The 57297-nt window shown below is 74.1% G+C and carries 47 protein-coding genes (2 of these 47 only partly in view); 29 read left to right on the forward strand and 18 right to left on the reverse strand.

The window, feature by feature from the left end; translation table 11 throughout:
- Window positions 1-625, forward strand: partial view of a PH domain-containing protein gene (locus H7827_RS25225; protein WP_432747447.1) — the end only. 866 nt of this gene lie to the left of the window's left edge; the window shows 625 of its 1491 coding nt (coding positions 867-1491); the start codon falls outside the window, past its left edge; its stop codon occupies window positions 623-625.
- 93 nt (window positions 626-718) lie between these two features.
- On the opposite strand, the gene H7827_RS25230 is transcribed toward H7827_RS25225, so the two are convergent.
- From H7827_RS25230 to dhaK, 3 genes are read right to left on the reverse strand one after another with little or no spacing between them, the layout of a single operon-like run.
- Window positions 719-1132: a PTS-dependent dihydroxyacetone kinase phosphotransferase subunit DhaM gene (locus H7827_RS25230; RefSeq protein ID WP_386539769.1), complete on the reverse strand. Its 414-nt coding sequence runs from the start codon at window positions 1130-1132 to the stop codon at window positions 719-721.
- On the reverse strand, window positions 1125-1733 hold the full coding sequence (dhaL, locus tag H7827_RS25235; protein ID WP_386539770.1) for a dihydroxyacetone kinase subunit DhaL: 609 nt from the start codon (window positions 1731-1733) through the stop codon (window positions 1125-1127). The genes H7827_RS25230 and dhaL overlap by 8 nt, the downstream gene beginning before the upstream one ends.
- Before the next feature lie 23 nt (window positions 1734-1756).
- Entirely contained in the window at window positions 1757-2749 is a 993-nt protein-coding gene (gene dhaK / locus H7827_RS25240) for a dihydroxyacetone kinase subunit DhaK (protein WP_432747448.1), read from the reverse strand.
- 157 nt (window positions 2750-2906) lie between these two features.
- On the opposite strand from dhaK, the gene H7827_RS25245 reads away from it, so the two are divergent.
- Entirely contained in the window at window positions 2907-3581 is a 675-nt protein-coding gene (locus H7827_RS25245; RefSeq protein WP_432747449.1) for a YoaK family protein, read from the forward strand.
- Window positions 3569-3958 (forward strand): VOC family protein, encoded by a 390-nt coding sequence (locus H7827_RS25250; RefSeq protein ID WP_386539773.1) that lies wholly within the window; start codon window positions 3569-3571, stop codon window positions 3956-3958. Before H7827_RS25245 ends, H7827_RS25250 begins: the two co-directional genes overlap by 13 nt.
- A gap of 25 nt (window positions 3959-3983) precedes the next feature.
- Here the strand turns inward: H7827_RS25250 and H7827_RS25255 are convergent, their stop codons facing one another.
- Window positions 3984-4604 (reverse strand): bifunctional 4-hydroxy-2-oxoglutarate aldolase/2-dehydro-3-deoxy-phosphogluconate aldolase, encoded by a 621-nt coding sequence (locus H7827_RS25255; protein WP_030728008.1) that lies wholly within the window; start codon window positions 4602-4604, stop codon window positions 3984-3986.
- Window positions 4605-4947: 343 nt separating this feature from the next.
- Here H7827_RS25255 and H7827_RS25260 point away from each other — a divergent pair, with 343 nt between their 5' ends.
- Window positions 4948-6765 carry a protein kinase domain-containing protein gene (locus H7827_RS25260; protein WP_432747450.1) on the forward strand — a complete coding sequence of 606 codons (1818 nt, stop codon included), beginning with the start codon at window positions 4948-4950 and terminating at the stop codon, window positions 6763-6765.
- A 28-nt stretch (window positions 6766-6793) separates the two neighbouring features.
- Entirely contained in the window at window positions 6794-7291 is a 498-nt protein-coding gene (locus H7827_RS25265) for a hypothetical protein (protein WP_030728004.1), read from the forward strand.
- 27 nt (window positions 7292-7318) lie between these two features.
- Here the strand turns inward: H7827_RS25265 and H7827_RS25270 are convergent, their stop codons facing one another.
- Together H7827_RS25270 and H7827_RS25275 are read right to left on the reverse strand one after the other, a co-directional pair.
- On the reverse strand, window positions 7319-9127 hold the full coding sequence (locus tag H7827_RS25270; RefSeq protein WP_432747451.1) for an N-acetylmuramoyl-L-alanine amidase: 1809 nt from the start codon (window positions 9125-9127) through the stop codon (window positions 7319-7321).
- Between the two features lie 71 nt (window positions 9128-9198).
- Entirely contained in the window at window positions 9199-10320 is a 1122-nt protein-coding gene (locus H7827_RS25275; RefSeq protein ID WP_386539776.1) for a phosphotransferase, read from the reverse strand.
- A 233-nt stretch (window positions 10321-10553) separates the two neighbouring features.
- On the opposite strand from H7827_RS25275, the gene H7827_RS25280 reads away from it, so the two are divergent.
- Window positions 10554-12023 (forward strand): DNA-binding protein NsdB, encoded by a 1470-nt coding sequence (locus H7827_RS25280; protein WP_364245577.1) that lies wholly within the window; start codon window positions 10554-10556, stop codon window positions 12021-12023.
- Window positions 12024-12403: 380 nt separating this feature from the next.
- Here the strand turns inward: H7827_RS25280 and H7827_RS25285 are convergent, their stop codons facing one another.
- Window positions 12404-13897 (reverse strand): PP2C family protein-serine/threonine phosphatase, encoded by a 1494-nt coding sequence (locus tag H7827_RS25285; RefSeq protein WP_432747452.1) that lies wholly within the window; start codon window positions 13895-13897, stop codon window positions 12404-12406.
- A 270-nt stretch (window positions 13898-14167) separates the two neighbouring features.
- Between H7827_RS25285 and H7827_RS25290 the strand changes: the two genes are divergently transcribed.
- The 3 genes from H7827_RS25290 (at window position 14168) to H7827_RS25300 (ending at window position 20316) form a co-directional block, all read left to right on the forward strand.
- Entirely contained in the window at window positions 14168-15598 is a 1431-nt protein-coding gene (locus tag H7827_RS25290; RefSeq protein ID WP_432747453.1) for a HEAT repeat domain-containing protein, read from the forward strand.
- A gap of 96 nt (window positions 15599-15694) precedes the next feature.
- Entirely contained in the window at window positions 15695-16528 is an 834-nt protein-coding gene (locus H7827_RS25295) for a S1 family peptidase (RefSeq protein WP_432747454.1), read from the forward strand.
- 95 nt (window positions 16529-16623) lie between these two features.
- A complete protein-coding gene (locus H7827_RS25300; RefSeq protein ID WP_432747455.1) occupies window positions 16624-20316 on the forward strand; it encodes a hydantoinase B/oxoprolinase family protein in 3693 nt (1230 codons plus the stop codon).
- On the opposite strand, the gene H7827_RS25305 is transcribed toward H7827_RS25300, so the two are convergent.
- Window positions 20313-20780, reverse strand: a complete 468-nt coding sequence (locus H7827_RS25305; protein WP_200368150.1) for a Crp/Fnr family transcriptional regulator — start codon at window positions 20778-20780, stop codon at window positions 20313-20315. The genes H7827_RS25300 and H7827_RS25305 overlap by 4 nt on opposite strands.
- 185 nt (window positions 20781-20965) lie before the next feature.
- On the opposite strand from H7827_RS25305, the gene H7827_RS25310 reads away from it, so the two are divergent.
- From H7827_RS25310 to H7827_RS25330, 5 genes are all read left to right on the forward strand, one after another.
- Complete coding sequence (locus tag H7827_RS25310; RefSeq protein ID WP_432747456.1) at window positions 20966-23383, forward strand: SpoIIE family protein phosphatase; 2418 nt, start codon at window positions 20966-20968, stop codon at window positions 23381-23383.
- 3 nt (window positions 23384-23386) lie between these two features.
- Window positions 23387-25492, forward strand: a complete 2106-nt coding sequence (locus H7827_RS25315) for a SpoIIE family protein phosphatase (protein WP_432747457.1) — start codon at window positions 23387-23389, stop codon at window positions 25490-25492.
- Between the two features lie 167 nt (window positions 25493-25659).
- Window positions 25660-27204: a hypothetical protein gene (locus H7827_RS25320; RefSeq protein WP_432747458.1), complete on the forward strand. Its 1545-nt coding sequence runs from the start codon at window positions 25660-25662 to the stop codon at window positions 27202-27204.
- Window positions 27201-28097 carry a hypothetical protein gene (locus H7827_RS25325; RefSeq protein ID WP_030727966.1) on the forward strand — a complete coding sequence of 299 codons (897 nt, stop codon included), beginning with the start codon at window positions 27201-27203 and terminating at the stop codon, window positions 28095-28097. Before H7827_RS25320 ends, H7827_RS25325 begins: the two co-directional genes overlap by 4 nt.
- An 84-nt stretch (window positions 28098-28181) precedes the next feature.
- Window positions 28182-32861: a hypothetical protein gene (locus H7827_RS25330; RefSeq protein WP_432747459.1), complete on the forward strand. Its 4680-nt coding sequence runs from the start codon at window positions 28182-28184 to the stop codon at window positions 32859-32861.
- Here H7827_RS25330 and H7827_RS25335 read toward each other — a convergent pair.
- On the reverse strand, window positions 32855-33196 hold the full coding sequence (locus H7827_RS25335; RefSeq protein ID WP_234390036.1) for a hypothetical protein: 342 nt from the start codon (window positions 33194-33196) through the stop codon (window positions 32855-32857). The two genes, H7827_RS25330 and H7827_RS25335, sit on opposite strands and share 7 nt — an antisense overlap.
- Window positions 33197-33316: 120 nt before the next feature.
- On the opposite strand from H7827_RS25335, the gene H7827_RS25340 reads away from it, so the two are divergent.
- Genes H7827_RS25340 through H7827_RS25355 form a run of 4 tightly spaced genes read left to right on the forward strand, consistent with a single transcriptional unit; the run spans window position 33317 to window position 37341 of the window.
- Entirely contained in the window at window positions 33317-35896 is a 2580-nt protein-coding gene (locus H7827_RS25340; RefSeq protein WP_432747461.1) for a nitrate- and nitrite sensing domain-containing protein, read from the forward strand.
- A gap of 11 nt (window positions 35897-35907) precedes the next feature.
- Complete coding sequence (locus tag H7827_RS25345; protein ID WP_030727951.1) at window positions 35908-36345, forward strand: roadblock/LC7 domain-containing protein; 438 nt, start codon at window positions 35908-35910, stop codon at window positions 36343-36345.
- An 11-nt stretch (window positions 36346-36356) separates the two neighbouring features.
- Complete coding sequence (locus tag H7827_RS25350; protein WP_030727948.1) at window positions 36357-36755, forward strand: DUF742 domain-containing protein; 399 nt, start codon at window positions 36357-36359, stop codon at window positions 36753-36755.
- The gene (locus tag H7827_RS25355) at window positions 36736-37341 is read left to right on the forward strand and encodes a GTP-binding protein (RefSeq protein ID WP_386532402.1); all 606 of its coding nucleotides are present in this window, start codon (window positions 36736-36738) and stop codon (window positions 37339-37341) included. The genes H7827_RS25350 and H7827_RS25355 overlap by 20 nt, the downstream gene beginning before the upstream one ends.
- 170 nt (window positions 37342-37511) lie before the next feature.
- Here H7827_RS25355 and H7827_RS25360 read toward each other — a convergent pair whose 3' ends face one another.
- The gene (locus H7827_RS25360; RefSeq protein ID WP_432747462.1) at window positions 37512-38240 is read right to left on the reverse strand and encodes a M15 family metallopeptidase; all 729 of its coding nucleotides are present in this window, start codon (window positions 38238-38240) and stop codon (window positions 37512-37514) included.
- 204 nt (window positions 38241-38444) lie between these two features.
- Here H7827_RS25360 and H7827_RS25365 point away from each other — a divergent pair, with 204 nt between their 5' ends.
- Entirely contained in the window at window positions 38445-39368 is a 924-nt protein-coding gene (locus H7827_RS25365) for an esterase/lipase family protein (protein ID WP_432747463.1), read from the forward strand.
- A gap of 102 nt (window positions 39369-39470) precedes the next feature.
- Here H7827_RS25365 and H7827_RS25370 read toward each other — a convergent pair whose 3' ends face one another.
- Together H7827_RS25370 and H7827_RS25375 are read right to left on the reverse strand one after the other, a co-directional pair.
- A complete protein-coding gene (locus tag H7827_RS25370; protein ID WP_432747465.1) occupies window positions 39471-40112 on the reverse strand; it encodes a pyridoxamine 5'-phosphate oxidase family protein in 642 nt (213 codons plus the stop codon).
- 121 nt (window positions 40113-40233) lie between these two features.
- Window positions 40234-41286: a lytic polysaccharide monooxygenase auxiliary activity family 9 protein gene (locus H7827_RS25375; protein WP_432747466.1), complete on the reverse strand. Its 1053-nt coding sequence runs from the start codon at window positions 41284-41286 to the stop codon at window positions 40234-40236.
- A 378-nt stretch (window positions 41287-41664) separates the two neighbouring features.
- Between H7827_RS25375 and H7827_RS25380 the strand changes: the two genes are divergently transcribed.
- The 4 genes from H7827_RS25380 (at window position 41665) to H7827_RS25395 (ending at window position 46290) form a co-directional block, all read left to right on the forward strand.
- Entirely contained in the window at window positions 41665-43167 is a 1503-nt protein-coding gene (locus H7827_RS25380; protein ID WP_432747467.1) for a pyridoxal phosphate-dependent decarboxylase family protein, read from the forward strand.
- The gene (locus tag H7827_RS25385; protein ID WP_432747468.1) at window positions 43160-44503 is read left to right on the forward strand and encodes a lysine N(6)-hydroxylase/L-ornithine N(5)-oxygenase family protein; all 1344 of its coding nucleotides are present in this window, start codon (window positions 43160-43162) and stop codon (window positions 44501-44503) included. Before H7827_RS25380 ends, H7827_RS25385 begins: the two co-directional genes overlap by 8 nt.
- Before the next feature lie 157 nt (window positions 44504-44660).
- A complete protein-coding gene (locus tag H7827_RS25390) occupies window positions 44661-45266 on the forward strand; it encodes a class I SAM-dependent methyltransferase (protein WP_432747469.1) in 606 nt (201 codons plus the stop codon).
- Between the two features lie 325 nt (window positions 45267-45591).
- A complete protein-coding gene (locus H7827_RS25395) occupies window positions 45592-46290 on the forward strand; it encodes a hypothetical protein (protein WP_432747470.1) in 699 nt (232 codons plus the stop codon).
- Between the two features lie 78 nt (window positions 46291-46368).
- Here the strand turns inward: H7827_RS25395 and H7827_RS25400 are convergent, their stop codons facing one another.
- Window positions 46369-47352, reverse strand: coding sequence for a DsbA family protein (locus tag H7827_RS25400; protein WP_432747471.1), 984 nt, complete (start codon window positions 47350-47352; stop codon window positions 46369-46371).
- A 56-nt stretch (window positions 47353-47408) separates the two neighbouring features.
- On the opposite strand from H7827_RS25400, the gene H7827_RS25405 reads away from it, so the two are divergent.
- The gene (locus H7827_RS25405; protein ID WP_432747472.1) at window positions 47409-47966 is read left to right on the forward strand and encodes a TetR/AcrR family transcriptional regulator; all 558 of its coding nucleotides are present in this window, start codon (window positions 47409-47411) and stop codon (window positions 47964-47966) included.
- A gap of 65 nt (window positions 47967-48031) precedes the next feature.
- On the opposite strand, the gene H7827_RS25410 is transcribed toward H7827_RS25405, so the two are convergent.
- Together H7827_RS25410 and H7827_RS25415 are read right to left on the reverse strand one after the other, a co-directional pair.
- Window positions 48032-48820, reverse strand: a complete 789-nt coding sequence (locus H7827_RS25410) for a dioxygenase family protein (protein WP_432747473.1) — start codon at window positions 48818-48820, stop codon at window positions 48032-48034.
- A 75-nt stretch (window positions 48821-48895) separates the two neighbouring features.
- A complete protein-coding gene (locus H7827_RS25415; protein WP_432747474.1) occupies window positions 48896-49447 on the reverse strand; it encodes a DoxX family protein in 552 nt (183 codons plus the stop codon).
- Between the two features lie 100 nt (window positions 49448-49547).
- On the opposite strand from H7827_RS25415, the gene H7827_RS25420 reads away from it, so the two are divergent.
- From H7827_RS25420 to H7827_RS25435, 4 genes are all read left to right on the forward strand, one after another.
- Complete coding sequence (locus tag H7827_RS25420; RefSeq protein WP_200368166.1) at window positions 49548-50030, forward strand: MarR family winged helix-turn-helix transcriptional regulator; 483 nt, start codon at window positions 49548-49550, stop codon at window positions 50028-50030.
- A gap of 61 nt (window positions 50031-50091) precedes the next feature.
- Window positions 50092-50469 (forward strand): GntR family transcriptional regulator, encoded by a 378-nt coding sequence (locus H7827_RS25425; RefSeq protein ID WP_432747475.1) that lies wholly within the window; start codon window positions 50092-50094, stop codon window positions 50467-50469.
- 126 nt (window positions 50470-50595) lie between these two features.
- A complete protein-coding gene (locus H7827_RS25430; protein ID WP_432747476.1) occupies window positions 50596-51228 on the forward strand; it encodes an ABC transporter ATP-binding protein in 633 nt (210 codons plus the stop codon).
- Complete coding sequence (locus tag H7827_RS25435) at window positions 51225-52802, forward strand: hypothetical protein (RefSeq protein WP_432747477.1); 1578 nt, start codon at window positions 51225-51227, stop codon at window positions 52800-52802. Before H7827_RS25430 ends, H7827_RS25435 begins: the two co-directional genes overlap by 4 nt.
- Window positions 52803-52930: 128 nt before the next feature.
- On the opposite strand, the gene H7827_RS25440 is transcribed toward H7827_RS25435, so the two are convergent.
- From H7827_RS25440 to H7827_RS25450, 3 genes are all read right to left on the reverse strand, one after another.
- Window positions 52931-54616, reverse strand: a complete 1686-nt coding sequence (locus H7827_RS25440) for a glycoside hydrolase family 13 protein (protein ID WP_432747478.1) — start codon at window positions 54614-54616, stop codon at window positions 52931-52933.
- A gap of 54 nt (window positions 54617-54670) precedes the next feature.
- Window positions 54671-55792 carry a LacI family DNA-binding transcriptional regulator gene (locus tag H7827_RS25445; protein WP_030727901.1) on the reverse strand — a complete coding sequence of 374 codons (1122 nt, stop codon included), beginning with the start codon at window positions 55790-55792 and terminating at the stop codon, window positions 54671-54673.
- 287 nt (window positions 55793-56079) lie between these two features.
- On the reverse strand, window positions 56080-56727 hold the full coding sequence (locus H7827_RS25450) for a hypothetical protein (protein WP_432747479.1): 648 nt from the start codon (window positions 56725-56727) through the stop codon (window positions 56080-56082).
- Between the two features lie 179 nt (window positions 56728-56906).
- Between H7827_RS25450 and H7827_RS25455 the strand changes: the two genes are divergently transcribed.
- On the forward strand, window positions 56907-57297 hold the start of the coding sequence (locus H7827_RS25455) for a helix-turn-helix domain-containing protein (RefSeq protein WP_432747480.1). It continues 731 nt past the right edge of the window; only the first 391 of its 1122 coding nucleotides appear in the window; it begins with the start codon at window positions 56907-56909; the stop codon falls past the right edge of the window.

Genomic DNA, 57297 nt, shown 5'->3' on the forward strand with positions numbered 1-57297 from the left:
GACCCTCTCCGAGCCGCTGCTGTGGCGCTGGCTGGGGACCACGGACACCAGCCTCATCACCACGGGCGCCTTCTGGTGGAGCGAGAGCACGACGCTGCTGCCGCGCGGGCCGCGCCGGATCGCCCGCCGGGTGGCGGCGGAGGTCCTCGGCGACGACGGCCCGCTGACCGCGCCGACGGTGCGGCACCCGGCCGCGGCCCTGCGCCGGCGGCTGATGTGGGCGCTGTGCGCGGTGGCCGCCATCACCCTGGCCACGGCGCCGTTGGGGCGGCCGGTATGGGGGGCGACACTCGCGGTGGTCACGCCGCCCGCGCTGGGCCTGGCCTTCGCCGGGTACCGCTCCCTCGGCCACGCGGTGACGGACGGATACCTGGTGCTGCGCGCCGGGGCGATGACCCGGAACACCTCGGTGCTGCGCCGCTCCGCCGTCAGTGGCGTCTGCGTCCGGCAGTCCCCGCTGCAACGACGGTTGGGCCTGGCCACCGTCCGGGTCAGCACGGCGGCGGGGGAGGGCTCGTACGCCGCCCGGGACCTGGCGATCGCGGACGCGGTGCCGCTGGCGGTGTCGGCGCTGCCCGTGGTGGCTGCCTTCCGGACGGATGACGGCGGACCGCGCACCGCGTAGCGGCGGCCGTCCCGCCCGCCCGGGCCGGCCCGGGCGGGCTCTGGGGCGATCCCCCCGGCCGGTGCCCGCCCGGAACACGGCCGGGGGCCGCCCTCAGATCTTGCGGAAGGTGTAGGCGTCCCCGGCGGCGTCCGCCACCGCCTGGAGATCCGCCCCCGCCGAGGCCGTGACCACCGCCGCCACCGCGCCCTCCACGAACGGGGCGTCCACCAGCCGGGTACGCGGCGGCAGCTCGTCGCCCTCGGCCAGCAGCGCCTGCACGGTGAGCACCGCGCTGCCCAGGTCCGCCAGCACCGCCACCCCCGCGCCCCGGTCCACCCGGCGCACCGCCTCGGTGATCAGCTCCGCGTTGGTGCCCAGACCGCCGTCCGCGTCACCGCCGGCCGCCGCCAGCAGCGTCAGCCGCCCGCCACCGGCCAGCCCGGCCGCCAGCCGTACCACCGACTCCGCCACCTCCTTGCTGTGCGAGACCAGCACGATCCCGACCAGTGCCTCCTCCTCAGACATCGCCGGCCACCTCCGCCAGGGTCGCGAACAGCAGCGCCGAGGACGTCGCCCCCGGATCCTGGTGCCCGACGCTGCGTTCCCCGAGATAGCTGGCCCGGCCGCGCCGCGCCCGCATCGGGATGGTGGCCTCCGCCCCGCGCGCGGCCGCGTCCCGCGCCGCCGGATAGGACTCGGCCAGCGCCCGGACCCCCGGGATCAGCGCGTCCAGCATCGTCTTGTCACCCGCCTCGGACTTGCCCAGCGTCCCGACCGCCCGCACGCCCTCGTCGAGCGCGTCCCGCAGCTCGGCGTCCGACACCTCGGGTGCGTCGCCCAGCGCCTTGCCGGTACGCCGCAGCAGCGTCCCGTACAGCGGCCCCGACGCCCCGCCGACCTTGGAGATCAGCGTCCGCCCGGCCAGCATCAGCACCGCGCCGGGTGTGAGCACCACATCGGGCTCCTGCGCCGCCAGCGCCTCGGACACCGCCCGGAAGCCGCGCCGCAGATTGGCGCCGTGATCGGCGTCGCCGATGGCCGCGTCCAGCTCCGTGAGCCGGTCGGCCTCCTCGTCCACGGCCCGTGTCGTCGCGGTGAGCCAGCGACGGAAGAATTCCGCGTCCATCCTCGTCCTCACACTCCCCTGGCTCAACGGCCCCAGCGCAGCCCCGGCGTGCTCACCGGCGCGTCCCACAGCCGCAGCAGCTCCTCGTCCACCTGGCACAGCGTCACCGAAGCGCCCGCCATGTCGAGCGAGGTGACGTAATTGCCGACGAGGGTACGCGCCACCGAGACCCCGCGGGCCGTCAGAACCCGCTGCACCTCGGCGTTGAAGCCGTACAGCTCCAGCAGCGGCGTCCCGCCCATGCCGTTGACCAGCGCCAGCACCGGACCGTCCGGGCGCAGATCCTCCAGCAGCGCGTCCACCGCGACATCCGCGATCTCACCCGAGGTCATCATGGCGCGCCGCTCGCGGCCCGGCTCGCCGTGGATGCCGATGCCCAGTTCCAGTTCGCCCGCCGGCAGATCGAAGGTGGCGCCGCCCTTGGCGGGGGTGGAGCAGGCGCTGAGCGCGACCCCGAAGCTGCGGGAGGAGTCGGAGACCTGGCGGGCGATCGCCGCCACCCGGTCCAGGCTCGCGCCCTCCTCGGCGGCGGCGCCGGCCAGCTTCTCCACGAACAGGGTGCCGCCGGTGCCGCGCCGGCCGGCCGTGTACGTGCTGTCGGTGACGGCCACATCGTCCTGGACGAGGACCTTGGCGATCCGTACGCCCTCGTCCTCGGCCAGTTCGGCCGCCATGTCGAAGTTGAGGACGTCGCCCGTGTAGTTCTTGACGATCAGCAGCACACCGGACCCGCTGTCGACGGCGGCGGCCGCTCGTACCATCTGATCGGGAACGGGAGAGGTGAAGACCTCCCCGGCACAGGCGGCGTCCAGCATGCCGGGGCCGACGAAGCCGCCGTGCAGCGGCTCGTGACCCGATCCGCCGCCGGAGACCAGCCCCACCTTGCCGGCCACCGGGGCGTCCCGCCGCACGATCACCCGGTTGTCGACGTCGACGACCAACTCCGGGTGGGCCAGGGCCATTCCGTGCAGTGCGTCGGAGACCACCCGTTCCGGGACGTTCATCAGCATCTTCATTCGGCCAGCCTACGGACGAGGGACCCGTACGGCACCCGGGCGCGCGGCGTCCGGGGGAGCGGGAACCCGGGGGCAGGGGCGGGCCGGATGCGCAGCGGCGCCGCGCCGCACAGGGTGAGGGAGAAGGGCGACGCGGCGGCGGGCGGAGGAGGCCGAGGTGACGCACAGCAGACTGCGGGTGGTGCTGCTCATCGCGCTGACCTTCGCCACCGGCTCGGTGGACGCCGTCAGCTATCTGACCCTGGACCGGGTCTTCACCGCCAACATGACCGGCAACGTGGCGCTGCTCGGCTTCGCCGCCGCCGGGCACGGCGAGGTCCCGCTGCTGCGCACGGGCATCGCGCTGGCCGCGTTCGTGGTCGGCGCGGTGACGGCCGGACGGGTCGTACGGGAGACGGTGCCGCCCGGCGCCTGGCCGGCCCGGGTCGTCGCGGTACTGACCGCGAGCACCCTGACCCTGGTCCTGGTGACGGCCCTGTGGGCGGTCGCCACCCGTGACGTGCTGGCCGGGCTGCTCGGCTTCGCCATGGGGCTGCAGGGCGGCGCGGTCCGGCGGCTGGGCGTCGCCGACCTGCCCACCACCGTCATCACCAGCACGCTCACCGCGCTGGCGATCGCCGAGTCCCCGCGGCGGCGGCGCAGGACGGCGGCCCCGGTGGCGCTGCTGCTGGGCGCCTTCGGCGGGGCCCTGCTGATCCACTGGCATCCGCTCCTGGGCCTGCTGCCGGCGCTGCTCACCCAGGTGGCGGTACTGGTGGTGGCCGCAGCCTGGGGTAAAACGGTGGCGGCGCGGCCGGGTGGTGGGGGAGGGTCGGCGTCATGGTGTCGATAGTGGAGAACGTGGCGATCGACTGCGCGAACGCCTACGAGCTGGCCGAGTTCTGGAGCAAGGTGACCGGGTACCCGCAGCACGCGGAGGACGGTCCCGGCGCCGAGGAGACCCAGGTGCTGCTGCCCTCCGGGCCGCTGCTGCACTTCAACCAGGTACCGGAGCCCAAGACCGTCAAGAACCGCATCCATCTGTGTCTGCGCCCGGACACCAGCCGCGAGGAGGAGACCGCACGGCTGCTGGACCTCGGCGCCACCCTGGTCGCGGACCACCGGCGGCCCGACGGAACGGGGTGGGTCATCCTCGCGGATCCCGAGGGCAACGAGTTCTGTGTGCTGCGCAGCGCGTCCCAGCGCGCCGCGCACGCCGCCGACGGCTGAGCGAGCGGCCCGGGCCCGCCCGGCGTCAGGCCCGCATCAGATCCGCCAGCTGCTCCAGCTGCGCCCCGTCCTCCAGGGCCGAACCCACTCCCACCGCCCGGCAGCCGGCGGCCAGGAAGTCCTGGGCGTTGTAGGCGTCGACGCCGCCCGTCGCCACCAGCGACACGTCGGGGAACGGGGCGAGCTGGGCACGGACCCAGCCCGGGGTCAGCTGGGCGGCCGGGAACACCTTCAGCCAGCCGAGGCCGAGTGCCAGCGCCTGCGCGATCTCCGTGGCGCTCGCGACCCCCGGCAGATACGGCAGTCCGTGCTCACCGCAGGCCCCGGCCACCTCCGGCAGCATCCCCGGTGAGACGGCGAACGCGGCGCCCGCCACCGCCACCTCCCGCACCTGCGCCGCCGAGAGCACGGACCCGGCCCCGACCGGCAGCCCACGCTCGGCCCCGGCGGCGACGGCGGCCCGCAGGGAGGAGAACGCGGACGGGTCCTGGACCGGCACCTCGACCATCCGGATGCCCAGGTCCCAGGCCCGCTCGCACAGTTCCACGGTGGCTTCCGGGTCGTACCCCCGGAAGATCCCCATCACCGGGACACCGGCGAACGCCTCGTCGAAGAACGTGGAGCGGGGGAGGGGAAGATCCGTCATCGGGGCGACTCCTGTACGGCGCGGGGCGGTCCGTCCTTGTTCCCGCATCATCGGGCACGGTGCGTCCCGCGGCGCGCGCCGCGCGGGGCCTGCGCCCACGCGTGCCGTCGATCAGCCCACGGGCCCGTTCCGGGCCCCGCACTGCCGCGCGCCGCCCGGCGAAGGCGGTCACCTCCTTGAGTGACGCACTGCCGGACCCGAGGGCCGCCGTGGCCGCCGCCCGGGCCGCCTCCAGCGCCTCCCCGGCCCGGCCGCTCACCGTTACGGGGCCGGCCGGGGCCGTCATACTGGCCCCCTGCGGAGACGTCTCCGCCCGGGTCGGGAATGGCGGAAGAAGGGGGACATGACGGAGCGTCCGGTGATTCACGGCCGGTATCAGCTGCTGGAGCTGATCGGCCGGGGCGGCATGGGGGAGGTCTGGAGCGCCCGGGACGAGGCACTGGACCGGCGGGTGGCCGTCAAATGCCTCAAGCCGCTGGGGTCGGGGCGCGAGGAGTCCTTCCTGCGGGTGCTGCGGCAGCGCTTCCGGCGCGAGGCGCGGGTGGCGGCCGGACTCCAGCACCGGGGGATCACCGTCGTCCACGATTTCGGCGAGGACGACGGACTGCTGTACCTCGTCATGGAACTGCTCGTCGGCCGCAACCTCAGCCAGGTGCTGAACGAGGGCGGCGGCGCCCCGCTGCCCGTCGAGGACGTCACCGACATCGCGGCCCAGACCGCCGCCGCCCTCGCCTACACCCACGAACAGGGTGTGGTGCACCGCGACCTCAAGCCCGCCAACGTGATGCGGCTGACCGACGGCACCGTCAAGATCTGCGACTTCGGCATCGCCAGGCTCGCCCACGACATCGGGTTCTCCACCAAACTGACCGGCTTCGGCATGGCCATGGGCACCCCGCACTACATGTCGCCCGAGCAGATCGCCGGACAGCCCGTGGACCACCGCGGCGATCTGTACTCGCTGGGCTGTGTGCTGTACGAGCTGGCCACCGGCGCACCGCCCTTCGACCTCGGCGACCCCTGGGCCATCCTGATCGGCCACCGCGACCATCTCCCGGTGCCGCCCAGCAGCCACCGCCCGGAGATCCCCGAACCGCTGGACCGGCTGATCCTCGCGCTGCTCGCCAAACGTCCCGAGGACCGCCCGGCGGACGCCGCCGTGCTGGTACGGGAGCTGGACGCCGGCCCGGTGACCCCGGCCGGCGGCAGCGGCGGAGGCAGCGGCGTCGACGGTGAGGGACCGCTGCCGGAGTGGACCCGCGGGATGCGCGCCGGATCCCGGGCCAGCGGCTCGTGGTCGCTGCGCCTGCCGCCCCCCGACCGCACGTCCGGCCTCACCGGACCGTGGACCGGCCCGGTCACCAGCACGCTGCCCGGGCCGCGCCCCGCCCCCGAGTACCTGGCCGTGCTCGCCGGACGGCACCGCGCCGCCCTCGCGCTGGGCCGCCTCGACCGCTGGCCCGAGGCGTACGAGGCACACCGCGCGCTGGCTGCCGAACGCGAACGCGCCCTGGGCGCCGCTCATCCGGACACTCTGGCCAGCCAGTACCAGCTCGCCCACGCGCTGCGCCGCCTGGGCCGCTGGGCCGAGGCGCTCGCCGCCCACCGGCCGGTCGCCGTCACCGGGGCGCCCGAGGCGCTGGACGCCCGGTTCGAGATGGGGATCTGCCTGGGCAGGCTCGGCCACCCCGACCAGGCGCTCGCCCTGTACCAGGAGCTGATCGCGGTGTGCGCCGCCCGGTTCGGGGACCGCCATCCGCGGACGCTGCGCGCCCGGCACGGCCGGGGCATCTCGCTGGGGCGGCTGGGCCGCTGGCCGGAGGCACTGGCGGAGGCCCGGCAGGTGTGGTCGCTGCGCGCCAGGGTGCTGGGCCCCGACGACCGGGACACCCTCGTCAGCCGCCGCGAGATCGCCATCGCGCTGGGCTGGCTGGGCCGCTGGGCGGAGGCGCTGACCGAGTACCGGCAGGTGCGCCGGGCCCGGGAGAAGGTGCTCGGCGCCGCCCATCCGGACACCGCCACCAGCCGCAACGACGAGGCGTACTGCCTGGAACGCCTGGGCCGCCCGCAGGAGGCGGCACTGCTGTACCGGCGGGCGGCCGACGGCTGGGACAACGGCTGGGAGAGCGGCTGGGACAGCGGTGCCGGTCCCGGCGGATGACCGGCGCGGGCCACGTACCATTGCGGGTATGTCCTTTCTCCGCCGCCGCAGCGCCGCGTCCCCCGCGGGCCCGGACTTCGACGTACTGGCCATGGATCCCGGTGACTGGCCGGGAGTTCTGGGCGCCGGCCTGCTGCCCGCGCCCGACGGCAGCTGCCAGGGTGTGGTGCTGCGCTACGACCTGTTCGGCGGGCGCGGCCCCGCGATGGTCATCGGCAACCTCCCGCAGGGGTCGCCGGCCCGCGACATCGAAGAGGACGATGTGCCCTTCGAGGTGCATCAGCTGCTCGCGGCCCTGGAGATCGACGAGGACGTGCGGGTCATCGGGTCCGAGGACATCCCCGTGATGCACGACGACAACCTGCTGATCGTGCACCGGATCACCTGCTCGGAGAGCCGGGTGTCCTGCGTGCAGTTCGACCGCAGCGACGGGGTGCTGGTCACCATCGCCAGCTGGGAGCGGCCGATCACCGACGAGCTGTACCAGCTGCTGAAGCCGCTGCCCGCGGAGATGTTCCAGCAGTAGCGCGCGGCGCGGCCGGCCCGGGCCGCCTCAGGAGGCCGGCAGCAGGCGCACGTCGGCCGCCCGGACGTACCCGATCCGGTGGCCGATCTGGATCTGGTGGTACTCCTCGCCCCTGATCACCCGGTGCCGCGCCGGGTCGAAGGAGCGTGCCGCGAGGAACTCGGCGGCCGTGCTCAGCCCGAGCGCGTACTCCTGGTCCGCCGGGAACTCCGCGATCGGCGTCACCTTCTCCGGCGGCAGGTCCTGCGGATAGGCGGCCGCCTCGGGGTAGGCGCGGCCGTACACCGGTACGGTGTCCCCCTTGCCGGTGCCGCTCGCCCCGGTGACGCGCGCGCCGTCGGCGCGGTACGCGGTCCGGGCGTCCGGGGGGTTGTGGAACCAGCCCTTGCGGCCGTCGTACCAGATCGCCGTCCACTCGCCGCGCTGCTCGGCGAGCACGAAGGCCTGTCCGGCACCGGCGCGGGCGCCGGTGTCCCCGATGTCCAGCGAGGAGTTGCCCAGCAGTGGCGCCTTCGGGTCGGGGGAGGAGCGCAGCGCCACCCCGGAGAAGCCCTCGCCCGTGCCGCCCGCGTACGGTGGGTCGATGACCACCAGCGGGCCGTCGGCCACTTCCTCGGCCCCCGCTCCGAAGGGCGCCCCGAGCAGGTCGAAGTAGTGCGCCCAGTCCCAGTACGGGCCCGGGTCGTTGTGCATGGCGGAGGCGTTCTCGGGCAGCGTGGGCGGCACATTGTGGTGGCCGATGATGTGGTGCCGGTCCAGCGGGATGTCGTACGCGGCGGCCAGGTGGCGCACCAGGCGGGCCGAGGAGCGGTACATCGCCTCCGTGTACCAGGCGGTGGGCTCGGCCAGGAAGCCCTCGTGCTCGATGCCGATGGACTTGCTGTTGACGTACCAGTTCCCGGCGTGCCAGGCGACGTCCGAGGTGGGCACGTGCTGGGCGATCAGGCCGTCCGAGGAGCGCAGGGTGTAGTGCCAGGAGACGTAGCGCGGGTCCTCGATCAGCTCGGTCATGCTGTCGAAGTAGCCCTCGACGTCGTGGATGACGATGTACTCCACGCGCTGTGAGGCGGGCCGGTCGGCCTTGTCGTGGTTGCCGTAGTCGGGTTCGCCGTCGGCGCCGGGGTACTCCTCGTACGCGGCGGGCTGCCATACGCAGGTCACGTCGGCGGGGCATTCGGTGGCGTCCGCCGTGGCGTTCGCGGCGCCGGGCAGGCCGAGCAGCGCCAGTTGGGCGGTGGCGGGGGACAGGCGCGGGTGGGCGGGCAGGTGCAGGTACTGGCCCTCCGGGGTGTGGCGGGCCTGGCCCTCGGTGAGGACGGTGTACAGCTCGTCGGCGAAGGCCGCGGCGCCCTGCGCGGTGTCGGCGCCGGAGTAACGGGCCACCGCGCCGTACCAGTTCGCCGGGTCACCGCTCGCGGGCAGGCCGAGGTCGCGCTGGGCGCGGGCGAGGAGCGCGGCCCCGCCGGCGGCGTTGGCGGCCGGGTCGGTGCGCAGCCGTTCGGCGGGCAGGCCGGTCAGTTCGGCGGCGCGCTCCGCGGTGGCCCAGCCGGGGCCGTCCTCCCGCAGCTGCATCGGGCCGTGGCCGCCGGTGACCGAGGGGGCGCCGTCGTGGTGCTCCCAGCGGGAGTGGAGGTAGCCGAGGCCGAGCAGGAGCGCCTCGGGCACCTCGTAGCGCTCGGCGGCGGCGCCGAACTCCTGCCGCAGGGACGTTTCGTGTGCCGGTGCCGGTGCCGGTGGCGCGGCGAGTGCGCCGCCGGGGAGCAGCAGTGCCGTCGCGACGGCGAGGCCCAGGGCGGCACGGGACGCGCGGCGGCCGGTGCGGTGTACGGACTCCACGCTCGTATGACTATATGTCTGCTATGCGTGAGTCAACGACCTCACCCGCGCGCCGCCCGGCCCGCACCGCCTCAGCGCGTCCCCACCGCCGCCCGTACCGCCCGCCGCGCCAGCGCCCAGTCGTCGTGCAGCCGGCGCAGCAACAGCCGCTGCTCCTCGCCGTACGCCATCCCGCCCGCCGTCGCCGGACCCGGCGCCGCCCGCATCGCCCGCTGCACCGCCTCCTCACAGATCCGGATCTCCCGGGTGAGGATCAGCATCAGATTCACCAGAAAGGCGTCCCGGCCGGCCGGGCCCGACGTCTGCGCCGTCTGGCTGATCCGGCGGCGCGCCAGCGGCGCGTCCCCCAGACACGCCCACAGCGTCGCCAGGTCGTACCCCGGCAGATACCAGCCCGCCGCGTCCCAGCCCACCAGCACAGGACCGGTCGGCGACAGCACCACGCTGCTCACCAGCGCCTCGCCGTGGCAGAACTGCCGCGGCAGCTCCTGCCCCGGGTCCCGCAGCCCGCGCAGCCCGTGCAGCAGCGCCTGCAGATCGCCGATGTCGCGATCGGTGAGCAGCCCGAGCGCGTGGTAGCGGGCCAGCTGCGCCGGATAGTTGACGGCGTCGTCGAAGGCACCGGGCGGCGGCTGCCACTGGCCGAGCCGCACCAGCGAGCCCAGCAGCGCCCGCTCGTCCGCCACGCTCGGCGGCGACAGCGGATGCCGCACGCCGGCGGCCGGCCGCCCCGGGATGAACTCCGTCACCAGTGTGCAGCTGTGCGGATCGGCGGCCACCAGCTTCGGCACCCGGACCGGCGGCCGGTGCCGTACGAAGCTGCGGTACGCCGCTATCTCCTGCCGGGCCCGCTCGGCCCGCGCCGGTTGGGCGGGGGCGTCCAGCAGGCACTTGGCGACGGCCGCCCGCCGCCCCGTCATCCCGGCGATCACCAGGGAGGGGCCGCGCTCCCGCAGTACCTGGACCGCGCTGAACTCCGGACAGATCTCCTGCACCGCGGCCAGCGCCGCACGCAGCCGGGCCCCACGCGCACCCGAGAGGTCCAGCCGGGCGCCGCCCGGCGGCGGGGCGGCACGGCCGACGGCCCGGCCGGGCCGCTCAGCGGTGAGTGCGGCGGACGGGGCTCCTGCGCCGGTACGGTCGGCCAGGCGCGGCCGGGGCCGGTTGAACACGGGTGAGGGTGCTGAGTACATGGGCGGGCAGGGTCCCTTCGTACGCCGGTACGTTCGAGGGCGCTCCCGGCCCGGGCCCGCACGGGCATCCTGGGGAATGCCCGCCGGAGACCGGACCGGGGTGGCGCGGTTCTACACCACCGCCCCGGGCGGGTGGCGCACCACCAGGCGGACCCTGGCGAACCCTGGCGAATGGGCATCGCGACCCTCCTTGGCGGTTACTGTCAACTCAGCCGAGATCCTGGGGGCTTGACGTGAGCAGACGACCCAACACCCGCCTGGCCGACCTGTTCAGGCTGGCGGGGTGGTCCAAGGGCGAACTCGCCCGCCTGGTCAACCGCCAGGCGGCCGCCCAGGGCCATCCCCAGCTGTCCACGGACACCTCACGGGTACGGCGCTGGATCGAGGTGGGGGAAACCCCCCGCGATCCGGTGCCCGGGGTGCTGGCAGCGCTGTTCACCGAGCGACTCGGCCGTGTCGTGACCATCGAGGATCTCGGGTTGCGCCGGCCAGGGGATGCGGGGACACGCCAGTCCATCGACGGGCTGCCGTGGGCTCCCCGGCGGACAGCCGAGGTTCTCACCGAATTCACGGGAATGGACCTCATGCTCAACCGACGCGGCATGGTGGGCGCGGGCGCCGCGCTCGCCGCAGGCTCCGCACTCAGCGACGCCATGCACGACTGGCTTCTGACCCGTCCTGGCTCAGGTGCCTCCTCCCCCTCCGAACTCACTCCCGGCAGTATCGATTCAGCGGGCCTCGACCGGTACGAGGCGGCCCCCGTCGGCTCCGAGGAGATCGACGCCCTGGAAAGCTCCGTCGACATCTTCCGCGCCTGGGACGCCAAGAAGGGCGGCGGACTGCAGCGCAAGGCGGTGGTCGGCCAGCTCAACGAGGTGGGCGGCATACTCGCCTACCGCCACCCACCGCATCTGCAGCGGCGGTTGTGGGGGGTGGCGGCCAACCTGGCCGTCCTGGCGGGCTGGATGTCCCACGACGTGGGCCTGGAACCCACCGCACAGAAGTACTTCGTGATAGCCGCCCACGCGGCCAAGGAGAGTGGTGACCGGCCCCGGACCGGCGAGGCGCTCTCCCGGGCGGCACGCCAGATGGTGCACCTGGGCCGGCCCGACGAGGCGCTGGACCTGATGCAGCTCGCCAAGCGCGGCGCCGGGGACGAGGCGCTGCCGCGCACCCGCGCCATGCTGTTCACCATCGAGGCGTGGGCACAGGCGTCCCTGGGGCGCGGGCAGGCGATGCGCCGCACCCTGGGCGAGGCCGAGGACCTGTTCGTCTCCGATCGCACCGACGTGCCGCCGCCGAGCTGGATGCAGATGTTCGACGAGGCGGATCTGCACGGGATGCAGGCCCTGGCGTACCGCACCCTGGCCGAACACGACCCGGCGGCGGCCCGGATCGCCGAGCGGCACGCCAACGAGGCGCTGGCGCTGCGTATCAAGGACCGGCAGCGGGCCATGCTGTTCGACCAGATCTCGCTGGCCTCCGCGCACTTCATCGCGGACGAACCCGATCAGGCCACGAACACGGCGCGGCTGGCCCTGCACAGCATCCGCGAGAACTCGTCCCTGCGGACCTGGGACCGGCTGCGCCAGATGTACCGGCTCAGCGCCTACTACCGGGGCTACGCCACGGTGGACGAACTGCGGGAGGAGCTGGAGGCGGCCATGCCCAGGGCACTGCCCGCGGGCAGCGCCAGAGTCTGAGGGCTGTCCGGCGCATCCCGCCCACCCGGGGGCAGCTCCCGGCCGCCGAGTGGGGAGCGTCGCGGGCCGGGCGGGAGGTGACAGCCCTCCGGCCCCGCCCCCGGGCGCCCTCCGCGCACCGGGCCACCGGGCGCTCCGGCCGCCCCGGGAGCAGCCCACCTGACGGAGGGGAGATCCGATGGGCGCGGTGGACACGGCCGTCGCGGCCGGGACCCGTGCCCGTGTCCTGCGCCCGATCACGGACCCCGACCGCGCGTGGAGTCACCGTGCGCACCGACGGCGCGCGAGCCGGGAGCGGGCACGGAGCGGGCACCGAACGGACCGGGGACGCGGCGGAACAGTCGTCCGGGGCAATCACGGACACCGGCGGACGCCGTCCGTCACGGCCGGATCCGCACCACCAGCACACACGCGTCGTCCTCGCGCGGCGCCCCGGCCTCCTGCGACGCGGACACCAGGATCCGCAGACACTCCCCGGCGCTGCCCGCTGCCGCCAGCCCGCCGGCCAGCGCCAGCAGCCGCTCGTTCCCGTCGTGATCCTCCGGCGGCGCCCCGGCGGCCCGGCTGTCCGAAAATAGCCCGTCGGTGTGCAGCACCAGCACGTCCCCGGGCTCCAGCCGTTCCACCCGCTCCTCGTACCCCGCCCCCGACAGCGTGCCCAGCAGCGGGCCCACCGGCCGCGCCAGCGCCCGCCCCGCGCCCGCCCGGCACAGCAGCGGCGCCGGATGGCCCGCCTGCGCCCAGGTCAGCAGCCGCTCGCCCGGCTGGTAGCGGCAGCACAGCGCGCTGGCCAGCAGCGGATGACTGCCCAGATCGAGCAGTTCGTTGAGATGCCCCAGCACCGTCCCGGGGCCCGCCCCCGTCAGCGCGATCCCGCGGATCGCCCCCAGCGCCGTCGCCGTACCCGCCGTGGCCACCGCCCCCCGGCCCGGCAGATCGCCCAGGCTCAGCACGGTGCCGCCGTCCGCGAGCTCCAGCGAGTCGTACCACTTCCCGCCCGGCGCCCCGCCGTCCAGCGCGGGCAGATAACGGGCGGCCAGCTCCAGCGAACCGGACGGTCCGCGCTGCGCCGGCACGGTCCGTGACGCCGGTCTCGCCAGCCACGGCGCGGGACCGCTCTCCGCCGGTTCCTGGAGTTCCACCGTGAGCCGGTGCCCGGCCAGCGCCAGCCGTCGCAGCTGCCGCGCCTCTTCCCCCGACCGCCCCTCCTCGTCCTCCTGCTCCCCGTCCTCCTCGTCGAGCCCGGTGATGTCACGGAGCACCGCCCACATCGCGACGGTGCCACCCGCCTCGTCCAGCACCGGTTCGCCCGCCATCCGCACCGTGCGCCGCGAACCGTCGGGACGGTTGACGCGGAACTCGCAGTCCATCGCCCGCCCGTCCACCAGACAGCCGGTCATCGCGGCCGACAGCACCGGCTGATCCGCGGCCACCAGGCAGGACGGCAGCTGGTCCAGGGTGAGCGGGCCTTCCCGCTCCGAGCGCCCGAAGATCGCGAACAGTTCCTGCGACCACACCACCCCATCCGTCAGCAGGCTCCACTCCGCACTGCCGATCCGCGCCCCCAGCCGCACCGTCCCGGCCTCCTGCGCCACCGGCGCCGGATGCGCCGCGGCTCCGGGCAGCTGCGGCCCGGCGGCCGGTACCGGCCGCAGCTCCGCCACCTGCCGGCCGAACTCGTCCAGCCGCTCGGTCGCCGCGTCCCAGGCCGCCCGGCGCAGCGGCGAGCGTTCCGCGTGCCGCAGCGTCCGCGCGTCCTCCCGCAGCCGGCGGGCCCTGGCCATCAGGGTGTCGAACTGATCGAGGGTGTCGAAGGTGTCGCTCCCTGCTGGCAGATCGTTCGCGGAGGATTCCGAATGGGGGGAGGAGAGCATGTCTGATCCCTGATACCTGGTACGGCGCGCGGTTCGTGCCGGACACCGACGCCGGTCGGAACCAGGCGCGGTTGACTACCGACTGTGCCATGCCGCGCGCCGCTCCGTAAGAGATTCGGCCGCTTGCCGCCGGGGCATGGCCGAGGACACTTCGACAGCGGGCCGACCGCAGGTGTAGACAGGCTCCCAACGGCAAGGATGACCGGCGTCCCACTGCTCGATCCGGAAATCCCGTTGCCACCGGACTTCCCCAACCGGATGCTGACTCATATGTTCGCCAGTCCCATCGAAACAGACATAGCGCCCAGCGGAACCCTTCTCGGGCTCCTCCAGCGAGGGCGCGGCGACGGATGGCTGCACGCCCTCGCGGCGCCACGGCCGGACGCCGTCGCCGCGCTGAACCACTGCGTGCTCCGCGACCCACGCCCGGACTGGCAACTCGAACACCGGTCGCTCTACTACGCGCGCCTCTACCGCGAGCTGGACGCCCCGCTCGACGCCATCGGCGAGCACCTCTTCGACCCCGTCGACGCCCTGGAGGAGTGCGAGCAGCGCACCGGGCTCGCCCTGTCCGTCCTGGGCCACCTGGTGACCGCGGGGCGGCAGGACGCGCTGGCGCTGCTGCGCCGGTACGCGGTGACCGGCGCCAACTGGCGCTGGGCCCTGGACGAGCTGGCGGTGCGCGAGGACGACGCAGGGCTGCGCGAACTGGGCCCCGCGATCCTGGCCCGCTTCCCCGGCACCGAGGCCGGCGAGCGCGCCCTCATCGAAGCCGTCCGTGACTCCTTCGAACCCCGCCCCTGGCACCTGTGGGCCGAGGACCCCGCCCGCTCCGGCCAGCGCGAGCGGTTGGCCAGAGCCCTGGAGACCGGCGATTTCGACCGCTGGCAGCGCCAGCTGCGCCCGCCGACCCCGCAGCCGGGCTGGAGCGTGCGCGCCGTCCTGGACTGGGCCAGGGAAGGGTACGAACAGACCCCGCGCCAGTGGCGGGAGGCCGCCGCGGCCCGCTGTCTCGGCGCGGTGGCGGGCCCCGGCGACCGCGAGGTGCTGCTCCGGGCGGCCGTGGAAGGCTCCAGCCCGGTGGTGCGGGCCGCCGCCCTGCGCCACCTCGCCGAACGCGGCGACCCGGCCGTCTTCGAGCTGATCCAGCGGGCGGCGGAGGAGCCGGACGAGGAGCTGGCCCAGGCGGCGGTCACCGCGTACGCCCGGATGAACGACGACGGCGCGCTGCGCCAGGCGCGCGGCTGGCTGGAGCGGACGGATGAACTGGGCCGCACCGCCGCCGTGATACTCGCCCGCCGCGGCTCCGCGCCGGACGCGCCGGGCGTGCTGGCCGCGCTGCGCCGGGTGGTGCGCACCAGGGGTACCGACGCCAAGGAACTGCGGGCCCTGGTGGAGGGCTCGGCCCGGCTGGCCATAGGACCGGCGGTGCCGGTGCTGCGGCACATCTACCGGCAGACCATCTCCTCCCAGCTGCGCGGCCACACCGCCCGCGCGCTGGCCGTCACCGACCCGACGTTCGCCTCGGGGTTCGCGGTGGAGTGCCTGTGGGACTGCGAGGAGGAGACCAGGGAGGTCGCCGCCCACCATGCCGCCACGGCGGACGCCCGCGTCCTGGACCGGCTGCGTTCCCTGGCGGCGGACCCGGCCGAGCAGGAGGGCGTGCAGACGGCGGTCAGGGGCCGGCTGACACCGTCCTGAGCGGGCGGGTGCCGCAAGGGGCGGACACGCCGGCTGCCCCGCGCGCCCGCGGCCGGCCTTACGGCGCTGCAATCGGCCCCGTGCTGAGCTGAGTTCATGAACAGCACAGCGAACGACGGACGGGTGGGGCGGGCGCCCCGGAAGCTGCGGGTGTGGTGCGCGGCCGGCGCGGTGGCGGCCGGGGCAGTGGTGGGCGCCCCGCCGGCACAGGCCATCACCGGCGGCGAACAGGCCACCGCCACCTACTCCTTCGTGGCCTCCCTCCAGGACACAGGCGGCGACCACTTCTGCGGCGGCACGCTCATCGCGGCGCGGTGGATCCTCACCGCCGAGCACTGCGTGCTGGCCGACCCGGGCGACGCCGGGAGCGCCCTGCGGGATCCGGCCACGATCCAGGTCCGGGTGGGCAGCAACGACCGCACCCGGGGCGGCGAGGTGCGTCGCGGCGAGCGGATCGTCACCGCCCCGGCGGACCGGGACACCGGCCAGGACATGGCACTGCTCGCACTGGACGCCCCGGTCGCGGCCACGCCCGCCGCCCTGCCCCGCCGGGCCCCGGGCACCGGGGACACCGTGCGCACCCTCGGCTGGGGCGACCACCGGCTGCCGGAGAACCCGGGCGACCCGTGGGGGCCGCGTCCGGTGAAGCTGCGGCAGCTGGATTCGCGCCTCATCGCCCCCGAACGCTGCACCGGCATCAGCGGCGAACCCATCCTTCCCGGGGAACTGTGCGTGCGGGCCCTGCCCGGTGAGGGCAGCAAGTGGCCGCAGACCGCGCGGGCGGGCGACTCCGGCGGCCCCCTGCTGACGCGGACCCACGGCACCTGGACCGTCGTCGGGGTGGTCTCCCGGGGCAGCCTCGACCAGCACGGCGTCTACGGTTCCAGCCACGCCGAGCGGGAGTGGATCCGGGACACCGTCACCGGGTGACACCGCGTCCGCTCACCCGCCCGCCGCCCCTCACGCGTGGCTACTTTACGTATGCTCAACATCACGCAAGGTCTCCGGACGGCCGAGGAGCGCGGGTGAGCGGACGCTGGGAGTTCTGGGTCGACCGGGGCGGCACCTTCACCGATGTCGTGGGGCGGCGGCCCGACGGTTCGCTGGCGACGGCCAAGCTGCTGTCGCACGATCCCGCGCGGTACCGCGACGCCGCCGTCGCCGGGATCCGGCGGATGCTGGGCCTCGCGCCCGGCGAGCAGGTGCCCGCCGAGCGGATCTCGGTCGTGAAGATGGGCACCACCGTGGCCACCAACGCGCTGCTGGAGCGGCGCGGTGAGCCCACCGTGCTGCTGATCAGCGCCGGCTTCCGGGACGCGCTGCGCATCGCCTACCAGAACCGGCCCCGGCTTTTCGACCGGCGGATCGTGCTGCCGCGGGCGCTGTACGAGCGGGTCATCGAGGTGCCGGAGCGGGTCGGCGCCCACGGGGAGACCGTCGCCGCCCTCGACGAGCCCGCCCTCCGCACCCGGCTGCGCCGGGCCCACGCCGCCGGATACCGCAGCGCCGCCGTCGTCCTCCTGCACGGCTACCGCTACCCGGAGCACGAGCGGGCCGTCGTCCGGCTCGCCCGGGAAGCGGGGTTCACCCAGGTGTCCGCCTCCCACGAGGTCAGTCCGCTGATCCGGCTCGTCACGCGTGGGGACACCACGGTCGTCGACGCGTATCTCTCCCCCGTGCTGCGCCGGTACGTGGCCCGGGTGGCGGGCGAACTACCCGGTGTACGGCTGATGTTCATGCAGTCCAGCGGTGGTCTGCGGGAGGCAGGCCACTTCCGGGGGAAGGACGCCGTCCTGTCCGGCCCTGCCGGTGGGGTGGTCGGGATGGCGCGCAGGTGTGCCGAGGTCGGCCACGACCGGGTCATCGGCTTCGACATGGGCGGCACCTCCACCGATGTCTCGCACTACGCGGGGGAGTTCGAGCGGGTCTTCGGCACCGCCGTCGCCGGGGTCCGGATGGGCGCGCCGATGATGGACATCCACACCGTGGCGGCCGGTGGCGGCTCGCTCCTGTGGTTCGACGGGACGCGCTACCGCGTCGGCCCCGAGTCGGCCGGCGCGGTGCCGGGCCCGGCCTGCTACCGGCGCGGCGGGCCGCCGACGGTCACCGACGCCAATGTGATGCTGGGACGCATCCAGCCAGGACAGTTCCCCGCCGTGTTCGGTCCGGGCGGGGATCAGCCGCTGGACGCCGCCGTGGTGCGGGAGGAGTTCGCGAGGCTCGCACGGGAGATCTCCGGCGCGACCGGGGACACCCGCAGCCCGGAGCGGGTCGCGGCCGGTTTCCTGGAGATCGCGGTGCTCGGCATGGCCAACGCGGTGAAGAAGATCTCGGTGCAGCGCGGTCACGACGTCACCCGGTACGCCCTGGCGAGTTTCGGCGGCGCCGGCGGGCAGCACGCGTGTGCGGTCGCCGACGCGCTGGGCATCGGGACCGTCATCGCCCCGCCGCTGGCCGGGGTGCTCTCCGCGTACGGGATCGGGGTGGCGGACGCGACCGCCCTGCGGGAGCACTCCATCGAGACGGAGCTCATCCCCGAAGCCCTTGGCGGCGTACGGGAGATGTGCCGGGAGCTGGCGGAGCGGGCCCGCGCCGAACTGCTCTCCGACGGCATCCCGGCCGAGTCCGTCCGCACCGTCTCCCGGCTCCATCTGCGCTACGCGGGCACGGACGCCGACCTGCCCGTCGAGTTCGGCGAAATCGACGCCATGACCGAGGAATTCACTGCCGCCCACCGGGCCCGCTACGGGTTCGCCATGGACAAGCCACTGGTCGTCGCGCTGGCGGTCGCCGAAGCCGTGGGGGCCGCGGGGCCGGCCGCACCGGGGAGGCCGACCCCGGCGCGCGGCGCGGACGAGCCGCCACCGGAACCCGTCGACCGGGTACGGATGTACGCGGCGGGACGCTGGTACCCGCGGGCCGCGCTCCACCGGCGGGCCGATCTGCGGGCCGGGGACGCCGTGGAGGGGCCGGCGATCATCGCCGAGCCGGACGCCACGACCGTCGTCGACCCGGGGTGGCGGGCCGAGGCCGGGCCGCGGGGACATCTGATCCTGCGGCGGGTGCGGGACCGGCCGCGCACCGCCGCTGTGGGCACCGCGGTGGACCCGGTGCGGCTGGAGGTCTTCAACAACCTCTTCATGGCGATCGCCGAACAGATGGGCGTGCGGCTGGAGAACACCGCGCACTCCGTCAACATCAAGGAACGGCTGGACTTTTCCTGTGCCCTGTTCGACGCCTCGGGGAACCTCATCGCCAACGCGCCGCACATCCCGGTGCATCTGGGCTCGATGGGGGAGTCCATCAAGGAAGTGCTGCGGCGCAACGCCGGCACGATGCGCCCCGGCGACGTGTACGCGATCAACGATCCGTATCACGGCGGGACCCATCTGCCCGATGTCACGGTCATCACCCCGGTGTTCGGCGAGCGCGGCGAGCGCGGGAAGGGCGGCGGAGCCGGGACGGACGGGCGGCAACTGCTCTTCCTCGTCGCCTCACGCGGGCACCACGCCGAGATCGGCGGCATCACGCCCGGCTCCATGCCCGCCTTCAGCCGCACCATCGACGAGGAGGGCGTGCTCTTCGACAACTGGCTGCTGGTGCGCGACGGCGTCCTGCGCGAGGCCGAGACCCGGGCGCTGCTCACCGGGGCCCGCCACCCCTCCCGCAACCCGGACGCCAATCTCGCCGACCTGCGCGCCCAGATCGCCGCGAACGAGAAGGGCATCGCCGATTTGCGCGCCCTGATCGACCAGTTCGGCCTGGACGTGGTGCACGCCTACATGGGGCACGTCCAGGACAACGCCGAGGAATCGGTGCGCCGCGTCATCGGGGCGCTGCACGACGGTTCGTACCGCTACGAGACCGACGCCGGGGCCGTCATCCGGATCGCGGTCACCGTGGACCGTACGAACCGGTCCGCCGTGCTCGACTTCACGGGCACCTCCGCGCAGCGGCCCGACAACACCAACGCGCCCTCCTCGGTGGTGATGGCGGCGGTGCTGTACGTCTTCCGTACTCTTATCGCGGACGAGATCCCGCTCAACAGCGGGTGCCTCAAGCCGCTGGAGGTACGGATTCCGCCCGGCTCGATGCTGGCGCCCGCCCATCCGGCCGCCACCGTGGCCGGCAACGTCGAGACCTCCCAGGCGGTCACCGGCGCCCTGTACGCCGCGCTCGGGGTCCAGGCCGAGGGGTCGGGCACCATGAACAACCTCACCTTCGGCAACGACCACGTCCAGTACTACGAGACGATCGCCAGCGGGTCCGGCGCCGGGGACGGGTTCCGCGGCGCCGACGCCGTGCAGACCCACATGACCAACTCCCGGATCACCGACCCCGAGGTCCTGGAGTGGCGCTACCCGGTCCGGGTGGAGGAGTTCCGCATCCGCGAGGGCAGCGGCGGGCCCGGCCGCCGGCGCGGCGGGGACGGGGTGCGGCGGCGGATCCGGTTCCTGGAGCCGATGACGGTCACCGTGCTGTCCGGCCACCGGCGGGTACCCCCGTACGGCATGGCGGGCGGCGGGCCCGGGGCGCTCGGCCGCAACGCGGTGCGCCGTGCCGACGGCCGTACGGAGCCGCTCGCCGGTGCCGACACCGCGCGGGTCGCGGCCGGGGACGAGGTGATCATCGACACGCCGGGCGGCGGGGGGTACGGGCCACCCGCGCCCAGCCCCCACCCGCACCCGGCGCGGTCCGGCGAAGAGGACACCCCCTAGGGAACGCCCGGCCCGTACCGGCCGGCGTGCGGCGCGAACAGGTCCAGCAGCCGGGTGCGGGCCGCCCGCACCCGGAAGGCCAGGATCTCGGCGATCACCCGCAGCAGCGCGTACCCGAAGTCCGGATCGTCGTCGCACACGGCCTGCACCTGCGCCCCGTCGAACTCGTACGCCCGCACCGGACTGAGCGCCTCCGCGCCGAAATCCCACTCGTACGGCGGAAACAGCCACGACCAGCCCAGCAGATCGCCGGTCTCCAGCGAGGTCACCGGGGTCGGGCGCGGGCCCGACAGCCGCATGTCCAGGGTGACGGTGCCCGAGCGCAGCACCCAGAACCGGTCCGCGCGCCCCTTCTCCTCGAAGATCCGTTCGCCCTGATCGAAGGACACCTCCTGCGCCAGTGCCATCAGCCGCTCCCGGTGCGTGGGCGGCAGCACCCGCAGCAAGCGCGTGGAAGCCGTCATCGCCGCGCCTCCTCCCGTGCCTTCCCGTTCCCTCCATGGCACCCCATTCGGGCGCATCCCGCATCCCCGGCCGCCGTGCCGCGCCGCCCCGGCCTCCACCGCCGCCGCTCCCGCCGCGCGCCCGCCCGGCCCCCGGCGTTCAATGGGGGCAGGGAAAGGGCCCGCCCCCGCGGCCGAGGAGGAATGTGACCGCCAGCCCCGATCCACTGCCCCTGGACGCCGCCGTGGTACTGGTGCTCGGCGCCCGCGACGAGGTACTGACCTGTACCCCGGACGCCGTGGAACTGCTGGGGCGGCCCGCCGAGCACATCACCGGGCAGCGCCTCGACCAGCTGCTGGACCGCGTCGACCACGGCTGCGCCACCCTCGCCCGCCCCGGACACCCGGATTCCCTGCGCCTGCGGCTGACCACCGTCGATCTTCCCGGCGGTGGCACCGCGCGCCGCCTGGTCACCCTCACCCCCGAGGACGCGGCGCACCGCCACGAGGAGGACCAGGCGCTGGTCCGCGCGCTGTTCTCGCAGCGCCGCGTCGGCATCGCCATCCACCGCACCGACCTGCGGATCACCCGCATCAACCTCACCCCGCAGGTGCTGCTGAGCGCCACGAAGACCGAGGAAGGGCAGGCGCGGCCGTCGCCGCTGCCCGCCCCGATCAGCGCCATGCTGGTTCCCGAGGACGCCGACGCTCTCACCGGCCGGCTGCGCCAGGTCGTGGACAGCGGCGAGCCCGTCATCGACTGGGAGCACACGGCCCGGCTGCGGGACGCGCCGGACGACGAACGGGTGCTCAGCATCCAGATGTTCCAGCTGCGCGACCGCGCCGAACGGGTCCAGGGCGCCGTCAGCATCTTCACCGACATCACCGAGCAGTACATCTCGCGCCGCCGGATGGCCCTGCTGCACGCGGTCGCCGAACGCATCGGCGCCACCCTCGACATCGCCGCCAACGCCCAGGAACTGGCCAAGGTGCTGGTGCCCGACTTCGCCGACCTCGCCGGCGTCGACATCTCCGGACTGATACTCGGCGGCGACGAACCCGAGTGGACCGTGCCCGGCGCACAACTGCGCCGGCTCGGCGGCGAGATCGCCCACGGCGAGTGGCCCGCAGAGGTCTACCCGCCCGGAGCGCTCTTCCGCGTCGAGGAGTTCGCCGACCCCCGGCTGACCGGCGAACGCGCACTGCGCGACCCCCTGCCCGAGGCGGTGCGGACCACGCCGCTGACCCCGCCGGGCGCCGAGCCTGGCCCGGCCGCGTACCAGCTGCCGCAGGGGCCGGGGTCACGGATGATCGTGCCGCTCACCGCCCGTGGCCAGGTCCTGGGCGCCCTGCACCTGTGGCGCGCGCCGCGGCGGCTCACCTTCACCCTCCAGGACGCCTGGCTCGGCGAGGAGATCTGCTCCCGGGCCGCCCTCAGCCTCGACAACGCGCGGCGTTACACCCGCGAGCACCGCACCGTCGAATCGCTCCAGCGCAGCCTGCTGCCGCAGCCCGTCGTCGAGCTGAGCGCCGCCCGCACCGCCGGCAGCTACGTCGCGGCCCGCACCGCCGCCGGTACGGGCGGCACCTGGTACGACGTGATCCCGCTCTCCTCCGCGCGGGTCGCGTTCGTCATCGGTGACATCGCCGGGCACGGCCTGAACGCCACCGCCACCATGGGCCGGCTGCGTACCGCCGTACAGACCCTCGCCGACCTCGACCTCGCCCCCGAGGAGCTGCTCACCCGCCTCGATGACCTGGCCATCCGGCTGGCCGACGCCGAGCAGGAACCGCGCGACGGCACCGGGGCGGTCGGCGCGACCTGCCTGTACTGCGTGTACGACCCGGTCAGCGGCGAGTGCACCATGGCGGGCGCCGGACGGGTGCCCCCGGTCCTGGCCCTGCCGGGACGGCCGCCGGAGGTCGTGCCGCTGAAGGCGGGGCCGCCGCTGGGGGTCGGCGGCACCCCCTTCGAATCCGTCCGGGTGCGGCTCGAACCGGACAGCTGGCTCCTGCTGTTCAGCGACGAACTGGTCGCCGCCAGGGCCGGCGACGGCGACATCCTCGAACCGGCGGAGAACACCCCGGAGGAGCGGATGGAACTGCTGCGCGCCGAACTCTCGGCGGCCGGCGACCGCACCCCCGCCGAACTGGGCCGCGCCGTCCTGGACGCGCTGCTGCCGCGCCGCACACCCGACAGCGAGGTGGCGCTGCTGGTCGCCCGGGTCCGTACCCTGCCCGAGGACGCCACGGCGCACTGGAGCTTCGCCGCCGACCCCGCCGTGGTGGGCGAGGCCCGCAACGCCGTCCTCGACCGGCTGACGCAGTGGGGGCTGGACGCCAACGTCTTCGCCACCGAACTGATCGTCAGCGAACTGGTCACCAACGCCATCCGGTACGCGGGCGGCCCCGTCGAACTGCGGCTCATCCGGGACGAGACGCTCATCTGCGAGGTCTCGGACCCCAGCGAGACCCAGCCGCACCTGCGCCGCGCCCGGCCCACCGACGAGGGCGGCCGGGGACTGTTCCTGGTCGCGCAGCTCGCCCACCGCTGGGGCAGCCGCTACACCTCCCGGGGCAAGACCATCTGGACGGAACAGCTCCTGGACACGGAACCGGGGTAGGCGATGGGGAACGGCGGACCGGAGCGCAGGGCCGGGGCCATGGCCGGCGGCGCCATGCCGGACCGGTCAAGCGGCGCCCTGACCGACCTGATGCGGCAGGCCGTCTTCGTGCAGGACGAGAGCGGCGCCATCATCCTGTGGGGCCCGGAAGCCCAACTGCTGTTCGGCTACCCGCCCGAGCGGGCGCTGGGGCAGCAGGCCGCCGACCTGCTGCTCCCCGACGGCCCCACCGGGACGGCGCGGGAATGGCAGCGCACGGCGCGCACCGGGCGCGAGTGGGCGGGCATGCTGCCGGCCCGGCACGCCGACGGGCACACCCGGCTGGTCGAGGTCCGCAGCCGCCCCGCCCCGGCACCCGGCGGCGCCGTCCGCATCCTCAGCCAGGCCGCCGACGCCGGCACTCTGCGCGAACTCGCCTCCGACCTCGCCCTGTCCACCGGGCTCATCAACCAGTCCCCGGTCGCCCTGGGCCTGTTCGACACCGATCTGAACTGGCGGCGGGTCAACCCCGCGCTCGCCCGGCTGCACGGGGTCCCGGCATCAGAGCTGATCGGCCGCTCGTTCGGCGCGACACTGACCGAGACGGACGTCAGCGGTGTCGGCGAGGTACTGCGCCGGGTCCTGGAGACCGGCCGCCCCGTCATCGACCACCGCACCACCGGACGTACCCCCGCCGACCCCGACCGCGACCACGTGTGGTCCGCCTCCTTCTACCGTCTCGACGAGCCGGACGGGCGCCCGCTGGGCGTGGCGATGTCCGCCATCGACGTCAGCGAACGGGTGCGCGCCAACAACGAGGTGGCCAGGGCCCGGGTACGGCTCGCGCTGATCGCGGAGGCGGGCACCAAGGTCGGCACCACCCTCGATCTGCGGCAGACCGCGCACGAACTGGTGCGGGCCGCCGTACCGCGCTACGCCGACCTGGCGGGCGTCGACATCCTCGACGCGGTGCTCGGCGGCGGCGCGGCCCCGCCCGTCCAGCGCGACGGCTCGGCGGTCTTCCGGCTGCTGGCGTTCGCCGGCGGCGAGGGTACGGCGCTGGAGCCGGCGGCCCGGGACATCGGCGGCCCGGTGACCTTCGGCCCGGCCAGGATCAGCACCCAGGCGGTGCGGCACTCCCGCGCGATCCTGCTGGCGAAGGCCACCGCGCAGGGGCTGCGGCGGCTGACCCGCGACGAACGGGAGGCACGGCTGCTGGAGTCCGCCGGGGTGCACTCCGTCCTGGTCACCCCGCTCATCGCGCGCGGCGAGGTGCTGGGCACCCTCACCCTCATGCGGACCACCGGCAGCAGGGCGTTCGACGAGGAGGACCGCGAGCTGGCCGGGGAGCTGGCGGCGCGCGCCGCGATCAGTGTCGACAACGCCCGGCTGTACACCAGGGAACGGAACACCGCGCTCACCCTTCAGCGCAGCCTGCTGCCGCAACTGCCCCAGGAACGCTCGGACATCGACATCGCCTACCGCTACCGGCCCGCCGTCTCCGAGGTCGGCGGGGACTGGATCGATGTGCTGCGGCTGCCCGGCGGGCGGTTCGGCCTGGTGGTGGGCGATGTGATGGGCAAGGGGGTACGGGCCGCGGCCATCATGGGGCAACTGCGCTCCACCATCCGGGCGCTGGCCCGCATGGGAGTGCCCCCGGCCGAACTGCTGGGGCATCTGGACGGCATCGCGGAGTTCCTGGGCGACTCGATCGCCACCTGTCTGTACGCGGAGTGCGACCCCCGCCCGGGATGGTGCGAGCTGGCGAGCGCCGGGCACCTGCCCCCGGTGCTGGTGCAGCCGGACGGGCGGGGCGAGTTGCTGCGACTGCCCCGGGCGGTGCCGCTGGGGGTGGGCGGTGTGCCGTTCCTGAGCGTCCGGTTGCGGCTTGCCCCGGGGGCGACACTCGCGCTGTTCACGGACGGTCTGGTGGAGGAACGCGGACACTCGATCGACGAGGGGCTGCGGGCGGTGCTGCGGCTGCTGGAGCGGCCGGCCGGTTCACTGGAGGAAACCTGCGACACTGTGCTGGGCATCCGCGGGCGCGACACCGCTCCGCAGGACGATGTCGCGCTGCTGTTGGCGCGGGTGCACCGGGGTGGGGCCGCCGGCGAGGAGCCGTCCGCGTGACCGGCCGCCGTTCCGCCGTGCCCGCGACCGCGGCCGACGACGCGGCGGAGGCGAAGGCGAAAGGCGAAGGCGACGCCTGAGCCGCCCCGTCCGTATCCGTACCAAACGAACCATCCACACCATCCGAACGATCTGGGTCATCCGAACCATCCGTGCCGAATCGATCAATGTCCGTGCCACCGCTTAGTGTGGGATCCGTGACCGCAGCAGCAGGAACGACCCACGCGACCCCGGCCCCGGGTCCCGCCGCCGACGAAGGGCTCGCCCGGCGGCTGCGCGCGCTGGCCTGCACCGCGCCCCTGCACGACCTGGACGCCCGCAAGGCCAACCTCGCCGGCGAGTACGGCACCTACGCCATGGCCGAGGTGGCGCTCGCCGCCATCGATCTGATCACCCTCAGCATGGACTTCGACACCGGGGCCGACCACGAGCAGGTCGTTGTGCGGCTGCTGCCGCGCGTCGCGGCCCAGGCGCCGCGGCGGGCCGCCGCCGAACACGAGCGGGTGGCCCGCTGGGTGCTCGACAACCTCATCAACGTCGGCAGCGTGGACCGCGGTTTCCGCGCCGTCTACGGCACCTTCGGGCCCGACGGCGCCTATGTGCGCCGCGACTACGACTTCAAGCTGATCGAGGAAGTGCCGGGGCCCGGCGGCGGGGTGTACCTGCGCACCACCGACGAGGCCGTCAACGTCCTGGTCGGCGCGCTGGACACCGACGTCACCAGCGCCCAGATCGCCGCCGAGGTCAAGCTGGAGGTGCTGATCAGCCGCGGCCGGCTCGCCGACGCCCAACTCGCCGCCGAGGCCGCCCGCTACCGCACCGTCCAGTACGCCGAGACGCTGCGCCGCGCCCTGGAGGCCACCCGGCGCAACGTCCGCGCCGTCGACTGGCTGCGCACCGTGCCCGACCTCATCGGCGAGGCACTGGAGCACATCGCCGACCGCTACCGGCACGAGAACGCCATCCTCACCAACATCCGGCGCGCCAGGGACGAGGCCATAGAGCCCGAGAACAAGCTGCGCGCCGCCGAACTGGTCGACATCGTCAAGGACTGCATCCGCCGCCACACCCAGCTCCAGTCCCGGCTGCTGGAGGCCGGGCCGCTGTTCCGCGCCGAGCAGGACCGGCAGGCGTTCGCCCCGCGGGCCGCCCGGGCCGGCGTCGACCTCTACGGCCAGCTGCTGGCCCCGCTGCTGCCCGAGCCGCTGGAGCGGGCCGCCCGGGTCACCGACGCCTACTTCGCCAAGGGCACAGGACCGCGCACCCCCGGCGCGGTACGCCTGGCCGACCTGACCGAACTGCTGCTGACCCCGCCCGCGCCCCGCGAACACCTCGGCGCGGAACTGCCGGAGCCCGACCTCGTCGCCACCCCCGACGACTCCCGCTTCAGCGAGGAACAGCTGGCCGCCGCCCTGGAGATACTGGACCTGCCGCCCGACGCCCCGCGCCGGCTGTCCGGACTGCTGGAGCAGGCCCGCCGCAAGGCCCCCGCGGACCCGGAACTGCCCTATCTGCTGACCCTGCTGGCCGTGCATGCCGCCAGCCCCCCGGTGGGCACCGCCTACCGGCAGGGCGAACGCCGGCTGCTGTTCGCCGTCGACGACGGCACGGTGCTGCGGGACCCGGAGTTCGGCGGCGCCGACCTGATCGTCGGCACCGCACTGCTGGACGCGGCCTCGATGGCCGCCGATCGCTCGGAGAGCACGTCATGACCACCGCAGCCGACGTCCTGGGAACGGAAGGCGACGACGAGGGCGCCGCGCCCCCGCCGTCGGCAGCCGCCCCCGTCACCCCGGCGGACGCCGCCGACGCCGCACGGCTGGTCTCCTTCGGGCTCCAGCCCAAGCTGCTGCCCGCCCGCGACGCCGAGTACGCGGGGCTGCTGCGCCGCTACCAGGAGGAACCGACGTTCGCCCGGCTCGCCGACGCCGTCGCCACGGGGCTCGGGCTGGTCGTCCTGGAGGTGTCCACCCGCGCCGGGATGGCCATGACCGCCGCCGAGGACTCGGTGTTCGCGGTCCGCATGAGCGAGTACGCCCGCCGCACCACCGCCGACTCCACCGACCGCTTTCTGCACGGCCTGGCCCATCTCGCCGTCGCCGCCCTGGCCTTCCCGCGCCCCCAGGACCTCGCCGACGACGGCTACATCGGACGCATCACCATCAACGGGGTGGACTCCTTCGTACGGCAGGCCTGCCGGCGCCTGGAGCAGCGCGCCGCCGAGGAGGGGGAGAACACCGACCCGGCCTCCGGCGCGCCCGGCCTGGAAGCCGCCTGGCGGGTGTACGCGCGGCGCAGCGCCACCGGGGCGACCAAGGACGCGCGGCGGCTGGCCGGTTCCACCACCGGCATCGTCGGCAAGGCGGTGGCGTTCCTCACCGACTCCGGCTTCCTGCAACGCACCGGGGACGACGCGGGCGGCGCGTACCGCACCACCGCCCGCTACCAGCTCCAGGTCCGCGACATGGCGGCCGGGGCGGCGCTGAGCGAACTGCTGGAGCTGGGCATCGTGCCGGTGAGCGACGGCAGCGCCTCGCTGCTGCCGCCCGACACCACCGACGACCTCGACCTGGTGGACGGCGCGGGACTGCCGTTCCACAGCTGACCGTTCCACTTCCGGCCCCGCCCCCGGCCGTTCCCCGCCGGCCGGCCACCCCGACACCACCACGACCTACGAGAGCCCAGCCACATGTACGAGTTGTCCCGGGTCCGCCTCTACTCGATCGGACCGGCCGGCGCGCGCTACGCCGACACCGTCCTCGATCTGCGCGGAGTCGGCGATGTGGTGCCCACCCCCGCCCCCGCCCAGGCGGACTTCTTCGAGGAGGAGCCCACCGGGCCGCCGCGCCGCCCCGCGCCCGCCGGGGTGCTCTTCCTGGAGAACGGCGGCGGCAAGTCCGTCCTGCTGAAGCTGATCTTCTCGGTGATGCTGCCCGGCCACCGCAACACGCTGGGCGGGGCCAGCTCCGGTGTGCTGCGCAAGTTCCTGCTCGCGGACGACTGCGGGCACGTGGCCCTGGAGTGGCAGCACACGCTCACCGGCGAGAGCGTGGTGGTCGGCAAGGTCAGCGAGTGGCGCGGGCGCCAGGTGTCCGGCGACCCGCGGAAGTTCGCCGAGGCCTGGTACTCCTTCCGGCCCGGCCCCGGGATGAACCTGGACTCGCTGCCGGTGGCCGAGTCCACCGCGCTGCGGCCCCGCGAGGACCGGGGCGAGGGCGCCTCCGGCGCGCGCGGACGGCGCCGCACCATGAAGGGGTTCCGGGACGTCCTCACCGAGACCGGCAAGGCCTACCCGAACCTGGACGTGGTGTGGGAGGAGATCCACGAACGGTGGATCGAGCAGTTGCAGCGGCTCGGCCTGGACCCGGAACTCTTCCGCTACCAGCGGGAGATGAACGCCGACGAGGGTGAGGCGGCCGGGCTCTTCGCGGTCAAGAACGACTCCGACTTCACCGATCTGCTGCTGCGCGCGGTCACCGACACCCGGGACACGGACGGACTCGCCGACCTGGTGCACGGCTTCGCCCACAAACTGGGCCGCCGCGCCGAACTGACCGCCGAACGCGACTTCACCGCAGGCTCCCTTGACCTGCTGGGCCGCATCTCCGAGTCCGCCGCCGAGCGCGAGCAGGCCCGTACGGTGCACGGCGCCGCCGAGCGGCGGGTACGCGCCCTGGCCGCCCGGCTGGCCTCCCGGGGCAGGACGGAGCGCGACCGGGCGGCGGAGCTGGCCGCCGGGGTCGAGTCGGCACAGGCGGCGGTCGCCGCCGCCGAGCACGAGCGTGCCGACGCCTCCCTGATCGCGGCCGAACTGGCCTACCGCCACGCCTCGCTGGCGCTGGCGGCGGCCGAGCGGACGGCGGCGGCGCAGCGCCGGGAGCTGACCGACGCCAGGACGCTGCAGGCCGCGTGGCAGGCGGCCGAGACCGTACTGGCCCACCGGGCCGCCGCGGACCGCTCGGCCCGCGTGGCGGCGGCCATCCAGGAGGCGGAACGGGACGCGGCCCCCGCTCTGGCGGCCCGCGGCAAGGCGGCGGGCGAGCTGGTACGGGCGCTGCACGCGGCCGCCGAGGACAGCGAACGGGCGGCCGGCGAACAGGAGGAGCGCTCCGCCGGGCTGCAGCGGGAGTCCGAGTCGGCGCACCGTGACGCCACGGCGGCGGCCACCGCCGCCCAGCGGGCGCGCAGCGAGTCCGAGCATCTGCGCCAGCGGCTGGCCGAGGTAGAGGCGGAGACGACGGAAGCGGTCCGCAACGGCTGGCTGGAGGGCGCGGACCCGGCCCGTGCCGCCCTGTCCGCCTCCGACGCGGAGAAGTCGGCCACGGCCGCCTGGGAATCGGCCCGCGAGGCGGCGATCCGCGCCACGGAACAGCTGCGCGACGCCACCACGGCCCACGCGGGCGCCGATCTGCTCGCCGCCCGCTCGATGGACGCGGCGCAGGCGGCACAGGCCGCCTGGGAATCCGAGCACGCCACCGCCGGCGCGCTGGCCCGCGAACCACGGCTGGCCGAACTGCTCAGCCTGGCCCCCAGCCGCCCGGCCGGGGACAGCGGCGACAGCTCGCGGGACGCCACCACGCCCGAGTCCGCCACCGGCCGCCACGAGGAGGCGGCGCGTGATGAGGAGGACGGGCCGCTCACCGCCGAGGAACTGGACCGCAACGCCGAGGCGCTGACCGCTCTGCTGGAGGAGCGGGTCGGCGGGGCCGAGCGGCTGCTGTTCGAGCTGCGCACCGCCGCCGCCGACGACGCCCGGATCCTCGGCGCGCTCGGGGACGGCGGGCTGCTGCCGCCGGGCCCCGACGTGCTGGCCACCGTCGAGTTCCTCGGCGAGCACGGCATCCCCGCGCTGCCCGGCTGGCGCTATCTCGCCCAGGCCGTGGACCCCGCCGACCACGCCGCCGTGCTCGCCGCCCGGCCCGAGCTGGTCGACGGCGTGATCATCACCGACCCCGGCAGCCACGCCCGCGCCCGCGAGGCCCTGGCGGGCGCGGCCCTGCTGCCCCGCTCCACCGTCGCGGTCGGCACCGCCGCCGCCCTGCTCGCGCCCACCCCGCCGGCCGGCGGTCCGGACAGCGGCGTCTTCCTCGTCCCGCCCAACCCGGCCATGCACGACGAACGCGCCGCCGACGACGAGCGGCAGGCACTGCGCCGGCGCGCCACCGAGCGCGACACGGAGATCCGTGCGCTGGCCGCCCGGCTCGCCGGGGACCGTACGCTCGCCGCCCGGCTCGCCTCCTGGCGGGCCGGCTGCCCCGCCGGCCGGCTGGCCGAACTGGCCGCCGCCGCACGGGAGGCGAAGGAGAACGCCGCCACCGCCTCGCAGCGGCTGGCCCGCGCGGCCACCGCCCGTGCCGAGGCCGAGGAGATCGCCGGCGAGGCCACCCGCGTCCGCGACGAGGCCCAGGAACGCGTGCAGCGCGCCCGCCGCTCCGCCGACGCCCTCGCCGGGCTGGCGTTCCGGCTGCGCGAACGCGCCAACTGGCAGGTCAGGGTCCGTGAACTCGCCGTTGAGGCGGCCGAGTCGGAGGCCACCGCCACCGAGTGCCTGGAGCGGGCCAGGGCCGCCGACGAGGACCGCCGCGCCGCCCAGCGCACCGCCGACGACACCCGCCGCACCGCCCGCGCGCTGCGCGCCGAACGGGCCCAGGTCACCGGCGCCCCCGACGAACTGCCCGCGGAGGTACCGGCCACCGCGCTGCCCGATCTGCGCGAGGCGTACCGCACCGCCTCCCAGCTGTACGAGAAGGTCGGCGTCGGCGCCGACCTGCGGGCCGAACAGGCCCGCGCCGAGGGCGACGAGAGCGCCGCCAGCGCCGCCCTGGAGCGGCTGACCAACAAGGTCCGTACCCGGGCCGCCAAGCTCCTGGCCGAACTCGACGGCGCCGATGGCCCCTCCCGGCAGGCGGCCGCCGCCCGCGCCGAGTCACACGTCCAACTGCTGGAGTCCCGCTCCTCCACCGCCAGCGAGCAGCTCGGCCGGCTGCGCGGCGAGGCCGAACGGCTCGCCCCCGAGCAGGGCGACGCCCACACCGCCCTCCCGGAGGACCGGGTCCCGGCCGACGCCGAGCACGCCCGCGACCTGCTGCGCACCGCCACCGCCGAACTCGCCGCCCGCGAGGACACGTTGCACGCCGCCCGGGCCGCCCACGAGGAACTGCTGCGCGAGCACCACACCGCCCGCGACGGCGCCGGCGGCTTCGAGGAGACCGCCGCCCTGCTCCGCGATCTGCTGCGCGACCCGCAGCCCGAACAGCCGGCCGCCGAGGGCACCGAGCCCGACGACACGCCCTACCCCGGCACGCTCGCCGAGGCCCGGCAGTCCGCCACCGACGCCCGCCGCGCCCTGCGCACGTGCGCCACCGCGCTCTCCGCGGCCGACAGCGCCGTCCGCGAGGCGGGCGACCTCCTCGTACGGCACGCCAACGCCGCCCGCTACGAACAGGTGCGCACCCCCGCCCGGCAGCAGATCCGCGAGCTGCCCGCCGCCGCGCTGCCCGAACACGCCACCGCCTGGGCCGAGGCGTTCGCCCCCCGGCTGCGCGTCCTCACCGACGAACTCGCCCAGCTCGAACGCAACCGCGACTCCATCGTGGACCGGCTGCGCGGCCTGGTGGAGTCCTCCCTGGCCACCCTGCGCTCCGCCCAGCGGCTGTCCCGGCTGCCCGAAGGGCTCGGGGAGTGGTCGGGGCAGGAGTTCCTGCGCATCCGGTTCGAGGACCCGGACCAGGCCACCCTGAGCGAACGGCTCGGCGAGGTCATCGACGAGACCACCCGCGCCGCCGTCAAGAAGAACTCCGACCTGCGCCGGGACGGCATGTCCCTGCTGCTGCGCGGCACCCACGCCGCGCTGCGCCCCGGCGGTGTGTCCGTGGAGATCCTCAAGCCGGACGCCGTGCTGCGCGCCGAGCGGGTGCCGGTCGGCCAGATGGGCGACGTGTTCTCCGGCGGCCAGCTGCTGACCGCGGCCATCGCCCTGTACTGCACCATGGCCGCGCTGCGCAGCAACGACCGGGGCCGGGACAAGCACCGGCACGCCGGCACCCTGTTCCTCGACAACCCCATCGGCCGCGCCAACGCCACCTATCTGCTGGAGCTCCAGCGGGCGGTCGCCGACGCGCTGGGCGTCCAGCTCCTCTACACCACAGGGCTGTTCGACACGACCGCGCTCGCCGAGTTCCCGCTGGTCATCCGGCTGCGCAACGACGCGGACCTGCGGGCCGGGCTCAAGTACATCAGCGTCGAGGAGCATCTGCGGCCCGGGCTGCCGCAGCAGCGCGGCGCTGAATCAGAGGCCATCCACGGGGAGATCACCGCCACCCGGGTCTACCGCAAGCCCGCCGACAGCCCGGAGGCCCCGGCTCACTGATCGTAGTGCCACAGGGAGGTGCGCCGGCGGGCCACGCTGCTCGGTACGGACATCACGCCGTTGCGCTGCCGCCACGCCTGCCGGGTGATCCAGATGTCCAGCACCGCCCAGGTCGCCACGACCGTGGAGGCCACCGACGAGATCGTCATCGGCAGCGCCAGCCAGGATCCGGCCAGCGTGCACAGCAGGACCACGACGACCTGACCGAGCGTCAGTGCGATGATGATGACGGCCCGCACCGCCGCGTTGCGCACCGGATCGGGCATCCGGGGTCTCGCATACACTCCGCCGTCCTCCGGTACGGTGAGATGTGCTGGTATGTCCTGCCGCTCCATGGTACGGCCCCGCCCCGCTCACGCCCTCACCAAGTCCTCACGCCCAGCCGCTATCAGCGGTAGTAGGCTCGCGCTGTCGCAGCACGCAACAGCACGGACACACCCTGGGAGGGCCCGCACGTGCGAGGGAAGTCGATCCGACGGAAGATAGGGGCCCTGCTGCTGGTACCCCTGCTGTCGCTCGTGTCGATCTGGGCGTTCGCCACGGCCATCACCGTCGCCGAGGCCAGATCCCTGCTCGCCGTCGCCTCCGTATCCGACAGACTCGGCACCCCCGCCGAGAGCGTCATCCACGCGATCCAGCAAGAGCGGCGCCAGACCCTGGTGTTCCTCGCCGACCCGCGCCGCTCGGACGCCCTCGCCCAACTGCGCACCACCCAGGAGTCCACCGACAGCACCGTTGCCGAGGTACGCGAAGAAGCCGCAGGCGGCGCTCGCGACGACCTCAACGGCGGTGCCAAGGAACGGCTGGACGCCTTCCTGGCCGGTCTGGACGGCCTTGCCGCGCTGCGCGATCAGGTCCACAGCAACACCATCTCCCGTACCGCCGCACTCGATGCCTACACGGTCGTCATCGACCCGGGATTCCGGTTCCTGGCCGCCCTGCACCTCGTGGAGAACGTGGACCTCGACCGGCACGGCCGCGCCGTCGTCGGCATCGCCCAGGCCCGCGAATACCTCTCGCGCGAGGACGCGCTGGTGGCCGGCGCGCTGGCGGCGGGCCGCATCACCGACACCGAACTGCGCCAGGTCGGCGACCGCATCACCGAACGCGACCTCGCCTACACCACCTACCTCCCCGACCTCCCGCTGCGCGACCAGCAGGCCCACGACACCTTCTGGGACACCGGCCCCGGCCACGTCCTCACCATCGTCGAGGGCCGCCTGCTGGACGGCGGCACCCGCTCCGCCCGCGCCGACCAGTGGGTGGACACCGGCGGCAACGCCCTGGAACAGCTGCGCTCCCTCGGCGAGACCGCCCAGGAGCGCTACCAGGACGCCGTCGACCCCGAGGCCACGGCCGTGCTGGTACGGGCCGGCGCGGCCGGCGTGCTCGGCGCCGCCGCCGTGATCCTCTCGCTGGTCGTCTCGCTGCGCATCGGCAGTGCGCTGATCCGCGACCTGATGACGCTCTCCAAGGAGGCCAAGGACGCCGCCGAGGTACGGCTGCCCGGCGTGCTGCGCCGCCTGGCAGCCGGCGAGCGGGTGGACGTGGAGACCGAGGCCCCGCACCTGGAGTACGGCCGCGACGAGGTCGGCCAGGTCGGCCAGTCCCTCAACACCCTGCAGCGCGCCGCCGTCGCCGCCGCCGTCGAACAGGCCACCGTGCGGCGCGGCATCTCCGACGTCCTGGTCAATCTGGCCCGCCGCAACCAGGTGCTGCTCCACCGTCAGCTGGGCCTGCTGGACGCGATGGAGCGGCGCACCGACGACGCCGACGAACTCGCCGATCTCTTCCGCCTCGACCACCTCACCACCCGGATGCGCCGGCACGCCGAGGGCCTGGTCATCCTCTCCGGCGCGGCCCCGGCCCGGCAGTGGCGCAAGCCCGTCCAGCTCATGGACGTGGTGCGGGCGTCGGTGGCCGAGGTCGAGGACTACGAGCGCGTGGAGCTGCACCGGATGCCCCAACTGGCGGTGGCCGGCGGCGCGGTGGCCGACCTGACGCATCTGATCGCCGAACTCCTGGAGAACGCCACGGTCTTCTCCCCGCCGCACACCGCGGTTCAGGTGTCCGGGGAACGGGTCCCGCACGGCTACACCCTGGAGATCCACGACCGGGGCCTGGGCATGACCGCCGAGGCGCTCCACGAGGCCAACGAACGGCTCGCGCACACCCCCGAGTTCGACCTCTCCGACACCGACAGGCTCGGCCTGTTCGTGGTCTCCCGGCTGGCGGAGCGGCACGGGGTACGCGTCTCCCTGAAGGAGTCCCCGTACGGCGGCACCACCGCGGTCGTGCTGCTGCCCGGCGAACTGCTCACCGAGACCGGCGACAGCCCAGGCGAACGCAATCCGCTGCCCGAACGCCCCGCGCCGCCCGAGCTGTTGAACGGCCCGGTGGACGGGCCCGTCGAGCTGGAGGCGCCGGTCGGCTTCCGGAGCCTGGAGCACGCCGGGGAGGGCGCACGCGGCTTCGGTCCCTACCCCTTCCCCGACGACGGCGAGGGCGAGGGCCGGCGTGGCGAACGGCCCCGGCACGCCCGCCCCGACGAGTACCCCGCACACCACGAACCCTCCGCGTACCCCGCGCCACCGCGCCCCGCGGACCCCGTGGATCGGGCCGAGCACACCACCGCGGCCGATCCCGCACCGCCGATCCCGCTGCCGCAGCGGCGCCGCACCCCGGTGCTGGTCGCCGACCACGGGCGGCAGGTCGGCGAACCACCGGGCGAGGAGAATCCCGCGCCCGGTCACCAGGAGGAGGACGGCGGTGGCACCACCGTCGCCGGGCTGCCGCGCCGGCAGCGCCGCACGCCGCCCGCCTCCGCCCCGGCCGCGGTCCCCGACACCTGGGACGACGAGGAGCCGGGTACCCACGCCACCGTCACCGACCTGACGGAGCAGGACGCCGACGAGGTGCGGGCCAGGATGGCCGCACTGCAACTCGGCTGGCGGCGCGGCCGGCAGCACAACGACCACCGCGACAACCGCAACGACACCAGGCGGGACGATGACCCGCAGGCACCGACACCGTAAGGGGCAGACCCATGACTGCACCGGGGGCCGACGCCCAGGACGGCACACCTCAGGATGGTGAGCGGCTCGACTGGCTGCTCGACGAACTCGTCGGACGAGTGGCGGGAATCCGCCACGCGCTGATACTCTCCGCCGACGGTCTGGCGCGCGGCGCCTCCCAGGCGCTGAGCCGGGAGGACAGCGAGCAACTGGCGGCCGTGGCCTCCGGGTTCCACTCGCTGGCCAGGGGGGTAGGACGCCACTTCGCGACCGGCGGGGTCCGCCAGACCCTGGTGGAGCTGGATGACGCGTTTCTCTTCGTGGCCGCCGCGGGCCAGGGCAGCGCGCTCGCCGTCTTCGCCGAGATCGAGGCGGACATAGGACAGATCGGCTACGAGATGACGCTGCTGATCAAGCGGGTCGGCGCGCACCTGGGCACCGCGCCGCGCGGTGGCCCGGGCGAGAGCTGACCGGCCGGCCGATGAGCCACGGCTGGTTCGACGAGGAGGCGGGACCCATTGTGCGGCCCTACGCGATGACGCGCGGCCGTACCCGCGGGACCGTCGATCACCCCCTCGACCTGATCGCCCTGGTGACGGCCAAGACCGGTGACCAGGAGGGCGCGGCCGGAACCGGCAGCGATCTCACCGACCGCGAACTGGCCCCCGAGCACGCCGAGATCATGCGCCGCTGCCGCCGCACCACCGAGTCGGTGGCGGAACTCGCCACCGGCCTCGACCTGCCGGTCGGGGTGGTACGGGTGCTCATCAGTGATCTGCTCGACGCCGGTCTGGTACGGGTCAGCCGTCCGGTCCCCGCCTCCCAGTTGCAGGACGACAGCACACTCCGTGAGGTGATCGATGGTCTCCGGGCCCTTTGAACGCGGCCGCGGCAGGTCTGCGGACCCCACGGCACTGAAGATCCTCGTCGCGGGGGCCTTCGGTGTCGGGAAGACGACGCTGGTCGGCGCCGTCAGCGACATCAAGACCCTCCAGACGGAGGAGTCGCTGACGGAGGCCGGGCGGCCGGTGGACGACATCCGGGGGGTGGCGGGGAAACGATCCACCACCGTGGCCATGGACTTCGGCCGGATCACCATCAGCGACTCGGTGATCGTGTACCTCTTCGGCACACCGGGGCAGGAGCGGTTCCGCTTCCTGTGGGACGAGTTGGCGCGCGGGGCGCTGGGCGCGCTGATCCTCGTGGACACGCGGCGACTCGCGGACAGCTTCTCGGTGGTCGACTTCTTCGAGACCCGTGGGCTGCCGTTCGCGGTGGCGGTCAACTGCTTCGACGGGGCGGTGCGTTACCCGCCGGAGCAGGTGCGGCGCGCGCTGGATCTGGACGAGGACGTCCCGGTTCTGCTGTGCGACGCGCGCGAGCGTTCCTCGGCAAGGGACGCGCTGGTCGCGGTGGTGGAGCACGCCCTGCACCGGTCGGCACGGCAGCGTTCAGCCGTGTCCTGATCGGGAGTTGCGGCTGTGACGTCCTGAGGTTGTCCCGCCCGTGTCGCGAAAAGGTGACAACGCCCGGACGGGCGAAACCGTTCGGCGCGCCCGGCGCGTCGGTGATCAGCGACGGTGGCGGTTATCGGGACCCACGGGGGTGGCTCCGGTGGCCGCCGCCGTTGCCCGTGTCAACGACCGAGTGAGTCCAGGGACACGGGAAAGTCGAAGAAGGTCTCCGGGTACGGCTCGGCCCGGTGGCCGAAGTGCCACCACTCGGTCTCCACCGGTGCGAACCCCTCCGCCCCCAGGGCGGAGGCCAGCACCCGGCGCGCGGCCCGTGCCTCCCCGGGGACGTCGGGGGAGTCGCCGTGCGAGCGCGGATCGAAGAAGTCGAAGCCGGTGCCCATGTCCACCGGATCGCCGCCGTCCGCCCCGGTCAGCGTCAGATCGACCGTACTGCCTCTGCTGTGACCCGACTTCTCGGCCAGGTAGCCGTCTTCGACCAGCCGCTCCTTGGGCACCCGGGGATAGAACTCCGTCCGGGTGCGGCCGTCCTCGGGCTGTTCCATCCAGCGCAGGAAGTGGTCCACGGCACGCTGCGGCCGATAGCAGTCGTACACCAGCAGCCCGTAGCCCTGGCCCTCCAGGGTGCGGGCGGCGCGTTCCAGGGCGTGCGCCGCGTCCGAGGTGAGCAGGCACTCGGCCTGTTCGTACCCGTCCACCCGCTCGCCGGTGAAGTTGTGCGGACCCGCGTACCGCATCTCCTGCCGGATGGCCGGGGCGACCTCGCGCAGCGCCACGAAGTCGGCCGGGGCGGTGTCCGTGACCGCCGGCGGCCCCTGCGAGCCGGACAGCGGCAGGACGAGAGCGGTACCGGCGACCGCGGCGACGGCCAGCAGGGCGGGGGAGCGGCGCATAACCGGTTCCTATCAGGGGCGGTCCCGTGCCGCGACAGGTGTGCGGCCAAGGTGGTGACGGTGTGCCGAATTCTTCACGTACCGGGTGCTGGGCGACGGGGTTACCCGCTCGTAACGTGAGGGGTACTCAGCAGTAACTGTGGTCCGGACCCCAGCATCTGCCGCGCTGTCACCCCCCATGTGAGTCCAGCGAGGAGCCGCCCCGTGAAGCTGCCCCGGAACGCCACCCGTATCCGCACGAGACGACTGACCACCGGCCTGCTGCTGGCCGCCCTGCTCGCCGTGCTGCCCGCCCCGGCCACGGCCGCAGCCTCCGCCTCCAGCGGTGCTCCGGCCGCTGCCGCCGCCACCGGCGGCTGGAACAAGGAGAACTGCGTCCCCGCCGCCGGTCACCCCCGCCCCGTGGTCCTGGTGCACGGCACCTTCGCCGACGGCACCAACAACTGGCTGGGCCTGGCGCCCTATCTCGTCCAGCGCGGCTACTGCGTCCACTCCTTCGACTACGGCCGGCTGCCGGGCGTGCCGCTCATCGGCGGCCTGACCCCGATGGAGGAATCGGCCGGTGAACTCGCCGCCCACATCGACCGGGTCCTGGCCCGCACCGGGGCGAGCGAGGTCGACCTGGTCGGCCACTCGCAGGGCGGCCTGATGCCCCGCTACTACCTCAAGCACCACCCAGGAGCGGCGGACAAGGTCAACGCGTTCGTGGCGATCGCCCCCAGCACCAACGGCACCACCCTGCTGGGACTCACCAAGCTGCTCGACCTCTTCCCCGGCCTGGACCGGGCCATCGCCGAGGCCGCCCCCGCCCTGTCCCAACAGGTCGCCGGTTCCGACTTCCTGCGGGAACTGAACGCCGACGGCTACACCGTGCCCGGCGTCACGTACACGGTGATCGCCACCCGGTACGACGAGGTGGTCACCCCGTACCGCTCGCAGTTCATCGAGGAGCCCGGGGTGCGCAATGTGCTGCTCCAGGATCTGTGCCCGCTGAACATCTCCGAGCACGCGACGATCGGGCTGCTCGACCGGACGGCCTTCCACGAGACGGCCAACGCCCTCGACCCGGCGAACGCGCGGCCGACGAACTGCTGGTCGTTCCTGTCCCAGGGCCTGTCGTCAAAGTAGCGCCGTCCGCCCGAAGGGCGGGCCCCGCCGACCACCGTTGCGCCGACGGCACGGTGCTCGTCGTGGACGAGACCGGTTGTGTGAAGCGGCGCTACCGGAGTGCTAGTTCGCCTCGTACAGCCCCTCGGCGTAGCGGGGACCGTAGTGCTCCTCCAACTGCGACAGGGAGTCGGCGGGACGCTCCAGCGCCTGGGCGATCCGGGCCCGGCTGGGCAGGGCCTCGGGCTGCCAGCTGTCCGGGTCCCAGGTGTGGGAGCGCAGGAACGCCTTGGAGCAGTGGTGGAAGATCTCCTCGATCTCCACCACCAGGGCGAGCTTGGGACGGTTGCGCCGCACGATCATCTCGTCGAGGAACGGGGCCTCGCGCACGATCCGGGCGCGGCCGTTGATCCGCAGGGTGTCGCCGCGTCCGGGCAGCAGGTAGATGAGCCCCACCCGCGGGTTGGCGAGGATGTTGCGGAACCCGTCCAGGCGCTTGTTGCCGGGGCGCTCGGGGATGGCGAGGGTGCGGTCGTCCAGGACGAGCGTGAAGCCGGGCGGATCACCCTTGGGGGAGACGTCGCAACTGCCGTCGGCGGCGCTGGTGGCGATCAGGCACAGCGGTGAGCGGGCCAGCCATGCGCGGTCCAGGGCGTGCAGCGCGGTGCGCGCCTTGTCCCGGGTGTACGGGGCGGGTTCGCCGACCAGCTCGCGCAGTTCACTCTCGGAGGTGACTTCCACGAAGGTGTCGGGTGCCGACGTCATCGCGCTCCCCTTTCCGGGTCTGCCCCCCAGGTGCTGACAGCACGAAGCGTACGGCGGTGCCGCCGTCTCCCCTGAAGGTGGGGGCCGGGAGACGGCGGCACCGGTTCACGGGCCGCGCCGGTCAGGCGCGGCGGGCGGCGGCCGCCCGGCGGCGGGCGGCCAGCAGGAGCGTGGCGGTGCCGACGCCCAGTGCCGCGGCGCCGCCCAGGGCGAGCGCGGTGGTGGCGGAGTCGCCACCGGTGGCGGCCAGTTCGCGGTCATCGGCCGGCTCGGCGTCCGGCTCGGCGTCCGGCTTGGTGTCCGGGTCGGTGACGGCGTCGTCCGTGCCGCCGGCCGGGGCGGGGCGGTTGGCCTCGGGCGCCGCGTCCTCCTCCCGCTGATCGCCGGCGGCGGGCTGCTCGTGCCCGTCGTGCGGGTCCTCGCCGTGCTGGTCGTGGTCGCCTTGGTCACCGTGGCCGCCGTGGTCTTCGTGGCCTCCGGTCTCCGGCTCGGCGGCCGGCGGCGCCGGTTCGATCACCGGGTCGCCGCCACCGCCTGTCCCACCGCTGCCGCCGAACACCACGTCCGAGCAGGTGTAGAACGCCTCGGGGCTGTCGCTGCGCTGCCAGACGCTGTACACCAGGTGCCGTCCCGAACGCTCGGGGACGGTCATGTCGAAGACGTAGGAGCCGCTCTCCAGCGGCGGGTCGGTCACCTGGCCGAACGACTCCAGGTCGGACCAGCGCAGCGGGGCGGTGGGGTCGTACCCCTCCTTGGTGATGAACAGTTCGAAGCCGCCGCGGTGCGGTGCCGTGGCCCGGTAGCGGAAGGTGTGCGGCCCCGCGGCGAGTTCGGAGGCCGGCCAGTCCGCGCGCGCCTGGTCGAGCCCGGCGTACTTGTCGCGGCCCGCGCTGCACAGCTTGCCGTCCGGAATCAGTTCCCGGTGGCGTCCGGCGGCGTCGGCGAGGTTGACCTCGTTCCAGTCGTACAGCGGCTGGGTGCCGCCGATGGCCACCAGGTCGCGGCACGCGGCCGACACCGGGCTCTCCGGTCCCTCGTCGAAGCAGGTCTTCACCCGGCTCACCGGGTCCTCCAGCGAGCCGTGGGCGCCGGCCGGGGTCGCGGTGGCCAGGGTGATCATCAGCGGTGCTACGGCCAGGGCGGCGACCGTGGCGGCGGTGCGCAGCGCAGTCATCGTGGAACGTCTCCTCGGATCGGGGGCCCGGGCCGTGACGGGGGATCAACGGCCCGGGGAGTGAGCACGCTAGCCGCCGGACGGGGCCCGATCCTGGCGGGAAGCGGCCTTTCACGGGTCTTTAAGTCCGGGCTAAGGACGGGCGCAAGGCGGGGTTAAGCACGGAACGGGCGGGTGGGGCACCTCGGATGGACGGTGGACTTTCGGTCATAGGGCCCGGGGTGGGACAGGCATGGTTGACATGGTTAGGTATGCCTAACCTAAATTGATCGACGACCGAGCCGCACCCGACCGCCGCGCACCACCCGCACGACCCGCCCCACCGTCAACGCAAGGGACCGTACAGAGCCCATGAGCATGCCCGGCCACGCACCAACCGTGCCCGTGCCCCCCACCCTGCTGGAGCCCGACCTGCTGGCCGCCGACCCGGCGGGACTCGCCGACGTCGGCCGGCTGGTCACCGAGATCACCCGCGAAGCCGCCGGCGCCCTGCGCCGCCGCACCGGCCCGCTGCCCGCCCAGACCCCCCGCCAGCTGGCAGCCCTCGTGGACCGCCAGCTCCCCGAGGGGCCGATACCCCGTCACGGCGGGGGGCGGGAAGCCGTTCTCGCACTGGCCCGCGCCTACGCGGCCGGCACCGTGGACCTCGCCGATCCGCGCGCCGCCGCCCACCTCCAGCCCCCCTCGCTCAGCGTCGCCGCCGCCGCCGACGTCCTCGCCTCCGTCTTCAACGCCTCCGTCGACACCTGGGACTCCGGCCCCTACGCCGTGGAACTCGAACGCCGCCTCATCACCGCCCTCACCGACCTCGCCGGCTACGGTCCGGCCGCGGGTGGGGTCCTCACCCCCGGCGGCAGCGCCTCCAACCTCCAGGCCCTGCTCATCGCCCGCGACACCGCGCTGCGTCCGGGCCGCGACGTACGCGCCGTGGGGCTGAGCGGGCTGACCGTACGCCCCGTCCTCTACTGCTCCGAACTGGCCCACTTCTCCATGGCACGGGCCGCCGCGCTGCTGGGACTCGGCGAGGACGCCGTACGTCCCGTCGCCGCCGACGAACACCACCGGATGCGCCCCGAGGAGCTCGACCGCGCGCTGCGCACCCGCGCCGCCGACGAACTCCCCATCGCCGTCGTCGCCACCGCCGGAACCACCGACTACGGCTCCATCGACCCGATGCCGCAGCTCGCCGCCATCGCCCGCGACCACGGGATCCGGCTGCACGTGGACGCGGCGTACGGCGGCGGCGCGCTGTTCTCCGCCCGGCTGCGCCCCCTGCTGGACGGCATCGAACTCGCCGACAGCATCACCATCGACCTGCACAAGACCGCCTGGCAGCCGGCCGCCGCCAGCGCCCTGCTGCTGCGCGACCGGGCCGGCTTCACCGCCACCACCGGGCTGCGCGTCGCCTACCTCAACCCGGAGGACGACGGCGAGGCCGGCTACGACGGGCTGCTGGGCCACTCCCTGCAGACCACCCGGCGGGCCGACGCGCTCAAGGTCGCCGCCACCTTCCTCGCCCTGGGGCGGGAGGGAGTCGGCGCCATGCTCGACGCCTGCCACGACCTCGCCCGGCACGCGGCACGGTCCGTGGCCGCCCATCCGCGCCTGGAACTGACCACGGAACCCGTCCTCACCACGGTCGTCTTCCGCTACCGGCCGCGGACGGCCACGGACCCCGCCACCGTCGACGCCATCAACGGCGCGCTGCGCCGGCGCCTGCTGCGCGAGGGCAGTGCGCTGATCGGCCGCACCGAGACCCAGGGCGCGGTCCAGCTGAAACTCACCCTGCTCAACCCGCAGGCCAGGACGAGCGACATCGAGGACATGCTGGCCGCCGTGGACGCGGCCGGGGCGGCCGAGGAGGAAGCGCACCATGGCTGAGAAGGAAACCGGAACCGTCCTCGACCTGGCGGCGGTCGGCATCGGCCCGTTCAACCTGTCGCTGTCGGCCCTGGCCGACGACGTACCCGGCCTGACCTACGCGGCGTACGACCAACGCCCGCACTACGACTGGCATCCCGGGCTGATGTTCGACTGGGCGAAACTCCAGGTCGGCTTCCTCGCCGACCTCGTCTCGCTGATCCGGCCCACCAGCCGCTGGTCGTTCCTCAACTACCTGGTCGAACACGACCGGATGTACCCGTTCTACATCTCCGAGCGCTTCCACATCCCGCGCCGGGAGTACGCCGACTACTGCGCCTGGGCGGCGGCCCGCATACCCGGGCTGCACTTCGGCACGTCGGTGGACGCGGTGGAGTGGGACGCCCGGCGCGATCTGTGGCTGCTGACGCTGCGGGACGTGGCGACGGGCACCGTCCGGGTGCAGCCGGCCAGGAACATCACCCTGGGCATCGGCACCGAGGCGGCGCTGCCCGCACCGCTGAAGGACCTGGCCGGCCACCCCAGGGTCATCCACTCCGGCGAACACCTGCACCGGATCGAGGAGTTCGCGGCGGCGGGCGTACGTGACATCACGGTGCTCGGCTCCGGCCAGTCCGGGGCCGAGGTCTTCCTCGACCTCCTCCGCCGGCAGAAGGAGAGCGGCTGGGCGGTCAACTGGCTCACCAGGTCATGGGGGTTCGCGCCGCTCGACTACTCCAAGCTGGTGCTGGAGTACACCACCCCGCAGTACATGCGGTACTTCCACGCCCTGGAGCCCGGGGTGCGCGACCGGCTGATCGCCTCGCAGTGGCAGCTGTACAAGGGCATCGACTCGGAGACGATCGACCTCATCCACGAGGAGCTGTACGACCATCTGCTGGACGGCGACCGGCCGCCGGTGACCCTGCTGCCGGCCACCGCGCTCACCGCGGCGGAGACGGCGGGAACGGTGGGGACGGGGCAGGGCGGGGAGACGATCCGCCTGACGACGGCCCACGCCGACACCGGCGAGCGGGCGGTACGGGAGACGGAGGCGGTCATCGCCGCCACCGGCTACGCGCCGCGCCGCCCCGCGTGCCTGACCCCGGTGGACAAACTGATCGCCTGGGACGCCAAGGGCCGGTACGACATCACCGAGGGCCACCGCGTACGGACCGCCCCCGAGGTGGGAGCCGGGCTCTACGTCCAGAACGCCGAACTCCACACTCACGGAGCCGCCGCACCCGACCTGGGCATCGGCGCCTACCGCGGCGCCCTGATCCTGAACGCGGTCAGCGGCGGGGACATCTTCCCCATCCCGCGCCGTACCGCGTTCCAGACCTTCGGCCCCCAGTAACGCTCCGGGCCCGGCCGCACGCGGCGGCCGGGCCCGGACCCGAGCGGTTCCCCCAGCGATCTGTCCTCTCGCTGGCCCGGCCGTCCGCCCACCGGACATGATGGGGTGGTCTGTCGGGGGAGCACCGACAGCGCTGACACGTGGGGGAGTCGGTCGCATGAGGGACACGTACTGGGACGAAGCCGCGGCGACGTTCGACGAGGAAGCCGACCACGGCCTGCGGGACCCGGCCGTACGGGCGGCGTGGGACGCGCGGCTGCGCACCTGGCTGCCCGGGCGGCCCTCGCGGGTCCTGGACCTGGGCTGCGGAACGGGCAGTCTGTCGGAACTGGCCGTGGAACACGGCCACACGGTGACGGCGATCGATCGGTCCGAGCCGATGGTGCGGCTCGCCGGGGCCAAACTGGCCGGCGGTGCCACCCTGGCGGTGGGCGACGCCGCCCACCCGCCGGTACGGGCCCAGGCGTTCGACGTGCTGCTGGTGCGCCATGTGCTGTGGGCGCTGCCCGACCCGCGGGCTGTCCTGTCCCGCTGGGCCGCCCTGGTCCGGCCAGGGGGGCGGCTGATCCTGGTGGAGGGCCGCTGGGGCGAGTCGGCCCCGACGGGCATCGCGGCGACCGAACTGCGCGCGATGCTCTCGTCCTTGCCGGACATTCCCCCCGCCGCCATCCGCCACGACGACCTGACGGACGACCCGGACCTGTGGGGCCGCCCGGTGCGGGACGAGCGCTACGCCCTGGTCGCACGGACCATGACGGGCTGAACCGGACCGGGCGGCGGCCCCGACGGGCCCGCACCGCCCGCCGGCGCGGCGACGTGCCGCACCGGCGTCCGCCAAGGCCATGTGCGGTCGGCGGGAGGGAGTTTGGACAACCACGGGCCGCCCGGTAGGTTGCGGCTCACTGTCCGTGTGTTCGAGGGGTGAGGCGTCATACAGCGCAGGCCGGGCGGCGAGCACACCCAACGGGGCTGGGGCCAGGCACCGGGCCCGCAAAAAGTCTTAGCCCCGGCGACGTGATCGTGAAGATCAGCGGTCCACCGGGGCTTGTCATCCCTCAGCCTACCCGATTTCTCAGCAGGAGGAACCTGTGACGCAGGTATCCCCGGTCCCCGCGCCGGGGCCGTGGGTGGAGAACTGGCTGAGCCCCGCCCGGTACGCGGTCTACCTGACCGCGGCCGACGGCGATCGCGCCCGCGCCCTGGCCCTCTACGAGTGGAACACGGCCCTGGCCTGCGCGGTCCTGCGCGATCTGAGCCACTTCGAGATCGCGCTGCGCAACGCGTACGCGCGGGCACTGGACACCACCTGGACCGGCGCCGGGCACTGGCTGGACGACCCGGGCAGCCCGCTGCGGGCCCCGCTGATCCGGGTGCGCAAGAGCCGGCGCGGTCCACGGCGGCGGGTCGACATCAACGACAAGACCCGCGGCGCCATCGACGGAGCCCGCAAACGGTACGGGCGCACGGCTCCCCCGGGGAAGGTCATCGCGGAGCTGTCGCTGGGCGTGTGGCGGTACCTGTCCACCTCCGCCCACGAGAAGACGCTGTGGGTGCCGCATCTCCATCGCGCGTTCCCGCCCGGCACCCACCGCGCGACGGTCGACCAGCTCATCGGCGCCCTGCACGAGCTGCGCAACCGCGCCGCGCACTGGGAACCCCTGCTGGCCGCGCCCGTCGCGCTGCGGACGAAGGACCTGCTGACCGTCACCGGCCTGCTGAGCCCGGAGCTCGCCGCCTACATACAGCACACCAGCCAGGTCGGGCCGACCCTCGACCGGCGCCCCTGACCGGCCGGGGCGCGCGGGCTCCGGCCGCCCCGGGAGGGCGGACGGGCCCGCGCGTGTCCGTCCGGCCGTGCGTGAGCGCTACGCCTCGTCCGGCCGCATCGCCGCCGCCAGCCGCAGGTGCGGGGCCGCGTCCGCGTCCCGCCCCTGCCGCTCCAGCGTGCGGCCGAGCAGTAGCCGCAGGTAGGCGTCGTCCGGGGTGTCCCGGGTCAGCCGCTCCAGCGCCACCCGGGCCCGCTCCAGCTGCGCGGAGTGGTAGTACGCCCGTGCGGCCAGCACCTGGACGGCGCGGTCCGTCCCGTGCTCGGCCAGCAGGGGCCGCAGCAGGGTCAGCGCGCCCAGCGGGTCGCTCTTGTCCAGCAGTGATTCCGCCTGCCGCAGGCGCCGCACCTCCTCGGGGAGCTCCCGGACCGGCGGGGCCTGGGCCGCGTCCCGCAGGAACGCGGCCATCGCGTCCGGGTGCTGGGCGCCCGCCAGGGCCAGGGTGCCGGCCACCAGGGTGGGGGAGGTGCGTACGCCGATGGCCTTGCCGCGCAGCAGCGCCTCCTTCACCTGGTGCGTGCCGCCTGCGGCGGCCAGTCGTGCGCCGCCGTGGACGAAGCCCGCCGTGCGGGCCACGCGCTCCAGGACGGCCGGGTCGCTGATGTCCTGGGCGTCCACGAAGTGCGCCTTGAGGACCTCTTCCACCACCGCGTTCTGGAGCTCCGCCCCGCCCTCCTCGTACGCGAGGGCGATCAGCCGGTGCGCCGGTCCGCTGTCCGCGCGCCACATCGCGCCGAAGGGGGTCCCGAGCCCCTCGTCGGCCGCGACCTGCGACACCCGGATCCGGTTCTCGGCCCAGGTCGTGCGCTCGGGGCCGCAGGCGTTCAGCGCGTCGTCGACCAGCGGATCGATCTGCCATTCCGCCAGCGGCTCGGCCTTCGCCGGCGCCATGGGGTCGATGCGGTAGGGCTGCCACACGACCTCGACCGGCTCGCCCTCCCACGCGGCAAGGGCCGCTTCGAGCCGCCGCTTGCCGATGTACGCCCAGGGGCAGACGACATCCGCCCAGATCTCGATACGCATGCCGCCAATATAAGCAACAGGTGTTGGTTATGCAACACCTGTCGTACACTGCCGCCGTGAACCCCGACGATCCCCGCGCCCGCCGCACCCGCGAACGCCTGCGCGCCGCCGCGCTCGAACTCGCCGGTGAGCGCGAACTCAGCGCCATCACCATGTCCCTCATCGCCCGGCGGGCCGCGATCAACCGCGCCACCGTCTACGCGCACTACCCGGACCTCGACGCCCTGGTCACCGACGCGATGGACGACGCCATCGGCCGGCTCGCCCGGGCCGCCGCGCTCTGCCCGCTCCAGGCCCCCCGCGACGCCCCGCCGCCGCCCCTCCTGGACCTCTTCACAGAGGTCGAGGCCGGCGCCGTGCTCTACCGCCGGATGCTCTCGGAGGGCGGCAGCGCCCGGTTCGCCCGGCGCATGCAGCACCGCCTCGCCGCCGGTCTCGCCGAACGCTTCGCGCAGGGCCGCCGCCCGCCGGGCGCCGCCGACGTCCCCCTCGATCTGCACGCCGGGTATCTGGCCGGCGCGCTGTGCGGGGTGATCACCACCTGGATCAGCGCGGACCCGCCCGTGCCGGCCGCCGACGCCGCACTCGCCACCTGGCGCATGCTGCGCGTGTGACGGCGGTCGCACGGGGCGTTCCCGGAGGGCGGTGCATCCCGGGATGCGCCGCCCCCCGGCGCCCCTCAGCCCAGCTGGAGGGAGCGCTTGGCCAGCCCGCCCCAGAAGCCGTCGATGACCGACCGCTGGGTGGCCAGCTCCGCCTCGCCCGCGCCGAGGGTCACGAACAGCGGGGCGAAGTGCTCCGTACGGGGGTGGGCGATCCGCCCGGCCGGCGAGGCGTGTTCGAAGTCGAGCAGCGCGTCGATGTCGCCGGCGCCCAGTGCCTCCTGGCCCCAGGCGTCGAACTCCCGGGACCACCCCGGCGCCTCCTGGGGCCCACTGCCCCAGGTGAAGCCGCTCAGATTGTGGGTGAAGAAGCCGCTGCCCACGATCAGCACCCCCTCGTCCCGCAGCGGCGCCAGCCGCCGGCCGAGGGCCAGCAGCCGCTGCGGGTCGAGGGTGGGCATGGACACCTGGAGCACCGGGATGTCCGCGTCCGGGTACATCTCCTTCAGGGGTACGTAGGCCCCGTGGTCCAGCCCGCGCGCCGGGTCCTCGTGCACGGGGGCGCCCGGGCCGCCGACCAGGGCGCGCACCCGCGCGGCCAGCTCGGGAGCCCCGGGCGCCGCGTACGTCACCTGGTAGTAGTGCGCGGGGAAGCCGCCGAAGTCGTACACCAGGGGCACGGTGCGGGTGGCGCCGATGGTGAGCGGGGCGGACTCCCAGTGCGCGGAGACGATCAGGATCGCCCGGGGCCGCGGGAGTGCGGCGGACCAGTCCGCCAGCTGCCGGGTCCACAGGGCGTCATCGGCCAGCGGCGGCGCTCCGTGACTGAGGTACAGCACGGGCATCCGGTCGGCTGCGGTGGTCATGGCACTCCTCGAAGGGGAAAGCGGCCTGCTCCGGGTGGGTCCCGGAGCAGGCCGGGGTCAGTCCCGGAGCTGTGTTCAGTTCCGGATGAGCAGGGTGATGCCCGCGACCACCAGGGCGAACGCCAGCGCGGCGACGCCGTGCGCCAGCCGGTGCTCACGCACCTGCTCGGGCAGCGGGAGGATGTGGTCGACCGCGTACCGGCCGGGGCCGGACAGGGTCAGGGCGACGGCGGACAGGCCCAGCAGCAGCGGCAGTTCGAAGCCGCCGAGGAACGGGTCGTCCCAGTGCGCGGAGACGATGACGTTGACCATGGTGCCCACGATCGCGGCACCCGCCAGCGGAGTGAGCAGCCCGAGGGCGAGTCCGAGGCCGCCCAGGGTCTCCGAGAGCCCGGCGATCAGCGCCATGGTGCTCCCGGAGGGGTAGCCGAGGAACTCGAAGAACTGGCCGGTGCCGTCCAGGCCGCCGCCGTCGAACCAGCCGAACAGCTTCTGCGTGCCGTGCGCGGCCATGGTCAGCCCGACGGCCAGGCGCAGCACGAGCAGCCCCAGGTCGGTGCCGCTGGGTGCGCTGCGCTCGCCGCCGCCGAGTGCGGCACGGGACATCAGAGTTGTGGGGGAGGTCATGTGTGAGGTTCTCCAGGTGGACGTTGTCGTTCAAATTCGAACCACGTTTCCAGGAGCGTACGGGACGGTTCGAATTTGAACAACCACGTACGATGGAGGCATGGCGACGACGCGATGGCTGGACGAGCAGGAGATGGCCGCCTGGATTTCCTTCCTCGAGGTGACCCATCGCGTCTTCCGCTCCGTGGAGACCCAGCTCAAGGAGGACGAAGGGCTCTCCCACCCCCAGTACGAGATCCTGGTGAAGCTGGCCGCGGCGGGGGAGGCCGGACTGCGCATGACGGTCCTGGCCGATTCGCTCATCACCCCCAAGAGCGGGCTGACCTACCAGGTCGGCCAGTTGGAGAAGCGGGGCCTCGTCCTGCGCAGGGCCTGTGACGCCGACGTGCGCGGGGTCACCGCGCGGATCACCGCCGAGGGCATGGATGTCCTGCGGGCGGCGGCCCCCGGGCACGTGGCGCGCGTGCGCGAGGTGCTCATCGACCAGCTGGACCGACGCCAGCTGCTCGCCCTCGCGGACGCCCTGGGCACGGTCAACGCCCGGCTGCGGGAACAGGCCGACGGGCCGGTGGGGGCGACCTAGCAGCGGCCCGGACGGGAACCGGCGGTCCGCCGGTCCGCCGACCGGCCACGGAGCGGGGACAATGGGCGGCGTGAAGATCGCCATCGACGCCGCCTCCGCGACCGCCCCGTTCGAGCAGCTGCGCGCCCAGATCGCCGCACAGGCCCGCGCCGGCACCCTGCCCGTCGGATACCGGCTGCCGACCGTACGCGGTCTCGCCGAGCAGCTCGGCCTCGCCGCCAACACCGTCGCCAAGGCGTACCGGGCCCTGGAGAGCGACGGCGTCATCGAGACCCGGGGCCGCAACGGCACCTTCGTCGCCGCCGCGGGGGACGCCGCGAGCAGGGAGGCGGCGACGGCGGCCCTCGACTACGCGCGCCGCGCCCAGCGGCTCGGCCTGGACCACGACGCCGCGCTGGCCGCCGTCCACGACGCCCTGCGCGCCACGTACCCGAGCTGATGGTCTGTACGAGCGTTGACGTCCTTCCACGCCCGGGGCACAGGAGTGACGAGCGTCAACGGAGGGCGTGCGGGCGAGAATGAACACGGCACGCGCAGGAGAAAAGCCGGGGGAAATGGAGGCCGAGTGACCGGAGTTCCTGTCATCGCGGCGGACGGTGCGACGGTCACGCTGGGTGACACCACACTGCTCGCGCCCACGACGTTCAGTGTGCGACCGGGTGAGCTCTGGTGCCTCACCGGAAGCAACGGATCGGGGAAGACCACGCTCCTGCGTGCCTTCCTCGGCAGCCGCAGCCTGAGCGCCGGCTCGTGCTCGGTGAGGGGCGAACCCGCCGACCCGGCCCGCCCCCGCCAACGCCGTCTCCTGGCCTCACTCGTCGAGCCGATCCCCATCGCGCGCGACATGACCCTGCACGAGCAGGTCATGCTCGTCGCCGCCTCCTGGTACGGCAACACCCCGGAGACCGGCGAACGCGCCGAAGCCGTCATCGAACGGCTGGAGCTGTCCGCGCTGGCCGAACGCTTCCCCCACCAGGTCTCCTCCGGACAACTTCAGCTGTTCAACCTCGCGCTGACGCTGGTCCGCCCCGCCGAGGTCGTCCTGCTCGACGAGCCCGAACGGCACCTCGATGCCCATCGCGTCCACCTGGTCGCCGCCCTGCTCACCGAACGCGCCCGCAACGGCACCGCGTTCCTCGTCGCCACCCACGAACCCGCCCTGGTGGAAGCCTGCGACGGCCGCGTGGAGCTGGGATGATCACCACGCCCGGCGTCACGACACCCGACGCCGACGACGAGGCGGACCCCGGCCCCGACACCGGGGCGGCGGCGCGCGTCCAGGCCGTACGGCGCCACTACGCCCACCGAGGCGACCGCGCCACGGTGCGGGGCCGCGCGTACACCGTCTATCTCATCGCGCTGTTCGCCCTGATCTACCTCGTGCCCGTCCTCTACACCGCCGGCACTTCACCGGCCCTCCTCACCGTGCGGACGCTGACCGCGGCGGCGCCTCTGACCTGCGCCCTCGCCCTGGCGGGCTGCTGGGGCGGCCAGCTCACCGGCCGGTTCTGGGGGCCGCTGGTGCTCCAGCCGTTCCTGCTGCACGTGTTCACGTCCACCGACATGCCGCCGACGAGCTACCTCGGCGCGATCGCCAGGCGCCGGGTGGCCGCCGCGGGCACCGCCGTCCTGCTGGCCGCGATCACCGCGGCCTACCTCACCACCGACCTGTTCGACCGTCCGGGCACCGCGCTGCCGGGCCTCGCGGTCGGGGCGGGCGTGAGCGCCCTGGCCGCGGTGGCCTGGCTGTGGGGCCAGGTCCGGGCGGTGCGTGACAACCTCCTGCTCGCCTCGGCCGCCGGCGGCGTGGCCCTCCTCGTGAGCGCCCTGAGCCTGGCGGTCCCGGACGGCGAGGGCGGCCTGTGGCTGGTGGCCGGCGTGCTGGCGGCCGGCGCCGCCCTCCTGGGACGGGCGGCCTTCCGCTCGATCCGGACGATCGACCTCGCCCGCCTGGCCCGCGAATCGGCCCGCGCCTCCCAGGCCCGGACATACGCGTGGACGGGAACCCTCCACCACGCCCTGGAGCTGTACCGCCCGGAGCCACGCGGGCTCACCTCCGCGCTGATCCGCCCCGACGGGCGGCTGCGCGGCCATCTCACCCAGGGCGCCGTCCGCGCGCTGCGCACCCGCGGCCGCGCCCTCGCGGCCGTGCTGCTCCTGCTGACCGGCGGCGCGGTGCTCACCCGCGGGGTGGCCGGGCCGGAGGGCGGCCTGTCGCTGTCGCTGTGGCTCGCCGGGGCGATCGGGGTCTACCTGGGATCCGGCTGGGTGAGCGAGACCTGGCGCGGCCTGCGCGACGAGCTGACCCTGGCGCCGCTGCTCGGCGAGTGGTGGGGCGGGACGCTCGCCCGCACCCTGGCCTGGCCCCTCACCGCCGTGGTGACCGGGGCGGGGCTGGGGGGCGCCCTCGCGCTCCTCCTCCCATGGCCGCTCAGCGGCCGGCCGGCGGCGCACGCGGTGCTGCTCGCCGCAGGCTCCGTAGTGCTGGTGCTCGGCGCCAGATTCCTGCGGGAGATGAAGCTGAACCTGCCGCTGGAACTGCTGCTCCCGGTCCTCACGCCGCTCGGCGACCTGTCCGGGCTGCGCATCGTGGCGTGGCAGTTCGACGGCTTCGTCGCCGTGCTGACCGGCGTCGCCGTGCTGAACGCCGTGCCCTCGGCCCCCGGCGCGGGCGCCCTCGCGGTCCTCATCGCCGCCGGCTGCGTCTGGGCCGGACTCCGGCGAACGGGCTGGGCACACCGGGGCCTGCTGTACCGTCTCCGCCGCGTCTAGGCGCGGGTGTTCGGGGAACTGCCACGGCGGGGGACGAGGGCCCCTGCGGTTCCCGGTGCGGATGTCGCCTTCCCCACCGGGGCGCACAGGCCCTCAACCGTGGCAGCACCACCCGGTGCGCAGCGGGCCTACACGGCCCGCGCGCCCCCGCCCCACAGCCACACCGTGGTGTCCGGGGGCAGCTTGCCGTTCTCGATCCGGTCACTGGAGAGCAGCACACCCCAGTCCTTCGCCAGCGGATACGGCTCGGAGGAGAGGTTCACCGCGCAGCGCAGCACCGCCGCCCGCTCGAACGACAGCACCCCCGGGGGCGCCTCCAGCCAGCGCAGCGACTCCGCCGCGAACCCGCGCTGCCCGCGCCGCAGCCGCAGCGCCGAGCGGTACAGCTCCAGCATCGACCCGGGCGTGCCCGACTGCGTCTGCGCCGTGCGCCCGTGCCACTCGCGGGGCTGGGGCAGCCACGGCTTGCTGCCGCGCGGCCCGAAGCCGAACGGCGCCTCCGCGCCCGACCACGGCATCGGCACCCGGCAGCCGTCCCGGCCGCGCACGGTCCCCCCGGTGCGTTCCCAGGTCGGGTCGCGCAGCAGCGCCTCCGGGATGTCCTCGACCTCCCACAGGCCCAGTTCCTCGCCCTGGTAGAGGTACGCGTTCCCCGGCAGCGCCAGCATCAGCAGGGCCGCCGCGCGCGCCCGGCGGGTGCCCAGGTCGAGGTCGCACGGGCCGGCCGACTCGATGTCGTAACCGTGCTCCCCCAGCAGCGTCTCCTTGCGGCCGAACCGGGTGACCTGCCGGGTGACGTCGTGGTTGCCCAGTACCCAGGTGGCGGGCGCGCCCACCTCGCCGTGCGAGGCCAGATTGCGGTCGATGACGGAGCGCAGCGCCTCCGGCTCCCAGGGGGCGGTCAGGAACGGGAAGTTGAACGCGGTGTGCAGTTCGTCGGAGCGCAGATAGTTCGCCAGCCGGTCCTCACGGACATGCGCCTCGGCCACGAACACCCGGTCCCCGGCGTAGCTGTCGGCGATCTTCCGCCAGGTCTGGTAGATCTCGTGGACGTCGTCGTGGTCCCAGTGCGGATGCCCCTCGCGGTGCCGCTCGTGCTCGAACAGCAGCTCCTCGGGTATGCCCAGATCCGGCAGTGCCGGGTCCTTGGCCAGGCCGTGCGCCACATCGACGCGGAAGCCGTCCACGCCCCGGTCGAACCAGAACCGCAGAATCGATTCGAACTCCGCGCGCACCTCCCGGCTCGCCCAGTTGAGATCGGGCTGCTCGGGCGCGAACAGATGCAGGTACCACTGCCCGGGCGTGCCGTCCGGATCGGTGGTCCGGGTCCAGGCCCGGCCGCCGAACCGGCTGCGCCAGTCGTTGGGCGGCAGCGAACCGTCCGGGCCGCGCCCGTCGCGGAAGAGATAGCGGTCGCGCTCGGGCGAACCGGGCGGCGAGGCCAGCGCCTCGGCGAACCAGGTGTGCTGGTCGGAGGTGTGGTTGGGGACGATGTCCAGCAGGACACGGATGCCGTGCGCGTGCGCCTCGGCGATCATCTCCTCCGCCTCGGCGAGCGTGCCGAAGGACGGATCGATGGCCCGGTAGTCGGCGACGTCGTAGCCGCCGTCCTTCATGGGGGAGGGGTACCAGGGGGTCACCCAGATGGCGTCGACGCCCAGCTCCTTCAGGTACGGGAGCCGGGCCCGCAGTCCGGCGATGTCGCCGATGCCGTCGCCGTTGCCGTCGGCGAAGCTGCGGATGTAGACCTGATAGCTGACGGCCGTACGCCACCAGGGCGTGGCCGGTGTCCGGTGAATACGGGTGCGGGGCACGTATCTTCCATTCCTCTTGCGAGTTGACCCTGGGAGATGCGCGGCTTCAGCGGCTCACCGCGCAGTGGTGCGGGTGTGCTGGTCCGGGTGACGTTCGGGTGGTCCGCCCGGGTACGGGGCGGAGTCCGCCGCGGGTTCGGGCGGATGCTCGGGACTGGTCCGGGGGCCGGCCACGCGGGCCGCTCCGGTGGTGCCCCGGACCACGAGCCGGGTGGGCACCACCACCTCGGTCGGCTCCTCGCTCGCCCCGGACAGCGCGTCCAGGATCTGGCGGGCCAGCAGCTCCCCTTGATGGGCAACGGATTGCGCGATGGTGGTGAGGTTCAGCAACTCGGCCGTCTCGTGGTCGTCGAACCCGATGACCGAGACATCGTCGGGGGCCCGCAGGCCCATTCTGGTCAGGGTGCGCAGCGCGCCGAACGCCATCAGGTCGGACTCCGCGAACACGGCGGTCGGCGGGTCGGGAAGGCTCAGCAGCCGGGCCATCGCGGAGGCGCCCTCCTCGATGCCGAAGTTGCCGGGGGCCTCCAGCTCGGGCTCGTACGGGATGCCGGCCTCGGCCAGCACCGAACGGTAGGCGTGCTCACGGACGATGGGCGTGGTGAAGCCCCTTGGGTCACCCAGCGCGCCGGTGATCATGCCGATCCGCCGGTGCCCGAGGTTGATGAGATGGCGCACCGCCGTGGTGGCGCCCTGGGCGTTGTCGATGGAGACGTGCCAGCAGCCCGGCACCCGGGTGCCCAGGACGGCCACCGGTACCTCCATCGAGACCAGCGCCTCGGACTCCGCCTTGGACAGCGGGAGGTTGAGGACGATCAGCGCGTCCACCCGGCGGCGCAGCGGCATCCGGGCGAAGAACCGTTCATGGACGCGGGCATCGCCCAGGTTGTACAGGAGCAGGTCCAGGTCGTTGGCGCGCAGCACCGCGTCGATGCCGGAGAGCACCTGGCTGTAGAACCACCGGTTGACGAACGGCAGTACGACACCGATGGTGCCGGTCCGGCCCGAAGCGAGGCTGGAGGCGTGCGGGGAGATCGCGTACGAGAGTTCCTCGGCCGCCCGCAGTACCCGGTCCCGGGTCGTCTCGGAGACATTCGGCAGACCCCGCAGCGCGCGCGAGACGGTGGCCGTGGACACCTTCGCGCGTCTGGCGACATCGATGATGCTGGCGGCCATACGCTCTGCTGACCCTCCGTTCGCTGCGACGAGCCCGAACGTACTGCCGATGACGGAGGGAATGCAATCGTTTACATGAAAAGATCTTCGATATCCGCCATGCCGGATGGCGGCAGGTGGTTGAAGCATCAAAAGCGCAGATGAGAGATGTGAAAGGTGATGTAAACGTGTACATGTCCCGGCGTTGCCGCGCGGGTGGGTGCCCTCGGGGAGCGGAGCCGGCCGGGGCGGGCGGGCGGATGAGTGGCCGGATTCGTACGGTCCTGCCCGCCCCGGGCGGGCCAGAGTCAGCCGCCGAGCTTGGTGAGGGCGGTGGCCGTGGTGTCCTTGAACGCGGTCACCGGCGCCTGCGCCAGATCGCCCATCTCCCCCCACACGACGACGGTCACGGTGTCACCGTCGCGGCCTATGCCGAACAGATGCACGCCGGTTCCGGCCTGCGGCGGCGCGACGTGCACCCCGAAGACGCGCCCCCCGTCGGCGGCGTCCACGGTGCCGTAGTCGTCCCAGGCGGCCCCCGCGCCGGGGTTCTCGCGCAGCCAGTCGGCGGCGCAGTCGGCCGCGGCGTCGGAGAGTTCGGCGGCCAGCGCCTGGGCCTCGGCGGTGCCGCCGGTCTCCACGACGAGCTGACGCGCCGTGGTGTCCAGGTCGGTGTGGTACTCCCGGACCCAGGTCCCGGCGGCCGGCAGTTCCACCTCCTCGAAGCAGAACAGCGGCAGTTCGGGCTGCCCGTGCCGCGGGCTCTGCGCGAACCACGGCGAGGAGGAGTGCGGCGGCAGGTCACCGGGCTCCAGGAACGCCGGCGCCGGCGTCTTCGGGGCAGTGGCCGTGGCGGTGGTCGCGGCACCGGCGGCCGGCGCGAACGCCGCGACGGCGGCCAGCGCCCCGGCTGCCAGGGCGGTACGGGTAAGGATGCGGGTGCGGGTGCGTCGCATGGGTGTGTCCCCTCCAGGTAATGCTCGGCGTGACACCCGAAACCCTGCGCGTCCCGTCCGGGCTCCGGCAACGCTTGCGGCCCGAACCGGGACGGCGGAACCATTCCACCCCCACTGACGTGGGACGATGCGGAGGGCTGGAATGGTGGAACGGGACGGCGGACAGGGCGGGGGAGGCCATGGGGGACGCGACACCGGCACAGGAATTCGCGCGGGCGCTGCGTGAGCTGAAGGAACGTTCGGGGCTCAGCTTCGGTGCGCTGTCCACGCGGCTGCACACCAGCACCTCGACGCTGCACCGCTACTGCTCGGGAGTGGCGCTGCCCCAGGAGTACGCGACGGCCGACCGCCTCGCCGCGCTGTGCGGGGCCACCGAGCCGGAACGGCGACACCTGCACCGCCTGTGGGTGCTGGCCGACGCCCAGCGCGGCGCCACCCCGGCGAAATCCGCGCCCGGCCCCCCGGCGGAGCCCACCGCCGTACCGTCCGACGTACCCCCGGCGGAGCCCACCGCCGAACCCCGCGCCGAACCCCCCGCCGCACCCGGCCCGGCCCGCCCGTGGTGGCGCC

The organism is Streptomyces sp. JH002 (assembly GCF_050916115.1).
GTDB lineage: Bacteria > Actinomycetota > Actinomycetes > Streptomycetales > Streptomycetaceae > Streptomyces > Streptomyces xiamenensis.

What these genes read in the sequence shown, in the direction of transcription:
- H7827_RS25230 (WP_386539769.1), bottom strand. Translation starts at nt 1,132, where the DNA reads ATGTCTGAGGAGGAGGCACTGGTCGGGATCGTGCTGGTCTCGCACAGC.
- dhaL (WP_386539770.1), bottom strand. Translation starts at nt 1,733, where the DNA reads ATGGACGCGGAATTCTTCCGTCGCTGGCTCACCGCGACGACACGGGCC.
- dhaK (WP_432747448.1), bottom strand. Translation starts at nt 2,749, where the DNA reads ATGAAGATGCTGATGAACGTCCCGGAACGGGTGGTCTCCGACGCACTG.
- H7827_RS25250 (WP_386539773.1), top strand. Translation starts at nt 3,569, where the DNA reads ATGGTGTCGATAGTGGAGAACGTGGCGATCGACTGCGCGAACGCCTAC.
- H7827_RS25255 (WP_030728008.1), bottom strand. Translation starts at nt 4,604, where the DNA reads ATGACGGATCTTCCCCTCCCCCGCTCCACGTTCTTCGACGAGGCGTTC.
- H7827_RS25260 (WP_432747450.1), top strand. Translation starts at nt 4,948, where the DNA reads ATGACGGAGCGTCCGGTGATTCACGGCCGGTATCAGCTGCTGGAGCTG.
- H7827_RS25265 (WP_030728004.1), top strand. Translation starts at nt 6,794, where the DNA reads ATGTCCTTTCTCCGCCGCCGCAGCGCCGCGTCCCCCGCGGGCCCGGAC.
- H7827_RS25275 (WP_386539776.1), bottom strand. Translation starts at nt 10,320, where the DNA reads ATGTACTCAGCACCCTCACCCGTGTTCAACCGGCCCCGGCCGCGCCTG.
- H7827_RS25285 (WP_432747452.1), bottom strand. Translation starts at nt 13,897, where the DNA reads ATGCTCTCCTCCCCCCATTCGGAATCCTCCGCGAACGATCTGCCAGCA.
- H7827_RS25290 (WP_432747453.1), top strand. Translation starts at nt 14,168, where the DNA reads ATGTTCGCCAGTCCCATCGAAACAGACATAGCGCCCAGCGGAACCCTT.
- H7827_RS25295 (WP_432747454.1), top strand. Translation starts at nt 15,695, where the DNA reads ATGAACAGCACAGCGAACGACGGACGGGTGGGGCGGGCGCCCCGGAAG.
- H7827_RS25305 (WP_200368150.1), bottom strand. Translation starts at nt 20,780, where the DNA reads ATGACGGCTTCCACGCGCTTGCTGCGGGTGCTGCCGCCCACGCACCGG.
- H7827_RS25315 (WP_432747457.1), top strand. Translation starts at nt 23,387, where the DNA reads ATGGGGAACGGCGGACCGGAGCGCAGGGCCGGGGCCATGGCCGGCGGC.
- H7827_RS25320 (WP_432747458.1), top strand. Translation starts at nt 25,660, where the DNA reads ATGTCCGTGCCACCGCTTAGTGTGGGATCCGTGACCGCAGCAGCAGGA.
- H7827_RS25325 (WP_030727966.1), top strand. Translation starts at nt 27,201, where the DNA reads ATGACCACCGCAGCCGACGTCCTGGGAACGGAAGGCGACGACGAGGGC.
- H7827_RS25330 (WP_432747459.1), top strand. Translation starts at nt 28,182, where the DNA reads ATGTACGAGTTGTCCCGGGTCCGCCTCTACTCGATCGGACCGGCCGGC.
- H7827_RS25335 (WP_234390036.1), bottom strand. Translation starts at nt 33,196, where the DNA reads ATGGAGCGGCAGGACATACCAGCACATCTCACCGTACCGGAGGACGGC.
- H7827_RS25345 (WP_030727951.1), top strand. Translation starts at nt 35,908, where the DNA reads ATGACTGCACCGGGGGCCGACGCCCAGGACGGCACACCTCAGGATGGT.
- H7827_RS25350 (WP_030727948.1), top strand. Translation starts at nt 36,357, where the DNA reads ATGAGCCACGGCTGGTTCGACGAGGAGGCGGGACCCATTGTGCGGCCC.
- H7827_RS25355 (WP_386532402.1), top strand. Translation starts at nt 36,736, where the DNA reads ATGGTCTCCGGGCCCTTTGAACGCGGCCGCGGCAGGTCTGCGGACCCC.
- H7827_RS25360 (WP_432747462.1), bottom strand. Translation starts at nt 38,240, where the DNA reads ATGCGCCGCTCCCCCGCCCTGCTGGCCGTCGCCGCGGTCGCCGGTACC.
- H7827_RS25370 (WP_432747465.1), bottom strand. Translation starts at nt 40,112, where the DNA reads ATGACGTCGGCACCCGACACCTTCGTGGAAGTCACCTCCGAGAGTGAA.
- H7827_RS25375 (WP_432747466.1), bottom strand. Translation starts at nt 41,286, where the DNA reads ATGACTGCGCTGCGCACCGCCGCCACGGTCGCCGCCCTGGCCGTAGCA.
- H7827_RS25385 (WP_432747468.1), top strand. Translation starts at nt 43,160, where the DNA reads ATGGCTGAGAAGGAAACCGGAACCGTCCTCGACCTGGCGGCGGTCGGC.
- H7827_RS25390 (WP_432747469.1), top strand. Translation starts at nt 44,661, where the DNA reads ATGAGGGACACGTACTGGGACGAAGCCGCGGCGACGTTCGACGAGGAA.
- H7827_RS25400 (WP_432747471.1), bottom strand. Translation starts at nt 47,352, where the DNA reads ATGCGTATCGAGATCTGGGCGGATGTCGTCTGCCCCTGGGCGTACATC.
- H7827_RS25410 (WP_432747473.1), bottom strand. Translation starts at nt 48,820, where the DNA reads ATGACCACCGCAGCCGACCGGATGCCCGTGCTGTACCTCAGTCACGGA.
- H7827_RS25415 (WP_432747474.1), bottom strand. Translation starts at nt 49,447, where the DNA reads ATGACCTCCCCCACAACTCTGATGTCCCGTGCCGCACTCGGCGGCGGC.
- H7827_RS25420 (WP_200368166.1), top strand. Translation starts at nt 49,548, where the DNA reads ATGGCGACGACGCGATGGCTGGACGAGCAGGAGATGGCCGCCTGGATT.
- H7827_RS25425 (WP_432747475.1), top strand. Translation starts at nt 50,092, where the DNA reads ATGGGCGGCGTGAAGATCGCCATCGACGCCGCCTCCGCGACCGCCCCG.
- H7827_RS25435 (WP_432747477.1), top strand. Translation starts at nt 51,225, where the DNA reads ATGATCACCACGCCCGGCGTCACGACACCCGACGCCGACGACGAGGCG.
- H7827_RS25445 (WP_030727901.1), bottom strand. Translation starts at nt 55,792, where the DNA reads ATGGCCGCCAGCATCATCGATGTCGCCAGACGCGCGAAGGTGTCCACG.
- H7827_RS25450 (WP_432747479.1), bottom strand. Translation starts at nt 56,727, where the DNA reads ATGCGACGCACCCGCACCCGCATCCTTACCCGTACCGCCCTGGCAGCC.